Here is a 57,671-nt window from a genome sequence, read left to right as displayed (position 1 = left end):
TGCTCTACAATATCAAAGCGGTTTAAATAATGTTTCCAATTAGTTTCAGCGCTTTCTTTTATTTCTTCAAACGTTCCACTAGGTAGATTGAATTGTGCTTGTTCAGATGAAATAAAGGAAGTGGCTAGAGTAGTTTCCAGGATTTCAGTGTTAAAGTCCAAGCACCAATCCGTTCCTAGACGAGAAATCTTTTGGATAACTTGACTAAACTGCAGACAAAGATGCATGATCAGAGGGCTTTTGGTGGTGTTTGTTTCTTCAATGATTTTTAGGAAAATGCTGTGAGGATTTAGTTGCTTAATATGTAGTTCAGCAGAAGTATGGAAAAGGAGACTTAGTTTTTTATTCTCTAAGCTTGTGAAACGTAGCTTGGCTCCATAGAGACTGGGTGTTATTTCTGTGCTTAATTGATAACGATTAGAATAGAGCTTTAGATAATGTGGTTGAAATGTAGCTTCAGATACTAGATAAGAAGATTGTCGGTAAAGTAAATCTTCCTCTTCAACTTTTTCTGTTACTGGTGTAAGTAGCAACCAAGAAAAATCTCCTATCCAAGGGCTCGGCTGATGAGTCAGGCGAATACCTTGAAAAATAGGAATAGTGGGATTAAAATACCAAGCTCCGTTCAAATGGCTAGTCTGAGGGACAAAGTAATTCATTCCAAATGGGACACCGGTGTAGGGGAGTGTATTGCCGTTAGAAAAATGAGGGGTATTCTCTGTCCCATAGCGAGTATCAATACTTTCAAGTACAGTTTTCATAAGCAGTTTCTCTTTTGATAGATTATGTAAGTTGATTATAACACGAAACAACAAGCAAATGTTGCTTGTAAAAAGATATTATCGAAAGCCCTTTAGTTTGTGTATATATTTTAAAAACAGTTTAGCCTATACTAGATAATGTAAACGAGTATGAAACGGAGGTATTCATGATTTATTCAAAAGAAATAGTCAACAAATGGCTAGACTCTATCGCTCAAATAGCTAAAAATCATCCTACTTGGATAGCGGTATTTAAACGTTGTTATACAGATACTTTAGACAATACTGTAAAAATTTTAGAAGATGGCTCAACTTTTGTTTTGACTGGAGATATTCCAGCTATGTGGCTGCGGGATTCGACAGCTCAGCTCAAGCCCTATCTCTTTGTAGCCAAGGAAGATCCAAAAATCCGTCAAACAATTGCTGGTCTGGTCAAGCATCAGATGGCACTGATTTTAAAAGATCCCTATGCCAATGCTTTTAATATCGCAGACAACTGGAAGGGACATCATGAGACAGACCATACGGACTTGTCCGGTTGGATTTGGGAACGCAAGTACGAAGTGGATTCTCTCTGCTATCCTCTGCAGCTAGCTTATCTCTTGTGGAAAGAAACTGGAGAAACGAGCCATCTAGATGCTACCTTTATTGCTGGAGTTAGAGAAATTCTTCGAGTTTGGACGGTAGAACAAGACCACAGCCAGTCTTCTTATCGTTTTGTTCGTGATACGGACCGCAAGGAAGATACCTTGGTTAATGATGGACAAGGACCCGATTTTGCAGTGACAGGTATGACTTGGTCTGCCTTTCGTCCGAGTGATGACGCTTGTATTTACAGCTATCTGGTACCGTCTAATATGTTTGCAACAGTTGTTTTGGGCTATGTGGTAGAAATCTTTGACAAATTGAATCTGGATGGAGCTGAGGAGATTGTTCCTCATGCACAGCGCCTGCAAAAGGAAATCAAAGAAGGAATTGAAAACTATGCCTATATGAAAAACGCCAAAAATGAAAAGATTTACGCTTTTGAGGTGGATGGTTTGGGAAATGCCAGTATGATGGATGATCCAAATGTGCCAAGCCTTTTGGCCGCACCATATCTCGGCTTTTGTTCGATAGATGATGAAGTCTACCAAGCTACACGCCGTACCATTCTGAGTTCAGAAAATCCTTACTATTATGAGGGTTCGTACGCTGCAGGGTTAGGCAGTTCGCACACCTTTTATCGCTATATCTGGCCGATTGCCTTGGCTATTCAAGGATTGACCACTCATGATAAGGAAGAGAAACGTCGGATTCTGGACTTGATGGTAGCCTGTGATGGTGGAACGGGAGTTATGCACGAAAGCTTCCATGTAGACGATCCAACCAAGTATTCTCGTGAATGGTTCAGCTGGGCCAATATGATGTTCTGCGAATTAGTATTAGATTATTATGACTTAAAGATTGAGGTATAAAATGGAAAATATTACTGTACATATTATTTCTCATAGCCACTGGGACCGCGAATGGTATCTCCCTTTTGAATCCCACCGTATGCAGCTGGTAGAGCTTTTTGACAATCTATTTGATCTTTTTGAAAATGATCCAGATTTCAAGAGCTTCCACCTAGACGGGCAAACTATTGTTTTGGATGATTATCTAGAAATCTGTCCTGAAAATCGGAACAAGGTGCAGCGTTACATTGATGAAGGCAAATTGAAAATTGGGCCTTTCTATATCTTGCAGGATGATTATTTGATTTCAAGCGAAGCCAATGTCCGTAATACCTTGATTGGTCAGCAGGAGTGCAAGAAGTGGGGCAAGTCCACTCAAATTGGCTATTTCCCAGATACTTTTGGGAATATGGGGCAAGCGCCTCAGCTTTTGCGGCAATCAGGTATTCATGTAGCTGCTTTCGGTCGGGGGGTGAAACCAATCGGGTTTGATAACCAAGTCTTAGAAGATGAGCAGTTTACTTCTCAGTACTCTGAAATGTACTGGCAAGGTGCAGATGGCAGCAAGGTTTTGGGGATTCTCTTTGCTAATTGGTATAGCAATGGGAATGAAATCCCGGCAAATCCAGAAGAAGCGAAAGTTTTCTGGGAGAAGAAATTGGCTGATGTGAAGAGCTATGCCTCTACTAATCAATGGTTGATGATGAATGGCTGTGACCACCAGCCAGTTCAGCGCAATCTCAGCGAAGCTATCCGAGTAGCCAATGAACTTTATCCACATATCAACTTTGTGCACAGTTCTTTTGATGACTATGTGAAAGCTGTGGAAGCTGCCTTGCCTGAGGAATTGTCTATAGTTCAAGGCGAATTGACTAGTCAAGAAACTGACGGTTGGTATACGTTAGCTAATACTTCTTCAGCCCGTATCTATCTAAAACAAGCTTTTCAAGAAAATAGCAACTTGCTGGAGCAGGTAGTTGAACCATTGACTGTTATTACAGGCGGTCACAATTACAAAGACCAGCTGACTTACGCTTGGAAGACTCTTTTGCAAAATGCGCCACACGACAGCATCTGCGGCTGCAGTGTCGATGAAGTTCACCGTGAAATGGAGACCCGCTTTGCCAAAGTTAATCAAGTGGGGGAATTTATCAAAGGAAACCTACTGGAAGAATGGAAGCAAAAATTAGATAGCCGTCAAGCTGAGAGTGACCTCCTCTTCACTGTTGTCAATACTGGGCTCCATGACAAGGTAGATACCGTTTCTGTGGCTGTGACATTTGCGACCTGTGATTTCAAGGAAGCCCATCCGACAGAAGCCTACCAGAGAATGGCGGATCTGACAATTCCAGATTTTATTGTTAAAGATTTGGATGGCCGCTCCGTTGAAGCCAAAATCGAAGATTTGGGAGCTAGTTTCCAATATGACCTACCAAAAGATCGCTTCCGTCAGGCCTATATTGCCCGCCAGCTGCGCGTGACTTTGCCGATTCACCTAGCACCTCTGGCTTGGAAAACCTTTCAATTGCTTCCTGGTGCAAAAGAAGAACATGAAGGCCTCTACCGAAATGGCGTGATTGACACTCCATTTGTAACTGTTAGCTTTGACAAACACTTGACTGTCTATGATAAGACAACTCATGAAGCCTATGAAAACTTCCTCCGTTTTGAGGATCGAGGCGATATTGGGAATGAGTATATCTACTTCCAGCCAAAAAATACAGAGCCAATCTATGCAAAACTGGCTGACGTTAAGGTTCTGGAAAACAATGCTCGCTATGCCAAGGTGGAATTAAGCCATGAATTGACCCTGCCAGTAAGCGCAGATGAGCTGTTGGAACAAGAGCAAAAAGGTATCGTCGAATTTATGACTCGCTCAGCAGGTCGTTCGTCAGAATTGACAAGCATGATCTTGACGACAGAGTTGACAGTCTTTGCGGATAGTCCGCAACTACGCTTTAAGACTCGCTTTACTAATACTGCTAAGGATCACCGAATTCGTGTTCTCTTCAGAACTCATAACAGCAGTAAAACCAACGATTCAGACAGCATTTACGAAGTAGTTCGTCGCAACAATCGACCAGCTTCCTCCTGGGAAAATCCAGAAAATCCACAGCACCAGCAAGCCTTCGTCAGCCTCTATGATGACCAAAAGGCTGTAACAGTAGTTAATAAAGGCCTAAATGAATACGAGATTTTAGGTGATGATACGATTGCTGTCACTATTCTGCGGGCAACAGGGGAGCTAGGTGACTGGGGTTACTTCCCAACGCCAGAAGCCCAATGTCTGCGTGACTTTCAAGTCGAGTACACAGCAGAATGCCACCAACCGCAAGAGCGTTTTGCTGCTTATCGTCGGGCTAAAGCCTTCCAAACACCTCTGACAGCCTTCCAAATCTCTAAACAAGAAGGAAGTGTCGCAGCGGCGGGTCAAGCTTTGGAGCACCCTGCTCTGAACCTAGCAGAAATCTGCCCGACAGCCCTTAAAGTGGCGGAAGACGAGTCAGGTATCGTACTTCGTTACTACAATATGAGCCAAGAAGAGCAGGAAGTGATTTCTGATTCCAAAACTCTAGTTAACCTTTTGGAAGAAGTAGTGTCAGAAAAGCTAGGAGCCTTAGGACCACAGGAAATCCGCACAGAGCTCTTGAAGTAAGATTACGCTGACTACTGGGGTGTCTTGTCTCAGTCTTAGAATAAAAAACTGATAAAGGAGAAAATATGATCATTGCAACAGTGGATATAGGCGGAACAGGTATCAAGTTTGCGGCTATGTCCAAAGAAGGAAAGATAGTAGAAAAGCAGGATATTGCTACACCTGACAATTTAGATGACTTGCTGGCTTGGTTGGATTCTTACCTTTCTAAGCGAGATTACCAAGGCATTGCTATGAGTGTGCCTGGGGCAGTTGATCGAGCAACAGGAATTATTGGCGGTATTAGCGCAGTTCCCTATATTCACGGTTTTTCTTGGTATGATAAGCTAGCTTCTTATGGTCTGCCAGTTCGTCTAGAAAATGATGCCAACTGTGTTGGTTTGAGCGAACTTTTGGCTCACCCGGAGCTAGAAAATGCTGCTTGTGTTGTCATTGGTACTGGTATTGGCGGGGCCTTGATTCTCAATGGTAGGTTGCACCGAGGTAAGCACTATCTGGGTGGGGAATTCGGGTATATGCTCTTGTCCGAGCCTGCTGAGACACTGGGAAATTGGTCGCTCTTGGCTTCAACAGGCAGTTTAGTTCGCTCCGTTCAAGCTAGTACTGACTCGAAAGACTGGAATGGAAAGAAGATCTATCAAGCTGCGGCTACAGGAGATGAAACTTGCCAAGCAGCTATTGAACAAATGAACCGAAATCTTGCCAAGGGTTTGCTCAATATCCAATATCTCTTTGATCCGGATGTGATTAGTCTGGGAGGCTCTATCAGCCAAAATCCTGACTTTATCAAAGGTGTCCGCTCAGCGATTGCTTATTATGTCAATCGTTATGAAGAATATTCGGTGGCTCCAGAGATTCTAGCTTGTACTTATCAAGGAGAGGCTAACCTTTATGGCGCTTTAGTAAATTGGTTACAGGAGGAAGGTCAATGGCCACATTCTTAGGACTATCAAGTAAACAAGAAAAAGCTCTTATCCGTTTAGAAAAGTATTTGAACTTAGGAGAAATTGAAGTCGATCTTGCTCCTAACTCAACTGTATCGATCAAAGTGGAAGGTTGTCAAGGACATTATCAAGTCAGTTATGAACAACCTCATCAGATCTATCGAGCTTTGGCCCTTTTATCTACCGCTCTTAAATCAGGGCAGGATGAGGTTCATATTGTGGAAGAAGCAGCTTATGAGGATTTGGCTTATATGGCTGACTGCTCCCGCAATGCTGTTTTAAACCTAACCTCAGCCAAGAAGATGATTGAAGTCTTGGCCTTGATGGGCTATTCCACTTTTGAACTCTACATGGAAGATACCTATGAGATAGAAAATCAGCCCTATTTTGGCTATTTCAGAGGACGCTACACAGTTGCAGAATTGCAAGAGATTGAGAACTATGCTGCAGATTTTGATTTGGCTTTCGTTCCCTGCATTCAGACATTGGCCCACCTGTCAGCTTTTGTCAAATGGCAGGTCAAGGAAGTGCAGGAACTTCGAGATGTTGAGGATATTTTACTGATTGGTGAAGAAAAAGTTTATGACCTAATCGAAGGCATGTTTCAGACCATGGCGCATCTGCATACACGCAAGATTAATATCGGAATGGATGAAGCCCACTTGGTTGGTCTCGGACGCTATTTGATTCAGCATGGTTTCCAAAATCGCAGTCTCCTCATGTGTCAACACCTTGAGCGAGTCTTGGATATTGCAGACAAATATGGCTTCCACTGTCAGATGTGGAGCGATATGTTCTTCAAGCTCATGTCAGCGGATGGCCAATATGACCGTGATGTAGAAATCCCAGAAGAAACCCGAGTTTATCTGGATCGTCTGAAAGACAGAGTGACCTTGGTTTATTGGGATTACTATCAGGATAGCGAGGAGAAATACAATCGTAACTTCCATAATCACCAGAAAATCAGTCAGGACATCGCTTTTGCTGGAGGCGCTTGGAAGTGGATTGGTTTTACACCAAATAATCATTTCAGTCGTTTGGTAGCCATCGAAGCCAATAAGGCCTGCCGACAAAATCATGTCAAGGAAGTGATTGTGACTGGTTGGGGAGATAACGGTGGTGAATGCTCTCAATTTGCTATTTTACCGACCTTACAAATCTGGGCAGAATTAGCTTATCGCAATGATTTAACAAATGTTGCACAGCATTTTCTGCTTAGTACAGGCCTTGATTTTGATGATTTCATGAAAATAGATTTGGCTAATCTCTTGCCAGATTTGCCAGATAATCTCAGTGGTATCAATCCAAATCGTTATATTTTATATCAAGATATTCTTTGTCCATTACTGGATAAGCACATCCGCCCTCAAAAAGATAGACTTCATTTTGAACAGGCGGCTCAGCAATTGAGAAATATTAGCAAAAGAGCAGGAAGCTACAGTTATTTATTTGCTACACAGGAACAGTTAAATCAAGTCTTATCTCTTAAGGCTAGGATTAGCTCTCGTATTCGATCTGCTTATCAGAATAAACAAAAAACTATTTTAAAGACATTCGCCCTGGAGGATTTAGAAGTTCTTTATCAAGAAGTGGAGAAGTTTGCTGCATTGTTTAGCACGCAATGGATTGAGGAAAACAAGGTTTTTGGTTTAGATACGATTGATATTCGCATTGGTGGTTTGCTCAAGCGCATCAAACGAGCGCAAGAGCGTTTGTTGCAGTATGTTAATGGGGAAGTCGATTGTTTAGAAGAGTTGGAAGTTGAACTCTTGCCCTTCAATGATTGTTATACCGCACAAGGCTTTACAGTTACTAGTGCCAATCAATGGCATACGATTGCGACTGCTTCAACGATTTACACTACCTAATCAAAACAGGACTTACTTGCGATCAATCTTTTTTAATAAACTAAAAGTGTCTTTTTCCTATTTTCGTCATATAATAAATAATTAGTAGAATTTTTTCTATAATTAGGAGTTTAGTTAAGACCATGAAAAGGGGTATAATAAAACATGGAAGCGGTATCATTCTCAAAAAAGGAAAGGGGGATTTTAGTGAAAAATTTTGTAAAAACCTTAAAAGATAATGCGATCTTTTTATTCATGGTTTTACCTGGTGTTATTTGGCTGATCCTATTTTTCTATATACCTGTTTTAGGAAATGTGGTTGCTTTCAAAAACTTTAAACTAAGCAGTGAAGGTTTTCTCCATAGTGTACTGACTAGCGAATGGGTGGGGCTAAAGAATTTTCAGTTCCTCTTTAACTCAAAAGATGCTTTTACGATTACGCGAAATACGGTTTTGTACAATAGTGGATTTATTATTTTAGGCCTTATTTTCTCTGTAGGGTTTGCTATTGTCTTTAGTGAATTGCGCTCAAAGAGATTAGTGAAATTCTATCAAACAACAATGTTATTTCCTTATTTTCTTTCATGGGTTATCATCAGTTTCTTCGTTGATGCTTTCTTGAATCCAGGAAAAGGATTGTTGAACCATCTCTTGCATAATCCAAATATCAATTTTTATACAGTTCTGTCTTTCTGGCCAGCTTTCATTCTCTTTATTGGGATTTGGAAAGGGCTTGGTTACAGTAGTATTTTCTATTATGCAAGTATTATGGGAATTGATCCAACTTATTATGAAGCAGCTACGGTTGACGGTGCTTCAAAATGGCAGCGAATTCGCCATGTCACCATTCCATATCTAGCTTCTTTGATTACCGTCTTGACAATTTTGGCAGTCGGAAATATCTTCCGTGCAGACTTTGGGCTTTTTTATACAGTTCCGCATGACTCTGGTTCACTTTATAGTGTCACCAATGTTCTAGATACCTATGTTTATCGTGGAATTTCCGGTACAGGAGACTTAGGAATGGCGTCTGCAGCAGGGCTCTACCAATCGATTGTGGGCTGTATTCTAGTTGTTGTAAGTAATTTAATCGTCCGCAGAATTGACAAAGAATCTGCTCTGTTTTAGAAAAGAGGAGACTATGAAATCGAAAAAAATTCAAAAAGAAAAGATTGATTATGTCGGTATTCATTCTTTTGATAAAAAAACAGACTTTTTCTTTAATGTCTTGATTGCAATCTTTGCCTTATCTTGTGTCTTACCTTTCTTCTTTGTGATTATCATATCTCTGACGGATGAAACAAGTTTGGTACAGAATGGCTTTGCTTTTTGGCCATCAAAGTTTAGCTTGGCGGGTTATGAATTTTTACTTTCTTTGAAAGATAAATTGTTACAGTCGCTTTTTATCACAATTTTTATTACGATTGTAGGAACCACTCTAAATGTCTTTTTCACAACGACTTATGCCTATGCTATTTCAAGGAGAACATTTAAATACAGACGATTTTTCACTCTTTTTGCCATGGCAAGCATGCTCTTTCAAGCAGGATTGATTCCAACCTATATTATTATGACAACCTTTTTAGGTTTAGGTGATACAGTCTGGGCATTGATTTTGCCACTGTTGCTTAGTCCTTTCAATATTATTCTGATGCGAACTTTCTTTAAACGAACCATTTCAGAGTCCATTATTGAATCAGCAAAGATTGATGGAGCAAGCGAGACAAGAATTTTCTTTCAAATCTGTCTACCACTGTCGCTTCCAGGTATTGCAACGATCACGCTTTTCACAGCGCTAGCTTACTGGAACGATTGGTTCAATGCCTTGCTTTATATCCGTAGCGATAACTTAGTTCCACTTCAATACTTACTGATAAAAATTCAGCAAAATCTGGACTATCTTTCTAAAAGTGTAGGAGCAAGTGCCCAACTTGCAGGTTTAACAAACTCTTTTCCTAAAGAATCAGCTCGTATGGCCATGGTGGTTTTAGCGACCGTGCCAATTGCTTGTGTTTATCCATTCTTCCAACGCTATTTTGTGAAGGGGTTGACAATCGGTGGTGTAAAAGAATAGTACCTAATAGCATTGAAAAATACTTTATCAGTATGGAAAATTTCAAAGTCATTTATAAATGTAAATAATAAAAAAGGAGACTTTTCATATGAAAAAATGGAAAAAATATGCTCTGACCTCTACTAGTCTTTTAGCTTTGTCTGCAATGCTTGCAGGCTGTGGGAATCTGACTGGTAATAACCAAAAATCTTCTAAGACAGAGGATGGGAAAACAGTTCTTAAGATGTATCAAATTGGTGATAAACCAGAGAATCTTAAGGAGCTTCTAGCCAACGCTAATAAGATTATTGGGAAAAAAATCAATGCTAAATTAGAGATTCAGTATATTGGCTGGGGTGATTATGAACAAAAGATGAATGTTATCACTTCATCTGGTGAAAATTATGATATTGCTTTTGCACAAAACTATGTCATCAATGCCCAAAAAGGTGCGTATGCTGACCTGACAAAATTGTATCAAAAAGAAGGAAAGAAGCTATATGATTCCTTGGATCCAGCTTATATCAAAGGGAATACGATTAATGGCAAGATTTACGCTGTACCAGTCAATGCCAATGTAGCCTCTTCTCAAAATTTCGCTTTCAATGGTCCACTTCTTAAGAAATATGGTATTGGTGATGTTTCTAACATTCATTCCTACAAAGATTTGGAACCAGTTTTGAAAGCGGCTAAGGAAAAAGATCCAAAAGTAACACCATTTGCTATTGGTAAAAACTTTATTCCATCTGATAATTTTGATTATCCTATAACTAATAATCTTCCATTTGCGATTGATTTAGAAGGAGATAAGACGAAGATTGTCAACCGTTATGAAGTTCCTCGCTTTTTAGATAGTTTACGAACTATTCACAAATATTATAAAGCAGGATACATTCCAAAAGATGTTGCAACTAGTGACACTACATATGAATTGTCACAAGATACTTGGTTAGTCCGAGAAGAAACCGTTGGACCTGCTGATTATGGAAATAGCTTGCTGTCACGTGTTGCAAATCGGAATATTGAAATCAGTCAATTGACAAAAAATTATAAGAAAAATCAAACGACACAAGTAGCAAACTTTGTCATTTCCAATAATTCTAAAAATAAAGCAAAAGCAATGGAATTACTGAACTTGCTTAATACCGATCCAGAGTTGCTGAACGGTTTGGTATATGGACCTAAAGGTAAAAATTGGGAAGACGTTGCTGGTAAAAAGAATCGAGTGAGAACACTGAAAGGCTATAATAACCTTACTCATATGTCCGGCTGGAATACAGGTAATAATTGGCTGCTTCACGTTGATGAAAAGGTAACAGATCAACAAATTAAAGATTCTAAAAAGATTCTTTCTGAGGCACCAGAATCACCAGCACTCGGATTCAACTTTAATGTAGATCCTGTAAAAGCTGAAGTATCTAGTATTACCAATACAATTAAAGAATATGCTACAGCAATCAATACAGGTACAGTTGATCCAGATGTTGAAATTCCTAAAATGATGGCAAAACTGAAATCAGAAGGTGCTTATGATAAAGTCATGAAAGAGTTGCAAAGACAATACGATAAATTCCTTGCTTCTAAAAAATAAGCTTAGATTAGCATATCTCCTTGGATTTATCTAAGGAGGTTTTTAGTTAGTAAAATTTTGAAATATCACAGAACAGTTCATCTTTATTTTAGGTTTTGTGGTAAATAGAAGAAAATCAAATGAGGAATAGTTGAGACTTAGCTATAATACTTCATTAATAGAGATAAGTGAAAGATTTGAAAATTTTTGAAAACGGTTAAAATATGGTATAATCATTTCATGTAGTAGATGATTTTACTGATAAGAATTGAGGAATAAAGAATGGGAAAATTGATTGAATTAATTTTTCAAAGAGTTTATATGGCTATGATAGCGACAGCGATTTTTTGGCTCTTAACATTGTCAGGTGGACTGTTTTTTGGACTTGCTCCAGCAGGAAGTACACTCATGACTCTCTTTCAGCAGTATCGCTATGATTATAAACGATATCATTGGCAGGAGGCGTGGACTGTATTCAAAAGCAATTTCGTATGTGCCAATCAAATTTTTTATAGTTTCTTTATAGTAGAAGGTGTTTTGTTTTATGGCATTTTTCTACTAGTGCAATTACCACATCAAACAATTCTGCATATTTTACTTGCAATTCTGGATTTAGTTTTCTTACTAGTTGCACCCTTGTCATACGCTGTTTATTTAAAATTGCAAGTCTACTTTGAACTATCTTATAAAAATTGGTTCAAACTGGCTTTAATTGGTCCTTTTCTCAATATTTCAGCCGTATTAAAAGTTCTACTGGGAACGATCTTATTATCAATTGCTGGTTATTATATACCTGCTTTACTCTTTTTTGTTTTTATTGGAGTCTGGCATTTTTTTATCAGCGATGTTTTAGAACCTATTTATCAAATAGTTCAGTCTAAATTAATCATGAAAGAACAATGAAAAAATTTTGGTTAAACTCATTATTAAAAGCCTATGCTGTGATTATGATTGTTATCATCGGCTGTCTAAGTTTCATTCTTTCTTATGTAGCTTGGCAGGGAAAGAAGCAGGAAATAGAACGAATTTCTCAGCAAGCTGCAACGAGATTGGTGGAAGAAGTTGAATATTATAATCGCCGTACTATTCAGTTAGCACAGAGCCTAGTGGAGAATCAAGCGAAGCTCGAAGGAGTTTATAAATATTTTACATTAAGCCCGGCAGAATATGCTAGTTGGCGTTTATCAGAGGATGTTCCAGACTATGTTCAGGTTTCTCTGCATCGAAATATTAATAATATCTATGTTGAAAATGATTTTGTAAAAGGTATTGATATTGCTTTAAAAGATTATAAGACAGTCTTTATATCTACACGAGAAACGAAGGGTGGAAAACAGATAGCGGCAGAAAAATTCAAACCAGCTGCTGATGCATTTCCGATTGCTATTTATGATAAAGCTGCGGGTCAAGTCATTGGAACAGTTTACATAACAGTTGATACGACTATTTTTAAAAATATAGTAGATAATACTAGGAGAGAAATCCCTCTTGTCGCTAGAATCACCTCATCCTATAACAAAGAAATAGCACACTTTGGTGAAAATCACCTGAGTAAAGATACTCGGTGGATAAAAAAAGAAACAGCTTATAATTATCTGATACAAGTAGCAGTTCCTTCGTTTTATATGTTTAATAGTATTCTTTCTAGTATTAGTCTGATTGTTCTTTCTGGTCTTGCGTTGGTCGTAATTTTATATTGGAGCTTGCAACGTATTTTTTTGAATTATCAAAGGCAGGTTGTAGATATTGTAGATACGATTCAGGATATCACTCAGGGAGAAAACAACAAGCGAATTGATACTGCTACAAAAGAGCAAGAACTGCTGCTTATTGCAACGAATACCAATACTATGCTAAATAGTTTAGATAAAAATATCCGTGATATTTATCGGTTACAGCTTACTCAAAAGGATGCTAACATGCGTGCACTTCAGGCGCAAATTAATCCTCATTTTATGTACAATACATTGGAATTTATCCGCATGTATGCTGTTATGCAAAGCCAAGAAGAACTGGCGGATATTATTTATGAATTTAGCAGTTTGCTAAGAAATAATACTTCTAGTGAAACCAAGACAAGGCTGGAGGATGAGCTGGAATTTTGCCGTAAATATAGTTATCTCTGTATGGTACGTCATCCGAAGTCTGTTGCTTATGGTTTTAAAATAGATGAAGGACTAAAAGATATGTTGTGTCCTAAATTTAGTATTCAGCCTTTAGTAGAAAATTATTTTGCTCATGGAATTGATTATCGCAGAAAAGACAATGTCATCAGCGTTAAAGCAGTTAAAATAGCAGGTGCTGTCAGATTGTTGATTCAGGATAATGGTTGTGGAATGCCGCCCGAAAAATTGGCTCAGATTCAGCAAATGTTAGCTAATCGTCAGCTGCTTGATATAGACAACGGAGAGATAAGAAAGTCTATTGGAATTGTGAATGTTCACGAGCGTTTCTTGCTCTTTTTCGGAGAACGGTATAACATTCAGATCGAATCCCGAAAAAATCAGGGAGTTACCTATACTATAGAAATTAAGGATGAATAGAGAAAACATTATGTACAAAGTATTGTTAGTTGATGATGAATACATGATTACAGAAGGGCTCAAAGTACTCATTCCTTTTGAAAATTGGAAGATGGAAGTTGTAGCGACTGCTAATGATGCAGAAACTGCTTTAAAATATATCAAAACAAATCCTGTTGATCTAGTTATTACAGATGTCAATATGCCAGGTATGAATGGGCTGGATATGATTGCTCAGATGAAGTCTTCTTTACCAAATGTTGCGTTCATTATTTTATCTGGTTATCAGGAATTTGAATATGTTAAAACAGCTTTAAACTTACAAGTTGCGGACTATTTAGTGAAGCCAGTTAATAAACTGGAATTGGCAGCCATTTTAGAAAAATTATCCAAAAATTTTGAACAGTCCTCTTACCATCAGATGGCGACTATTTTTCAAGATGATACTACAGAAGAAGAAATAGTTCACTTGCTAAAGGAAGTAGGGCCAATCTATCTAGGAGCTAGTACAAAAGCACAGGGTATCTTCTCTATTCCTTATCATAGTTCAGGGCAATCAATCTATCTTTTTCTTTCTCATCAAAAAGAAGAGAGTATCTATGAAGTTGAATTTTCAGCGCCCTATAAAGAACAAATTCAGCATTTCAAGCTCAATTTGGAAAAAACGATTTTTTATGGAACAATCAGTTTGAAGGTACAAAATCCACTTTTTAGCTACTATGAACCTATGTATCGGGTGATTATTCAAGGAAATATTCATCAAATTTTGGAAGAATTGGATTTGCTAAAAGAAATTATCCTAAAAAATACCCCGAAGATTTCTATTACTAAGCAGTTGATGATCCAGTTTATCATGGATGTCTATCACCTTTTTGAACATTTGAAATCAGATGATATCACCAGTATTATCAAAGAAATTGAAGGGATGCACTCTTTTGATGAATTGTTAAGTTATATCAAACTACAGTTGCAAGATTTATTTGCTCAATATCGGATGAATGAAAATGTGGCCAGTGTTTTAGAGGTTATTGGGCGTGATTACCAAAAAGATTTATCCTTGAAAGATATTAGTAAAGAGCTTTATATCAATCCAGTTTATTTAGGACAGTTGATTAAGCGCGAAACGGATTCAACCTTTGCTGAGTTACTTAATAAACAACGAATTAAGGCCGCCCAACAGCTTCTTTTATCCACTAATGATAGTATTGAGGATGTTTGTTATGCAGTGGGATACAGCAATGTCGGGTATTTTTACAAGGTTTTTCGCAAACTTTGTGGTAAATCTCCTAAAGCTTATCGCCGTCAGTCTAATAATAAAAGATAACAGTCATATTGTTGCTTTTTTGAAATTTCCTTTGAAAATACTGTAATAGGAACAAATGGGAGAAATAACTTTAAACTCGTGGAGGAGAAATTGAGTAAAAAATTAGAAAACATGAGTTTAGAAGAATTATGGCAATTATTTCCCATATTTCTTGTAAAACATAATAAAAAATGGGCGGATTGGTATGATGAGGAAGCAACTGCTATTTTGTCCCTGATACCAGCTAAATATATAGTAAGAATATCTCATATTGGTAGTACTGCGGTTCAAAATATATGGGCAAAGAATATAGTAGATATATTACTTGAGGTTCGATTAGCAGAAGAACTAGAAATAGTGAAAAATATTCTTGTTGAAAATAAGTGGTTATGCATGAGTCAAAGTACACAGCGAATCTCATTAAATAAAGGATACACGGAGCAAGGTTTTGCAGAAAAAGTCTTTCATCTTCACATTAGAGTTGTAGGAGATAATGATGAACTATATTTCAGAGATTACTTACGTGAGAATCATAATGTAGCGAAAGAATATGAACATTTAAAGCTGAACTTATGGAAGAAATTTGAACATGATAGAGACGGCTACACTGATGCAAAGTGTAAGTTTATTAAACGATATACTAAAATTGCAAAAGAAAAATTTATAGGAAGATATTAAAATAGATACGAGCGCCGGAACGGTGCTTTTTTACTTGCTTGAAATGTGGTAAAATGGATGTAACTAAAATATGAAACGAGTATAAAATGGCGAAAAAATCAAACGCAAATATTGGATTTGAAAAGGAATTATGGGATGCTGCAGATTCACTTCGGGGGCACATTTCAGCGTCAGAGTACAGAAAAGTTATTGTTGGTCTAATCTTTTTAAAATATGTATCAGATGCTTTTGAAGAAAAATACCAATAATTACTTGCAGAGGGTGACGGATTTGAGAATGATCCTGATGCATATTCAGAGGAGAATATTTTCTTCGTCCCTGAAATAGCTAGATGGCAATTCATTGCGAGTCATGCCCATTCTTCGGAAATTGGCACAGTCTTGGATGAGGCCATGCGTGAAATTGAAGAGGATAATCCTAGTCTAGAGAATGTCCTTCCTCAGATTTATGCGCCAGTCCGGACTTAGATAAGAGAGTTTTAGGGGAAGTTGTAGACATTTTTACTAATATTCAAATGTATGAAGGTGAGAATGAAAAAGATTTACTTGGACGTGCTTATGAATATTGTATTGAACAGTTTGCAGCTTATGAAGGAAAACGGGGTGGTGAATTCTATACTCCGACTAGTATCGTTAAAACGATTGTAGAAATATTAAAGCCTTATCTAGGTCGCGTTTATGATCCTGCTTGTGGGTCTCGTGTCATAATAATGACAGAGGCAAATAGTTCAGTAAAATCAAGGGGGTTGAAGTTTCTACCAAAGTTTAAAACTAAAGAAACTGATAGTTTATGTGTTGCTTAGAGCCACTATCGACTAAAATAATGGTTGTAAGCAGCACATAAGCTGAAGAGAAAAAGAGGTAGTGTATGCGATGGATATTAAAAATTATCTTATTTCCGATTAGTCTTGTTTTATTAATTTTAACTGCTTTTCTGACATTCCTGCTTGGAGTTGGAACGGCATTACTTTATATTGTAACGACAATCTGTGTGTTTGTAGCATTTGGTTCATTCTTTATGCTACACAATCCAAAAGCAGCAATATAAGCACTCATCATCGGATTTTTACTAAGTCCCTATGGACTTCCAATGATAGGAGCGACTGTGATAGCGTTTATTGAATTGATAAATGAGAAGATTAAAGCAGTGTAGACAAATGCAAATTTACAGGGGGAGCGTGATATTGGAATGTGCAAAGAATGTTATGTTGATAATAGTAGAATAACACCACTTTTAAACCCATTTGATTGCTTGGAAAATCATACACAATATATCTGTGGTACTTGTGGTAGATGCATTTGTATTGAGCATGATCAAAATCGAGGTTTACAGCGATGGAATTTTCCTTTCAAGTCATTAGAAATTGCTAAGCTAAGTTATATTTGAGAACTGCTGATTATACAATGAAAAAATCTTGTGGAATCTATGAGATTAAGAGTAAGAATAGCAGATTATCATACAAAATCTTTGCGGATAATGAAGACTTGCAAGTGTATCTGAGAAAGAATAAAGATAAAATCTGTGAAACGATGTCTCCTATTTTTCGAGTTGAAGACTATAATGAGTATTCTAATACGCAGGTTAGAAAATTAACTTTTGACGAAATACAAAAATATATGTCGGAAAGAGAAATTTGAAGTTGTGTAGGTGATGAATATGATATTTCATGAATTTGGTGATAAAAATTTTCCACATATATTATTGATACATGGCGGAGGTAATTCCTGGTGGAATTATCTTCGGCAAGCCCAAATGTTATCCGATAAATACCATGTAATTTTACCAACACTTAATGGTCATGGAGAAGAACATCAAAAAGATTACATTTCAACCGAAGATTCTGCACTGCAAATTATGGATTATATAAAGAATAATTGTGATGGGAAATTGTTTGCTGTGGGTGGCGTTTCGCTGGGTGGTCAAATTGCAATTGAGTTATTATCATTAGATAGTGATATAGCTCATAAAGCAATAATAGATGGGAGTATTTGTATTCCTCAACCCAAATTAGCAAGAATTAGTATAGTTATTGTAAAGTTATTTGGAAAACTTATGTTTAGCAAAGTGGCAAGCAAAATCCAGTTGAGTTTAATGAAAAAAATGTATCCCAATATGGCTTATCCAGAAGAAATAGAAAACTACTATATGGAGGATATGCCAAGGATTCCCATTAAAACATTAGTTACTATGTACCAAACATATATGGGAAGATATACACTTAAAAATGCTATTACAGAAAGTAAAGCACAGGTTTTATATATTTATGGTGAAAAAGAAATGAGTTGCGTTAAGGAGTCGGCTAAGCTATTTAAGGAAATGCATCCCAATTGTACTCTGTATGAAGCTAAAGGTTATAATCATGGATATTTATCAGCTTATCTACCTTTAGAGTGGATGGCTCTGGTTAATCCATTTTTGAAAAACAATATTTATTAATAAAACCTAAACCTAAATTATAAAGTTATATGACAAATTAGAAATTATGGAGGTAGTAATGAATAAGATTACTTGTATTTGTTTGGGTGTTAGAGATATGGAAAGGTCAATAAAGTTTTACAGAGATGGTTTAGGATATAAGACTAACTGTAAAGAAAATAATCCGCCAGTATGTTTTTTCGATACTCCAGGAACAAAATTTGAACTATTTCCTTTGGAACAATTAGCAAAAGATATTGATGAGAATAATCCACCAAAGGGAAATGGATTTTCCGGAATTACATTAGCGTACAATGTTGAACATAAAGAAGATGTTGATAGTGTAATTGAATTAGTACGAAATGCCGGCGGAAGAATTGTAAAAGAACCACAAGACACCTTTTGGGGTGGATATCACGCATATTTTTCTGATTTAGATGGATATTACTGGGAAGTTGCATGGGGTTCAAATTTTAAGTTTGACGAAAATGGACTATTGAAATTTTAGTAATTAGGAGAGATATAAAAAATGGCTTCAAGCAAAGAATACTTAGACTTTATTTTAGAACAAGTATCTGAATTAGATAATGTTAGTTATAAAGCTATGATGGGAGAATTTATTATCTATTACGAGGGAAAAATTATTGGCGGAATATATGATGATAGATTACTTGTTAAACCTGTGCAGTCTGCGATAAATTATATGCCAAATGCAGTATATGAGTTGCCTTATGATGGAGCAAAAGAAATAATTCTTGATTATAGTAGAATTTTGAACGAAAAAATTCAATTATGATAGAGTTAAAAAATGACCTTGTCCCTCTTGAACGAGGGAGTAAGGTCATTTTTGTTATCTCAGTATTCATTTGATAAGAAATTGTTTACTTCATCGTAGGGAAGAGCAATACGTCACGAATAGAAGTGACATCTGTCAACAGCATAATTAAGCGGTCAATTCCAATTCCGAGGCCGCCAGTTGGTGGCATACCGTATTCAAGAGCTTCTACATAGTCGTAGTCGATACCAGTCGCTTCATCATCTCCGAGTTCCTTAGCTTGGGCCTGTGCTTCAAAACGAGATAATTGATCAATTGGATCGTTCAACTCGGTAAAGGCATTGGCAAATTCGCGCCCAACGATAAAGAGTTCAAAGCGGTCGGTAAAGCGAGGATCATCTGCATTTTTCTTAGCAAGAGGTGAAACTTCAACTGGATGCCCATAGATAAATGTAGGTTGAATCAACGTATCTTCTACAAAGTCTTCAAAGAAAGCATTGATAATATGACCAACTGTAAAATGCTTTTCAACCGTCACATGATGTTCCTTAGCTAGTGCAGTGGCCTCTTCGAGAGTCATTTCTTTCCAGAAATCAATACCCGTCTGCTCTTTAATGGCTTCTAGCATATGTTTACGTGCAAACTTGCGACCGATAAAGATTTCAGTACCTTGATAAGGGACACTTTCGGCATCTGTAACAGCTTTAGCTGCACTTTGGATAATCCCTTCTGTCAAGTCCATGATATCCTCAAAATCCGCATAAGCCTGATAAGCTTCAATTGTAGTAAATTCAGGATTGTGAGTGGCATCCATTCCTTCGTTACGGAAAATGCGTCCCATTTCATAAACACGTTCCATACCACCAACAATTAGACGTTTTAAGTGCAATTCAGTCGCAATACGAAGCACCATATCAATATTTTGCGCATTGTGATGAGTAATAAATGGACGAGCAGCAGCACCACCAGCTTCATTATGTAGTACAGGTGTTTCAACTTCAAGGAATCCTTGGTTATCAAGATAACGGCGAATTTCTGAAACGATACGACTGCGAGTTACGAAGCGTTCAAAGCTTTCCCGATTGGAAATTAAATCCAAATAACGCTTACGATAAATCGTTTCAACGTCTGTTAGTCCATGGAATTTTTCTGGTAATGGACGAAGTGCTTTAGAGAGGTGTGTGATGTGAGTTGCTTTGATTGACAGCTCTCCCATATCTGTGCGCATAACCTCACCTTCAATACCAAGGAAGTCCCCAATATCTGCTTTTTTGAAAATTTGATAATTCTCTTCACCAACAGTATCTTTTCTGACATAGATTTGGATTTGACCTTCACGGTCTTGGATATGAGCAAAACCAACTTTGCCTTTCCCGCGCTTGGTCATAAGTCGTCCTGCAATGGTAGCAGTTTCCGCTAATTCATGTAGTTCTTCTTTTGTTTTATCACTATATTTTTCTTTTAATTGGGCAGAATCTGCAGTACGTTCAAAACGTTTACCAAAAGGGTCAATACCTTGTTCTGCTAAAGCAGTCATTTTTTCACGACGAATCAGTTGCTGGTCATTTAATTCTTCAATATGTTCAGTAGTCATATTCTTCCTCCTAAAGTTTACCTTCCTCATTCTATCATAAATAAGGCAGAAATTCACCTATAAATAAAGAAAAACCGTGATTTTATACGCTCACAGTTTCAATTGTTTCTAAGTGGTCAAGATTGTTCCAATCAAGAAGTGTAAAATGTTCAAAATCTTGTGTTTCAAGAATAGTGACGCTTCCATTGGCAAGGCCTCCCTGCTGACGCAGTTGAGCAAAGTCATACCCTAATAACAAGCGTAAAGAAGCCGTTAAATTAGCTCCATGACCAACAAAAAGAAGATTCTCATAAGAATATCCATTTTGTGATTTGATGAAGTCTATTGTACGTCGTGTAGTATTATAGACCGATTCTGCACCAAAAATAGAGTTGTTGAATTTTGCCAAGTTATGACGAAAAGCTTGCATCTGATGAGGATAGATGGCGGTAATTGTAGAGATTTTCTGCCCTTCTAGAGAGCCAAGTTGCCATTCGCGTAGCTCTGTATGTGGTTCAACAACTGATGAATATTGATTTTCACTACAGATGATCTGTGCAGTTGCCATTGCGCGTGGTAAATCACTTGAAAAAATCTTATCAAATTTGATGTGAGACAGATGTTTTCCAAGCAAGTGTAGTTCTTTGATAGAAGTTTCAAGTAGTGGTGAGTCACCATTGGCTCCTTGAAATCGCCCTTCCAAATTCCATTGAGTTTTTCCGTGTCGAACGAAGTAGAGTTTCATGCAGTTTCCTTTCTGAATGGTATATTAGTTTTCTTTTAAATCTGCAAAGTCTGCCTCAACAAAATCAGCTAAATCCTTTGCGCTAATTTCAATACTGTGTCCTAATTCTCCAGCTGATACGATAATAGTCTCACGTGTTAAAGCTGAATGATCAATATAAATTGGAAAATGGTGCTTTTGTCGAATGCCGACAGGATTATTTGCACCATGAATGTAACCAGTTGTTTTTTCCAAATCCTTCTGTGGGATCATACTTACTTTTTTGTTACCAGAAAGTTTGGCTAGTTTCTTTTCTGAAAGATGTTCTGTAATGGGCAGGATGCCAATGATAACACCTGTTTTATCACCTGTTAGGGCTAATGTCTTATAAATCTGTGAACGATCTATTTCTGCAGGTAATTCTCCTCCTAAAGCATTAATTTGAAGCCCTTTGTGGCTGATTTTAGCTTTCGTCAAGATTTGTTCGACCAAGGTTTTCTTGATTTTTGTTTTTTTAGCCATTATTTATACTTTTCCTCCAATTGGCTCATCCAAGCACCCAGCCAAGTTCCCAAACCAAAGAAGAAGGCAGCAGTAACTAAAGTGATGATAGAAGTATTAGCATAATGAATACTTTCACTGTTCCCAGGATTTGGTACCAAGATGAGAATGGTACTTGACAAGACAATACCGATGATAAAATGATATACTCGAGAATGATAATTTTCTAAAGCATAATGCATAGATTTTGAAAAAATGACAAGTGCGAGAAGACCGCCGATTCCGATTGGTAAAAAAGTTCCTAAAATATCTAAAGATTTGAAACCGATTAGCATAGGAGAATACAGTCCCAAAATTAAAAGTAAATTTGAAGGACTCAAGCCTGGAACGAGAATTCCTAGTGCAATTAGCGCACCAGCTAAAATAAATGTCAAGAAATTTGCAGGTAAAGTTCCAACGAAACTATTGAGAAAATATAGGCAAATACCAGAAATGAAAAAGGTAGTAAGGAACCAAATAACATCAGTTCGATCGCGATCAGATTCTCTGATAGATTCGTTTAATAAACTTGGAATTGTGCCAATAATTGCACCTGCAAATCCCCATAAAACAATGATTTTATAGTGTTCTAATAGATATTCAACTGGTAAGGAAAATAGTGCAATTCCTAACACCGTTCCAATGCCAACAGGTAAAAAATAAAGCACATTATCCCGAAAATTTTCCCTTATATGCGCTAAAAAATAAATCATCCGCTCGTAAATTCCCAAAATAGCAGCTAAAACTCCACCAGATACCCCGGGGAGAATAAATCCTAGCGCGATGATAATTCCCTTTAAAATTCTTATCAACCAAGAAATCATCCATTACTCCCTAAACTTTTCTATGACAGTTATTATATCATATTTAGAAATAAGAAAGTAGTGATAACTGGACAAGAAGAAGAGAAAAGATTTGTAAAATTTTTGCTTAAATTGCTTAAAATAGATAATTCTTCTACTGTCTACATGCTTAATTTCACGAATTCTGTTCCCGTTCATTCTGTCTGTGTGTCACAACAATAAAAGTAATTGTAAAGAGGAGCATTAGAATGAAATAGATTGGCAAACTGTTGCTGGTTAAGGTAGTGATTTCGATGTATTTTTGCAGGATAACGGCTGTTCCGAAGAAACCAATGAGTGACCAGAGAATAAGTAAGATTCGCCAGATATTAAGTGGCAGACAGGCACGGACAACGGAGAGAAAGCCAATAGAGCCTAATAAATAATAAAGTAGAGTTGATATTTCTACTTGTGACCAACCATGCAATCCACCGAAAATGCTGACAAATAAAACACTAAAGACGACCATTAGTCCGCTAGGTAGAGCTTTAAAAATGGCTTTTTTGAGAAAGTCGGGTTCGACTGGTTTGATATTGCGCTCAAAGGTGAGGACAAATGGTGGTAAACCTTCTACAAATTGGTCAATCAAGGTAATTTGAACCGGGATAAATGGAAAGATTAGAAGCCACTCAGCTCGTCCCAGTAAGATACTGGAAATACAAATAATCGTTAAAATAAATGAATAAGTTGTTTTAATGAGGAAAATTGGTGCAATGCGGGCAATGTTATTGACCACCCGCCGCCCTTCAAAGAGGATTTCAGGGACATCGTTAAAATCAGAATTCAGCAAGACGAGATTGGCAACTTGTCGTGTTGCCGGATCACCTTCAGCCATAGCAATGGAGCAGTCTGCTTCCCGCAAGGCTAGAATATCATTGACTCCGTCACCAGTCATAGCTGTGGTGTATCCTGTTTTTTTCAAAGTTTGAATAATGAGCTTCTTTTGATGAGGAGAAACACGACCAAAAATAGCCGTTTTTTCTGTCAGATCAATCAATTCTTGGTCTGATATTTTTGAACAATCAACATAACTTTGGTAATTTTCAAAGCCTGCTTTTGCAGCAATATTGGATACAGTAATTGGATTATCACCTGAGATGATTTTTAAACCAACTTTTTGCGAGCGTAAGTATTCTAAAGTGTCAGCTGCTCCGTCACGAATCGGATCTGTAATTTCTAAAATAGCAATAGGTTGAATGGCGCTTGGTAAGTGGATGTGTTTGTGGTCAATATGTTCAGAACTAATGGCTAAAGCAAGTACGCGTGAACCTCGTATTTGGGCTTCCTGTGCTTGCCCGATTTCTTCCTGAAAGAGTATTTCAGGTGCGCCAAGAAAGACAGTCCCTAAGTTCGACATTTCCATGGCCCCCCATTTACGATCACTAGAAAATGGGATAATGTTGCTAGTTTGGTAATTTGACGATTTTGTAAATTGTTTGCGGATAGCTTGTGCAGTAGGATTGTTGTCGTCACTTGCCGCAATATAAGCACTAAGAATATCAGCAATTGCTTGTTCTGAAAAATCTTGTGTGAGCGGGGTGACTCTTTCAACATGCATTTTACCTTGGGTAATCGTACCTGTTTTATCGAGACAGAGCATATTAACACGAGCAAGTGTTTCGACTGAGTACATTTCCTGTACAAGGACTTTTCGTAACCCCAACTTGATGACAGCTGTTAAAAGAGAAGTAATCGTTAAAAGAGCAATTCCTTTTGGTAGCATTCCTAGAAGAGCCGTTGAGGTATTGACAACTGAGTCTTTGGCAGGTAAATGTTTTACCAAGAGAGCTTCTAGAAAGAGCGCAATTCCGAAAGGGATAATGATTTTTCCTGTAAAACCTGCAATCTTGTCCATGGATTTCATAATACGAGAATTGATTGGTTTGACAGTCTTAGCCTCTAGCATCAGTTTAGAAGCATAGTTATCAGATCCAACATGGGTGATTTCAGCTACTACATGACCACTGACAAGAAAGCTTCCTGAGAGAAGCTGATCTCCAATTTCCTTTTGTACAAGGTCACTTTCTCCTGTTAACATAGCTTCGTTGACTTCTGCAAAACCATCTAAAACAGTTGCGTCACTTGGAATTTGTTCCCCTGCAGTTAAGCGAATGACATCATTTAGAACCAAATTTTCTGGATTAATAGGGGTGGTTTGCCCATCACGGATAACGTTAATTTTTTCTTTATTTAGGAGATTGAGCTTATCGACCATGTGTTTAGCACGCAATTCGGTGACAATTCCAGAAAAAGCATTAAAGCAGATAACAGCGAAGAAAACTAAGTTGCTCCATGCTTGAACAGAAACGAGAGCGACAGCGATTGCAAAATTTAACGCATTAAATAGCGTAAAAATATTACGCTTGATGATTTGCCAAGTGCTGATACTTGTATTGACTGTAAAATCATTAGTGAGTCCTTGCGTAATTTTTTCTTGGACTTGCTGGTGGGTTAATCCTGTAAATTCTTTCGTATTCATGAGGATAATCATACCATTTTTTTAGTAAAATTTCTAATAGAATCTATTCCGACGTGACAGTTTTATGTTGAAAAAGTTTGCGAGCAGGCATTGGATAAGGTATAATGGAAGAAATAAGAAGGGAGAGCCGATGTTTTATAGATATTTGAGAAGATTGGTGATGTTGATTTTATGGGCTTTAAATGGCAATGTACACTACCACCATTTGGAGAATATTCCAGACCAAGAGGAAAATTATATTTTAGTTGCTCCGCACCGTACATGGTGGGATCCAGTCTATATGGCTTTCGCTACAAGACCCAAGCAATTTATTTTTATGGCAAAAAAAGAATTATTCACGAATCGCGTTTTTGGTTGGTGGATTCGGATGTGTGGTGCTTTTCCGATTGACCGTGAAAATCCTGGAGCATCCGCTATCAAATACCCTGTAAAAATGCTGAAATCAAGCAATCGCTCGTTGATTATGTTTCCAAGTGGAAGTCGACATTCGACAGATGTTAAGGGCGGTGTAGCCTTGATTGCGAAAATGGCAAAGGTACGGATTCTTCCAGTCGTTTATGTTGGTCCGATGCATTTGAAAGGATTGGCAAAAGGTGAACGTGTAGACATGGATTTTGGGCACCCGATTGATATTTCAGACATCAAAAAGATGAATGATGAAGGTGTGGAAGAAGTAGCACGTCGCATTCAGGCAGCATTTGATCGTTTAGATGCAGAAGTAGCAGCTCTTGAAGTGAAAAAAAGTCCGAATCTATTATTGCTATTGCCACGTTTGATTGCCCTCTTACTATCCCTTGTTGTTGGCTTGTTGACATTTATTTTTAGTTTTATCGCAAGCTTTGTTTGGGATCCTGAAAAGCATAGAAAATAAAATCTCTTATGAAGGATGATAACTATACGCCTATCTGGATAGCAGCAATCGTACAGAATGAAATGGAATTTGTATATCTGGCAAAGCAAGTGTAGCAAACATTTGATCTATGTTTCTAAAAGGAGCCTCTATGAAAATAGCAGTTTTACTGTATCCAGCGTGCTCATTGCAGGAAATCACAACTTTGACATCCATTCTTTGTCTTTCTTTTGGGCAGTCTTTGGACTATCTTGCTTCAGAAAAGAAAATTTATACAAGTGAAGAAGGATTACAAGTTATTCCGGATTTTACTTTTAAAGAAGTTCAAGGTGTAGTGTATGATTGTATCATATTGCCAGGTACACAGGAGCCTTTTGTTAGTCTTTATGATTCTAGACTCATCTCTTTTTTGAAAAATGTAGATATCAAGCGAACAATAGTAGCTGCCATTTCTTCGTCACCTATGTTTTTGGGAAAAGCTGGTTTATTGAGAAATCGATATTATACAGGCGGTTTATATATGGAGTTGGTAGACTATTTTTCTTTTTTGGAAAAAGAAAATATGCTCCATCAGCCAGTTGTAAAAGATAAGAATGTTATCACAGCTATTGGATTTGCCTATACAACATTTTCTCAGACTGTTTTGGATACTTTGGGATTAGAATTACCGAGCGATTTCTTTTTGAGAAAAAATTTCTACAGCCCAGAGGAGTTAACTTATTATTTAGAAGCAAGTGATTACCAAAAAATACTGCAAGAAATCTCACAATATGAACAATGTACCCAGGAATGATTTCCTGGGTATTTATTGTAAATGTTAGGACAAAAAGAATAATTAATACATAAATTATACATGAAAGCGCTTGCTAAAATAGATTTAAAATAGTATACTAAATTTAAGGTATACGGTTTTAAAAAGGTGATAAGAGTGTGTATCGCTCTTATTTATAAAAAGTTGATGTATTCAACATGCAATGATAAAAGGAGAAATATATGAAAAAATTTATTTTTCGTTTAACAATTTTGTTATCTGCTCTCTTTCTCTTTCCTTTCCAAGCAGTTGAAGCTTGTACAGGTTTTATTGTTGGGAAGAACTTGACAGCAGATGGTTCGACTTTGTATGGTCGTACAGAGGATTTGGAGCCTCATCATAATAAAGTTTATAAAGTCCATCCAGCTAAGGACAATAAAGCAGGTGCAAAACTGATTGATGAAGCCAATGGTTTTGAATGGCAGTTACCTGCTCGGAGTTATAAATACACTTCGGTTTCAGACGTCACGCCAAAAGAAGGTATTTTTGACGAAGTAGGCTTTAATGAACATGGAGTATCTATATCAGCCACTGTTTCTGCAAAAGCAAATAAAGCTATTCAAAAAGTTGATCCTTATGTAAAAAAAGGTTTAGCAGAATCTATTATGACTACAGTCGTTTTACCACATGTCAAAACGGCTCGTGAAGGTGTGGAACTCATCGCGGAGATTGTCAAAAAGCAAGGTGCTGCTGAAGGCAATATTGTGACAATTGCGGATAAGACGGGTGTTTGGTACATGGAAATCCTCTCTGGCCACCAATATGTTGCCATTAAGTATCCCGATGATAAATATAGTGTTTTCCCTAATACTTTCTTCTTAGGAAATGTTGATTTTAATGACAAGAAAAATGTCATTGCTTCAGAAAATGTAGAAAAAGTAGCACGTGATGCTCATTCTTATAAAGAAATCAATGGCAAGTTTCATATCTCCCAATCTTATAATCCACCAATGTCAGAGGCAGATCGTTCGCGTGCTTGGGCAGGTATTAAGGCTTTAAATCCAGATGCACCGATCAATTATGATGATAAATATTTTGATTTGTTGCAATCTAGTAATAAAAAAATTAGCGTTGCAGATGTGATGCGGATGCAGCGGAATCGTTTTGAAGGAACACAATTCAAACCACTAGACCAAATGGAATTAGATGGTAAAGGGATTCCTCAACGTGGAAAAGTAGATCCAGTCTATAAATATCCGCTTGGCAATCCAAACGTAATGGAAGCACACATTTTCCAATTGAAAGATAATATCCCTGCCAGCATGGGTGGTGGTACGATGTGGCTTTCCGTTGGAAGTCCTCGTTTCGCTCCATACCTACCATATTATGGAAATATTACCAATACGTATTCAGCTTACCAAGTTGATACAACGAAGTACGACAAAAATTCGTGGTATTGGGTTGCATCTCACATTTACGATATGGCGGCCAAACACCAAAAATTATTTGGCAATAGTGTACAGGAAAAATGGAAAGCTTTAGAAGCACAATGGATTGAAGAACAAGCTAAGGCTGATGAACAATATGCGGCTGCAGGTGGGGCTTCGCCAGAGGAAGTGACTGCAGCTAGTATGGCACGTGCGGAGAAAGTCTTTAAAGAAATGAAAGCTCTAGAAGCTGAAATGGAAGAAAAAATCAAAAATGAGCAAACACCACCAAGCTCTAGTTCAGGACCATCTTCAAGTTCTCCGGATTCTGAAAAACCAAAACCAAGCGAAATTTCTGACACCTTAATGGATACCGCTACAGGTGTTCGCTTACAAAATGCAGATTTAGTGAAGGCTAAGCTAAAATTAGCAGTTAAAAAGACGATTGAAGAAAATGCAGATAGCTATGATATTACCTTAACTAATCCGAAAGGTAAAGTGGTATCACAAGTCAGCTCAACAGTAGTGACAGTACCAGTAAAGAAAGGCGCTACTGTGGAATCTGTTTATGCTATGAAAGACGGCAAACAAGCAGAAAAATTTGATTTTGTTCTTAACAACGATCAAACGATTAGTTTTAAAACAACACACTTTTCTATCTACAAGATTCATTATAAAGTTGTAAAAGAAGCACCAAAACAAAATAAACATGGATTCCTTCCATCAACTGGTGAAAAGGTAACATTTCTTGGATTGGTAGGAGTCGTTATTTTAGGAATTGTTATCTTCATTCTAGCAAAACGATCAAAAAAGAATAAATAGTTGAATAGACTAGCGATAGCCTAATAAAACTAATAACCCCCAAAGTTGAACAAGAAATGTTCTCTTTGGGGGTTTTATATGTAATAGATAGTTGCATAAATTGACAGTAATCATACTAAAATTGACGACCATACTTATCAAAATGACGCAATTGAGTCACAATACAAATGAAAGGAGAAGAGTGTATCAAGCTAGAAAATCGATTAAAAGAGCTTCGAGCGTGAGAGCTGAAAAATTCAGAAACAATTGGAATCACAAACTAAAAATGAGTAACTTTATCAGAAGAGGTTTAAAACTCTGGAGTATAGTACGATTTCGCTAGATGTGATGACAATTTAAAAATTTTTTGGTATACTAACATCATTTAGGTTAACCATTACTAGAAATAGTCTTTCAATTTAAGGTAGCTTATTTCCTTATGTAACACTTGTTTTATCTTGTATGGGCAATCTTATTTCCAAATGGCTAAAGCAGATTTGCCATTTTAAATTGCCAACCGTTACATTTCCTGAAGATGTGTTAGCCTTGATGAAGATTGATGATGAAGCGGAATGGGAAGCATATTATGATCAGTTAAATCAATTTGTTTTACTAGCGTTCTATGTCATCTTGTTGTCCATTTCACTTCTATTACGTGAAATTCAATACTTTAATTAATAATTGTGGTATTCTTCGCCTTTACATCAATATGATGAATATCTCTATGGTGAAGAGTTCTTTCAAAAAAATAGCCATTCTAAGGAGAATCATTGATGAAAAAAATAGCCCATATTGGACTTGGAATTTTAAAATTATTAGGACTTATTATTTTAGTCATAGCTATCAATAGCATCCCCATGTTATTTTTAGCTAAAGGACAAAATCTACCAATGTATGCAGAAATTTTGTTCGTTTTGGTATATCTTGTGATTGTGTTTTTTGCTATTCGTACTTTATGGAAGAGATACCAGACTCATGCCTCAGAGAATGTGAAGAGTTTGTCTTTTTCATGGGGAGATTTTGGAAAAGCCTTGTTATTCTTTTTAGCGGCAAGAGTGGTAGCAGTAGTTGGGACTTATCTAAATATCTTTTTAACAGGGCAAAGAACTACCAGCAACGATAACGCTTTACAAAGTCTAGGAAAAATTATGTCAGTTGATCACATCTTTTTTGCTTTGTTATATGTTGTAACAGTGGCACTAATAGCACCAGTGATTGAAGAATTGGTATTCCGTGGCTTTGCGACAAGGTTTTTCTTTGGAAAGAGTCAAAAACTAGCAGCAGCTATTGTGACATCCATCATCTTTGCACTTCCTCACATCTCAAAATGGACAGAATTTCCACTTTACTTTTCGATGGGGTTAGTCCTTTATGCCGCTTTTGCACGTCGGGAAAATCTGAAAGATTCAATGGTTGTGCATATTTTAAACAATACACCAGCAGCTCTAGTTATGCTGTTTGCGATGTTTCGATAGTGGTTTAAAAATGGCAAATCATTCATAATTTAAAATCAAAAACACGAAAGGAGTAGTACTACTTGTTGTTGGTATATCCCATTCGTGTTTTTTTATTATCAGATACTAGCTTTCTTAGTTGATAGTTTATAACCCATAATTATAATCATCATCTTGCATAGCTTCAACTTCGCCAAGTAGATAACCGTTTCCGACTTGGGAGAAGAAGTCATGATTAGAAGTTCCAGTTGAAATACCATTCATAACAATAGGATTGACATCATCAGCAGTATCAGGAAAAAGTGGATCTTGTCCAAGATTCATGAGAGCCTTATTGGCGTTGTAGCGAAGAAAGGTTTTGACTTCTTCTGTCCATCCAACACCATCATATAAGGTTTCAGTATAACCTTCCTCATTCTCATAGAGGGTGTAGAGAAGATCATACATCCATTCTCGAAACAGTTCTTGTTCCTTTTCTGATAATTCATTGAAACCCAATTGGAATTTATATCCGATATAAGTTCCATGGACAGATTCATCACGGATAATCAATTTGATAATTTCAGCAACGTTAGCTAGTTTGTTGTTGCCCAGATAGTAGAGTGGAGTAAAGAAACCAGAATAGAATAGAAAGGTCTCTAAAAACACACTGGCAACTTTTTTTTCAAGAGCATTTCCATTAAGGTAAATTTCGTTGATAATTTCAGCTTTCTTTTGCAAATAAGGATTTGTATTGGTCCATTCAAAAATTTCATCAATTTCTGATTTTGTATTAAGCGTTGAAAAAATAGATGAATAGGATTTGGCATGAACAGACTCCATGAATTGGATATTATTCAATACAGCCTCTTCATGGGGAGTGCGAATATCCCCTCGGATCGCTTCGACACCTGATTGGGATTGCATGGTATCAAGAAGTGTCAGCCCGCCAAAAACTTTACCAACAAGGTCTTTTTCTTTAGCTGATAATTTTCTCCAATCATCTAAATCGTTGGAAAGAGGGATTCGTGTGTCGAGCCAGAATTGTTCAGTCAGTTTTTCCCAGGTGGACTTATCGATCACATCTTCTATAGCGTTCCAGTTAATGGCTTTGTAGTAAGTTTTCATAAAGAGTATTTCTCCAATTTAGTAGTAATTATTATGCAACCTTTAGTTTCATAGAACCTATTTCAATGATATCATATTTTTTTATTGAGCTACAAATGATGACTGTTCCAGAGATAACAACAAGAGAAGCATAGTATGGTCCCCATTTGCTATTTAAACAAGCAGTAATAGTTTTTTCCATTAAATCACACAGCTTTCACATTGGTTAGCCCCAACTTCGCCGCCATCATCAGTGAAGGTACGGACGTAGTAGATGGACTTGATACCCTTGTTGAAGGCGTAGTTACGCAGGATAGAAAGGTCGCGGGTTGTTTGCTTGCCTTCTTTTTTCCACTCATAGAGGCCTTTAGGAATATCGCTGCGCATAAAGAGAGTCAGGGAAAGACCCTGGTCCACGTGCTCAGTTGCCGCTGCGTAGACATCAATCACCTTGCGCATGTCCATGTCATAGGCGCTAGTATAGTAAGGAATAGTCTCCGTTGACAGACCAGCAGCAGGATAGTAGATCTTACCGATTTTCTTTTCTTGACGTTCTTCGATCCGTTGGGTAATGGGGTGGATAGAAGCAGAAACATCATTGATATAGCTGATAGAACCATTTGGTGCAACGGCTAGGCGGTTTTGATGATAGAGGCCGTCAGCCTTAACCTTATCGCGCAACTCTGCCCAATCCTCTGCTGATGGGATAAAGATGCCTGCGAAGAGTTCTTTGACACGGTCAGACTGAGGTACAAATTCACCCGTCAGGTATTTGTCAAAGTAAGTGCCGTTGGCATAATCAGATTTTTCAAAGTTGTGGAAAGTCATGCCACGCTCACGAGCGATATTGTTGGATTCAACAAGAGTCCAATAATTCATGAGCATAAAGTAAATGCTGGTAAACTCAACTGATTCAGCTGAACCATATTCAATCAACTGTTGAGCCAGATAACTGTGTAAGCCCATGGCTCCTAGCCCAAAAGTATGAGCTAAGCTATTGCCGTAGTCAATGGTTGGAACAGCTTTGATGTGAGAGCTATCTGTGACAAAGGTCAAAGCGCGTGTCATAGTGCGGATAGATTTTCCAAAGTCAGGGGAAGTCATCATGTTGACTACATTGGTCGACCCAAGATTGCAAGAAACATCCGTTCCCAAATGTACAAATTCTTGAGCATCATTCAGGAGACTTGGCTCTTGTACTTGCAGGATTTCAGAGCAGAGATTACTCATGACGATTTTACCGTCGATTGGATTTGAACGGTTAGCTGTATCGATATTTACGACGTATGGATAGCCAGATTCTTGTTGGAGTTTAGAAATTTCTGTTTCCAAATCACGAGCTTTAATTTTCGTTTTATTAATCTTAGGGTTGGCAATCAATTCGTCATATTTTTCAGTAATATCAATATAAGCAAATGGAACACCGTACTCGCGTTCAATAGAGTAAGGACTGAAGAGGTACATTTCCTCATTTTTACGAGCTAATTCGTAAAATTTATCTGGAATGACAACTCCTAAAGAAAGAGTTTTAACCCGAACTTTTTCGTCAGCATTTTCTTTCTTTGTAGAAAGGAAAGCGATGATATCTGGGTGGAAGACATTGAGGTAAACAACCCCGGCTCCCTGACGTTGCCCCAGCTGGTTAGAGTAAGAGAAGCTGTCCTCAAACAGTTTCATCACTGGTACAACACCAGAAGCAGCCCCTTCGTACCCTTTGATGGGAGCGCCTGCTTCACGCAGGTTACTGAGAGAGATCCCAACGCCACCACCGATACGAGATAATTGCAGAGCAGAGTTAATGGAGCGACCGATAGAGTTCATATCATCTGTTACTTGGATGAGGAAGCAAGAAACTAGTTCACCGCGACGGGCACGTCCTGCATTGAGGAAGCTTGGTGTAGCCGGTTGATAGCGCTGGTGAATGATTTCATTAGCGATATCCTTAGCGATTGCTTCATTACCGTTGGCAAAATAGAGCGCGTTAAATAGAACACGATCTTCCATGCTTTCTAGATAATATTCACCGTCATTTGTTTTAAGAGCATATTGATTGTAGAATTTATAAGCTGCCATAAAAGATTTAAAATGGAAATCTTGTGCATGAATGAAAGCAGCTAATTCTTCAATATATTCAGACGAATAAAGCTGGATGAATTCTTTTTCTAAATAGTTTTCTTGAATTAAATAGTTAATTTTTTCAGTAATAGAAGAGAATTTTTTTGTATTTGGTTCAACATTTTCCTTAAAGAATGCCTCCAGAGCTTCTTTATCTTTGTGGAGCATAATTTGTCCATTGATTGGACGGTTGATTTCATTGTTGAGACGGAAATACGTCACATCTTCTAATTGTTTGAGTCCCATACTATTCCTTTTCTAAATACTAGATTTGCTATTGGCAAAAGAAAGGGCTTCTATGGCTCATAGAAGCGATTGATTTGCTCTATTATAGGTACAATAAAATTATGATAATTTTTTCAATTTAGTTGGTTGAAAACCGGAAAATGCTTCCGTTTGAGTTTGTACAACCGGTGCAGCATTAAAACCTAAGTTTTTCACATGATCGATATATTCAGGCTGTTCGTCCAAGTTGATTTCACGATATTCCACCTGATTGGTGTCTAGAAAACGTTTTGTCATTTTGCACTGAACACAATTATTTTTTGAATAAATAGTTACCATAATAAACTCCTAATTTTTTTAATTCAGTATGGATTAAGTATATCCAAAGCTATAAATTTTGTCAACCATCAGGTTCTAAATATTGTGCTTATTTTTTGTTTTTTGAATTCAATAATACTAGATATGGTATTTTTAAAAAATGGAAAATCAGAGAAGAATCACGCTCTTATCCTCGTTTTATCACATAATTATAGATTGAAAATTTGTTTATAAGTTGAAGATTGAAAATCTCGTTTTAATGAAATTTCAGTAATTATCATAAAAAAGCCTTGATGAATACACATAAAATTCTTGAAAAAATTTTACAAAGATGTTATAATCTAAAATTGTAAGGGTTATCACATATGACCCCAAAAAGATTACATTAAAGGAGAGTCAAACTATGGCTTCTAAAGATTTCCACATTGTGGCAGAAACAGGTATTCACGCACGTCCAGCAACTTTGTTAGTTCAAACTGCTAGCAAATTTGCTTCAGATATTACACTAGAATACAAAGGTAAATCAGTAAATCTTAAATCAATCATGGGTGTTATGAGCCTTGGTGTTGGTCAAGGTGCTGATGTAACAATTACTGCTGAAGGTACAGATGCTGACGATGCAATTGTAGCAATCGCAGAAACAATGACAAAAGAAGGATTGGCTTAACATGACAGAAATGCTAAAAGGAATTGCAGCATCTGATGGTGTTGCTGTTGCTAAGGCATATCTATTAGTTCAACCGGATTTATCGTTTGAGACTGTTTCAGTCGAAGATACGAATGCAGAAGAGGCTCGTTTGGATGCAGCTCTTGAAGCTTCACAGAACGAGCTTTCTGTTATCCGTGAGAAAGCAGTAGAGAGCCTTGGAGAAGAAGCAGCTCAAGTATTTGATGCTCATTTAATGGTACTTTCTGATCCAGAAATGATTGGTCAGATTAAAGAAACAATTCGTGCAAAAAAAGTGAATGCTGAAGCAGGTCTGAAAGAAGTGACAGATATGTTCATCACTCTCTTTGAAAATATGGAAGACAATCCATATATGCAAGAACGTGCAGCAGATATTCGCGACGTGACCAAGCGAGTATTGGCTCATTTGCTTGGTGTGCACTTGCCAAATCCTGCTATGATCAATGAAGAAGTAGTTGTGATTGCGCACGATTTGACTCCTTCTGATACTGCTCAATTAGACAAAAACTTTGTTAAAGCTTTTGTAACGAATATTGGTGGACGTACAAGCCACTCAGCTATTATGGCTCGTACTCTTGAAATTGCAGCAGTTCTTGGAACGAATAACATTACCGAATTAGTGAAAGACGGTGACGTTATTGCTGTAAATGGTATTACTGGTGAAGTAATTATCAATCCAACTGCAGAACAAATTGCAACCTTTAAAGCAGCTGGTGAAGCTTATGCTAAACAAAAAGCTGAATGGGATTTGCTGAAAGATGCTGAAACAGTAACAGCCGACGGAAAACATTTTGAATTGGCTGCGAACATTGGTACACCGAAGGATGTTGAAGGCGTTAATGCTAATGGTGCTGAAGCCGTAGGACTTTACCGTACAGAATTCCTTTATATGGATTCGCAAGATTTTCCAACAGAAGATGAGCAATATGAGGCTTATAAAGCTGTTTTAGAAGGCATGAATGGGAAGCCAGTTGTTGTCCGTACAATGGACATTGGTGGTGATAAAGAACTTCCTTACTTTGATCTTCCAAAAGAAATGAATCCTTTCCTTGGATTCCGTGCTCTTCGTATTTCCATTTCTGATACAGGAAACGCAATGTTCCGTACACAGTTACGTGCCCTTTTGCGCGCATCTGTTCATGGGCAATTACGTATCATGTTCCCAATGGTCGCGTTGTTGACTGAATTTCGTGCAGCAAAAGCGATTTTGGAAGAAGAAAAAGCTAAATTGCTTGCAGAAGGTGTTGCTGTCGCAGATAATATTCAAGTTGGTATTATGATTGAAATTCCAGCAGCAGCTATGTTGGCTGATCAATTTGCAAAAGAAGTTGACTTCTTCTCAATTGGTACTAATGACTTGATTCAATACACAATGGCTGCAGATCGTATGAATGAACAAGTTTCTTACCTTTATCAACCATACAACCCATCTATCTTACGTTTAGTGGATCGAGTGGTCAAAGCTGCTCATGCTGAAGGCAAATGGGCTGGTATGTGTGGTGAAATGGCGGGCGATCAAACTGCTGTTCCACTTCTAGTTGGTATTGGTCTGGATGAGTTTTCAATGAGTGCCACATCTGTTCTTCGTACACGTAGTCTGATGAAGAAATTGGATACGAAGAAGATGCAAGAACTGGCTCAACGCGCCCTTACAGAATGTGCAACAATGGAAGAAGTTCTTGAACTTGAAAAAGAATATCTTGATTTTGAATAATCTCAAAACAGAAACTATTGTCGACAAGGACAATTGTAGTGTTGATGATGGAAAGGCAGGGATAGTAGCATCCCTGCCTTTCTTTGTGATAGCAAAAAATTTTGACACAATAGCCGATTATTAAAAAGTAGTAGGAAAAAATGCGGAGCAAGTCAACCCTTTATTCGTTTTATAAATCTGGAGAAATACTCAATGAAAAAAGATTTATTCTATCTACAACCTAAAGTATACTTCTAATAACCTATTTAAACCTTGTGATAGTGAAGCTATGGGCTTAAAATTTTCAATAATTATTTGCTTGCCCTTTTCTATAGTAATCATTTAGGCTGTCGATGTTCCTTTTTACTTCCTTTTAGCTAATTTTGCTATAATGATAATTATGAACAACTTAATTAAATCAAAATTAGAGTTATTGCCAACTGGTCCAGGATGTTATATCCACAAGAATAAAAATGGTACGATCATCTATGTGGGAAAAGCCAAGAATTTGCGCAATCGGGTGCGTTCGTATTTTCGCGGAAGTCATGATACTAAAACGGAAGCGTTAGTGTCTGAGGTTGAGGATTTTGAGTTTATTGTCACTGAGTCTAATATTGAAGCCTTGTTGCTTGAAATCAATCTGATCAAGGAAAATCAGCCCAAATACAACATCATGCTTAAGGACGATAAGTCCTACCCTTTTATCAAAATCACCAATGAGATATATCCGCGACTTATTATTACACGTCAGGTTAAGAAAGATGGTGGTTTATATTTTGGTCCGTATCCTGATGTAGGTGCTGCGAACGAAATTAAGCGCCTGCTGGATCGCATTTTTCCTTTCCGTAAGTGTACCAATCCACCTGAGAAAGTTTGCTTCTACTATCATATCGGACAGTGTCGAGCTCATACTATCTGCCATAATGATCTACATTTCTTTCAAGAGATGGCTCAAGAAGTAGCAGATTTCCTCAAAGGTCATGATAATAAGATTATTGATGAATTGAAAGGAAAAATGACTAGTGCTGCTGAAAAGATGGAATTTGAAAAAGCGGCTGAATACCGAGATTTGCTTCAAAGTATTGCGACACTTCGCACCAAGCAACGAGTGATGGCAAGGGATTTACAGAATCGGGATGTCTTTGGCTATTATGTGGACAAAGGATGGATGTGTGTGCAGGTTTTCTTTGTCCGTCAAGGAAAACTCATTGAGCGAGATGTAAATATGTTTCCTTATTACAATGACCCTGACGAGGATTTTTTGACTTATATTGGACAATTTTATCAGAATAAATCTCATCTGGTGCCCAATGAAATTTTGATTCCATCTGATATTGACGAGGAATCAGTACGGGCTGTGGTGGATACAAAAATCCTTAAGCCTCAACGAGGAGAAAAGAAACAGCTGGTCAATCTGGCAATTAAGAATGCTCAAGTTAGTTTACAGCAGAAGTTTGACTTATTAGAGAAATCTATTGAAAAAACGCAAGGAGCAATTGAAAATCTAGGCCGGCTCCTCAATATTCCCACTCCAGTTCGGATTGAGTCGTTTGATAATTCCAATATTATGGGAACAAGTCCTGTTTCAGCTATGGTGGTCTTTATCAATGGCAAACCCAGCAAAAAAGATTATCGCAAGTATAAGATTAAGACAGTTATCGGTCCGGATGACTATGCGAGTATGCGAGAAGTGATTAAGCGCCGTTATAGCCGAGTCATACGAGATGGTTTACTACCGCCTGATCTGATTGTCATTGATGGTGGTCAGGGACAAGTAAACATTGCAAAAGACGTCATTCAACATCAATTAGGTTTAGATATTCCTATCGCCGGTTTGCAAAAGAACGACAAGCATCAGACTCATGAATTGCTTTTTGGTGATCCGTTGGAAGTGGTCGAATTATCTCGCAATTCACAGGAATTTTTCCTTTTGCAACGCATTCAAGATGAAGTCCACCGCTTTGCCATTACCTTCCATCGCCAGATCCGGTCTAAGAATTCCTTCTCATCACAACTAGATGGCATTGAAGGACTGGGGCCTAAACGCAAGCAAAATCTCATGAAACATTTCAAATCGCTAACTAAGATTAAAGAAGCAAGTGTTGAGGAAATTGTCGAAGTAGGCGTACCGCGAAAAGTGGCAGAGGCTGTTCAGGGGAAGTTAAGAAGGGCTATAGATAAAAAAGAAATAATACCCGATACATTTTAAATCCTCAGGGTTCCAGTGAGGGAACCTGTTATTTCATGAAAAAACCTCTGCAAGCTCTTCCAATTTATGGTAAAATGAAATGAGTATAATAAGAAAAGGAAAATCCCTATGAAGTTTCTTGAATTAAATAAAAAGCGTCATGCAACTAAGCATTTCAATGATAAAGCGGTTGATCCAAAAGATGTGCGGACGGCAATTGAAATTGCAACTTTAGCGCCAAGTGCTCATAATAGTCAGCCTTGGAAATTTGTAGTTGTACGTGAGAGAAATGCAGAGTTGGCTGAGGTTGCCTTTAATGCTAATCAGGAGCAAATCAAAGAAGCACCTGTGACGATTGCTCTCTTTACAAATACAGACTTGGCGCAGCGCGCTCGTAAAATTGCTCGTACTGCTGGTATAAAAAATATGTCTGAAGAAAAATTGCAATATTACATGCAAAATCTTCCGACTAAGTACAGTCATTACACCGAACAGCAAAAGAGTGATTATTTAGCTCTTAATGCTGGATTGGTAGCCATGAATTTAGTGTTGGCATTGACGGATCAAGGCATTAGTTCCAATATTATCCTTGGATTTGATAAGTTAAAAGTCAATCAAGTGCTAGATATTGATGAGCGCTTCCGTCCAGAACTTTTAATTACTGTTGGCTACTCGGATGCTAAACTAGACCCAAGTTATCGTTTGCCGGTAGATGAGATTATTGAAAAACGTTGATAGAGTGGATAGAAAGGAATCCGATTTTATGACAATTGATTTTAAAGCAGAAGTTGAACAACGTCGCGAAGCTTTATTAGCTGACTTATTTAGCTTGTTAGAAATTAACTCTGAGCGAGATGATACGAAAGCAGATAAAGAACATCCGTTTGGACCTGGACCTGTTAAGGCTTTGGAAAAATTCTTAGAATTAGCTGCGCGTGATGGTTATTCAACGAAGAATGTGGACAATTATGCGGGGCATTTTGAATATGGCGAAGGAGCTGAAGTTCTTGGAATTTTTGCGCACATGGATGTGGTACCGGCTGGAAGCGGTTGGGATACAGATCCGTATACGCCAACTATCAAGGACGGTAAATTATTTGCGCGTGGTGCGAGCGATGACAAGGGTCCAACGATGGCTTGTTATTACGGACTGAAAATTATCAAAGAGCTTGGTTTGCCAATATCTAAAAAAGTTCGTTTTGTTGTCGGTACAGATGAAGAGTCTGGCTGGGCGGATATGGACTATTATTTCAAACACGTTGGTCTTCCAGAGCCAGATTTTGGTTTTTCGCCAGATGCAGAATTTCCGATTATCAATGGTGAAAAAGGAAATATTACAGAATACCTTCATTTTGCAGGGGAAAATAGCGGAGCTGCACGCTTGCACAGTTTTACGGGTGGACTTCGTGAAAATATGGTTCCTGAATCTGCAACAGCAGTAGTATCAGGAAATATGCCAAATCTTGTAGATAAATTAGACGAATTTGCCAAAGAGCACGGGCTTCGCTTTGAATACCAAGAATTACCGAATGGTCAAATAACAGTTACAATTGTTGGTAAATCCGCTCATGGAGCTTCACCACAATCTGGTGTCAATGGCGCGACTTATCTGGCTAACTTCTTGACCCAGTTTGATTTCGCAGGTTCTGCTAAAGACTATCTTGTAACAGCTGGAAACGTTCTTTTAGAAGACCACGAAGGGAAAGCCTTAAAAGTGGACTATGTAGATGAAAAAATGGGTGCTCTTTCTATGAATGCAGGGGTCTTCCGATTTGATGAAACAAGCGATGACAACACCATTGCCCTTAATTTCCGCTATCCACAAGGAACCAATCCAGCATCAATCAAATCTAAATTGGAAAACTTACCTGTGGAAAATGTGACATTGTCGGAGCACGAGCATGTTCCTCACTATGTTCCAATGGAAGATCCGCTTGTGACAACGCTTTTGAACGTGTATGAAAAACAAACGGGTCTAAAAGGTCATGAACAAATCATTGGTGGTGGAACCTTTGGGCGTCTCTTGAAACGCGGTGTTGCTTACGGTGCTATGTTCCCAGGATATACAGATACGATGCACCAAGCAAACGAATTTATAGAGGTAGAAGATCTTTTCCGTGCAGCAGCAATTTATGCTGAAGCAATTTATGAATTAATCAAATAAACCATGTAAACTCAGCTAGAAATAGTTGAGTTTCTTTTAAAAGAGAGAAATATTAGGATTTATACAATTACAGGTACGACAGGTTAACTGGGGCAAAAGGTCGTTGCCGAAGCACAGAAACAGTTAGATGCCAATGAAATTCGATTATCTGTTCGGAGTCCCCAAAAAGCGAGCCAGTATGCAGCAGCAGGGATTGATGTCAGAGCTGCTGATTATTTAGACATAGATTCTATGGTCGAGGCTTGGAGCGGAACGGATGTTTTGATTTACATCCCAAGTATTTCTCATCCAAGTATTGTGCGTGTACCAGAATTTGAAAATTCAGTTATTGCGGCAGAAAAGTTTGGAATCAAACATTTTATCTTTGTTGGATTGTTTGTTGATCAAGTCGACAGACTTTTTCACATGGGGAATGTTAAAATAAACTTTATCTCGTGGGAAGAGAGTGTAGCAGCCATCATCAAACTAGCTATGTCGCCTGTTCTACATGGAAAAATATACATTTTGACTCAAGGTCGTAACTATACATGCTAGAATTAGCTAGCCTTTTGTTTGAAATATCGGGTCGTGAAATGTCTATCAGCCAGTGATAGTTGAGGAATTTGCGATCAGCCCAAAGGATTTGGGATTGTGTTGGCTTCTCTCTACCAAGCTGGTAGTCAAAGCTGCTTGGATATTGTGACAGATGATTTTCGGACCATCACGGGACGACAGGCAACCGATTTGAAAAGTTATATGATGAAAAATTATCAAGGATAGAGGTAAGAAATGGAAACATTAGAAGATATTAAGAAAGCTATTATGGATGATCCACAAAATCAATCATATACAGAGCGAGGAATTGAGCCGCTTTTTGCAGCTCCTAAAACGGCGCGAATCAATATTGTTGGTCAAGCACCAGGCATTAAAGCACAGGAAACACGTTTATATTGGAATGATAAGAGTGGAGATCGCTTACGTGAATGGATGGGTGTTGACTATGATACATTTTATCATTCTGGCTATTTTGCTGTGATCCCGATGGACTTTTACTTTCCAGGTCATGGGAAATCAGGTGATTTGCCACCTCGCAAGGGTTTTGCTGAAAAATGGCATCAGCCGATTTTAGAATTGCAACCAGATCTGGAATTGACTATTCTCATTGGTCAATATGCTCAGAAGTATTATCTTCATCAAAAAGGAACTGTGAAGTTGACGGATACGGTATATCATTATCAAGACTATCTGCCAGAATTTTTTCCGCTTGTTCATCCCTCGCCTCGAAATCAGATTTGGATGGCTAAGAATCCTTGGTTTATGAAAACTGTAATTCCTGATTTGAAGGAACATGTACAAAAGATTATTTCAAGATGAGTATTTGCTCATCTTTTTTTGAAACCAAATCTTTGACAAAAAAGGTTCGATATAGTATTATAAATAAACTTCTATATCGTATAATTTTAGAGGAAAGAACAGTTGGATAGAAAAATAATTAATAGTGGGTTTTACATTGGAAAAATTCATCGTTTATCTAATCGATTAATGAATCATATTTTGTTAGAACGCGGGATTCAAGCTTTTAATGGAGAACAGGGACGTATTTTACACGCGCTTTGGCAAAAAGATTATCAAAACCAAACCGAACTGTCAGAGCAGACTGGCTTGACGTTGAACACTCTGACCAAAATGATTGACCGAATGATTCGCATGCAGCTTGTGAAACGGTGTTCTCATGAAAAAGATAAGCGGAAAAAGATGATTTGTCTGACAGATTATGCAAAAGGATTAAAAGCAGAATATGATGCAATTTCTGATGAGATCATTGAAATCTTTTACAGTGGTTTTTCTGATCTGGAAATCAGTGAATTTGAGATTTATTTAGAGCGTATTTTAGTAAATTTAAGCCAATCAAGAAAGGATGAAGCATGAACGAGTTAATCAAATTAGTCACCAATCAATGGCAGTTTCTGTTAGGTCTTATCTGGGATCATGTCTGGATATCAGGTTTGTCTATCTTACTTGCTTTGATTTTTGGAGTTGGACTTGGGATTTTCATTAGTTTCAAAAAAAGCTGGGCTGGAGTCGTTATTGGTTTAGTGAATATTCTTTATACAATTCCCTCCATTGCACTTTTAGGGATTCTGATTTCAATTACGGGGATTGGTAACAAGACAGCAATTGTAGCACTAACCTTATATGCTCTGTTACCAATGGTACGGAGTACTTATACAGGCGTTTCTGGTGTTGACCCGCTTCTCATTGAAGCAGCAGAAGGAATGGGTTCTACACGCAAGCAGATTTTAACCAAGGTGCAACTGCCCCTTGCCTTTCCGGTTATGATGGCAGGTTTCCGTAATATGGTTACAATGACCATAGCTCTTGCAGGGATCGCTTCTTTCGTTGGTGCTGGCGGTCTTGGTGTAGCAATTTACCGTGGGATTACGACTAATAATCAAACCCTAACTTTGGTCGGAAGTGTTTTAGTCGCACTGTTGGCATTGGTCTTTGATTTTCTTCTTTCTTTGGTTGAAAAATCAATCCTACGTCATAAAAAAGTATCTAAAAAATGGTTAGCTGTTTTCAGTTCTATAGTTCTTTTGATGGCAGGAAGCATCGCATTTTTCCAAATGAATCCAATGGGCGGAACTGTGAAAATTGCGACCAAACCACAGACAGAAAACTATATCTTAGGTGAAATGCAAAAGCAAGTTATTGAACAATACACCAATCTTAAGGTCAAAATGACTAAAGGTGTTGGTGGCGGGACAGCCAATATTCACCCAGCCATCACAAAAGGAGAATTTGATATTTATGCTGAATACACTGGTACAATTTGGGAAGTCATTCTCAAACAATCAGGTTCATATGATGAAAGTCAGTTCAAGACACTTGAAAGTCAATATCGAAAAAAATATCGGTTAGAATGGGTAAATACATTTGGGTTTAATAACACTTATGGTTTGGCAGTTCGTAAGGATATTGCAGAAAAATACAATATTAAAACTTTTAGTGATCTTGCAAAAGCAGGTCCCAATTTAACCTTTGGTGCAGAATACGATTTCTTTGGTCGAGAAGATGGTTTTGCACGTTTGCAATCCATTTATGGTATGAAATTCAAGTCGCAAGTAGATATGGATAGCGGGTTAAAATATCAGGCTATCAAATCTGGAAAGGTTGATGCAATTGATATTTTCACCACAGATGGACAACTTTATGGAGCTAATCTAGTGGTCTTGAAAGATGATAAAAAAATTTATCCTTCTTATCAGGCAGGAACAGTTGTTCGAGCAGCTACTCTTAAAAAATATCCGCAGCTAAAAAAAGCCTTAGCAAAACTAAACGGGATTTTAACAGATAGTAAAATGGCAGAGCTAAACCACAAAGTAGAAAGTGACAAAGAAGAACCGGCAAAAGTTGCTCATGACTATCTTGTAGAGAAAGGAATTTTGAAGAAATGATTGAATATAAAAATGTCAGTAAATCATATGGAAATCAAGACATTATTAAACAATTGGATTTGAAAATTGAAGACGGTGCCTTTCTGACGATTGTAGGAACTTCTGGTTCAGGTAAAACGACATTGTTAAAGATGATAAATGGTTTAGTCAAACCGAGTCAAGGGGAAATTCTTATCAATGGACAAGATGTTCAAGAAACAGATTTGATTGAATTGCGGCGTAACATCGGTTATTCAATTCAAGGGAATGGACTTTTTCCACATTTAACAGTCGCTGAAAATATTGCCTTTGTCTTAAATTTACAAAAGAAAAATCAGATAGAAGTAGAGAGAATCATTGATGAAAAGCTAACTATGCTTGGTCTGGATACTCAGTTAAAAAAACGCTATCCTGCAGCTCTTTCTGGTGGACAGGCTCAACGAGTTGGGATTGCACGTGCATTAGCTGCAACTCCTAATATTTTGCTAATGGATGAGCCTTTTGGAGCAGTGGATGCTATTACGCGCTATCAGTTACAGCATGAATTAAAATTACTGCATGAAGATACAGGTATTACAGTCGTGTTTATTACGCATGATATAGCAGAGGCCTTGAAATTAGGGACACAAATCCTCGTTTTAGACAAGGGGGAAATTCAGCAATACGGTACACCAGAGGAAATCAAACAAGAGCCAGCTAATGAATTTGTAAGAAAATTACTTGAATTAGCGAGTTGATATCTATGTGTTCCTTGAGAATGTTTCCTAACGCTTCATTGACTACTCGTGCAGACTTGCTTGGTAGCCAGCAAATGAGTTTGTGCAGAGTCATTCTGTGAGCAGACAAGATGTCTTTTCTCGTGTCTGAATCACTGTATCAATCTCGTAGTGCCCAGTTCTAGTCACTCAATGAGGCAACGCTCAGCCATTATCAGTGTGGTAGAATAACTGTGCATCTCTATGTTCATTTGTTTAGGTTTTGATTAACTTACAAGTATAACATGGAGGTGCTTTTTTCTATTTTCAAGTGGCTAACTTCATTTTAGAACTTTCGAAGATTTTAAACATCAAAATATTTTATAAATCTTAGTTAAATATATTGTGTTGAAAAATTTAGTATGTTATAATGAATAATTGTGGGTTAAATATATATGAAAATAGATTAGGATGATTTAAACTAGACCATCTCCTTTTTATATAAGCGTATTTCCTAATATGTTCAAACAATAGGATTGATATCTAGTTGATGATGAATAGCTATTTTCATGAATTGTGCACAAAATAATTATCCCATAATTATAATATAAAGTGACCCAATCACTTTGGAGGTTAAATTAAAATGAATAGGTGTTTAAGATTTGTAACAAGATCTGTCCTAGCTACAGCAGCAATGATTCCTGTATTGGTTGCTAATGATGTTCAAGCACAAAGTTATGGATATAGCTATTATAATCATTATCAACCAGGATATGATTATTGGAATGGGTATTTTACCCACTATACAAATTATTACAATAACTGGGGATACGGCTATAACAATTGGAATAACTATTACAATAATTGGAATTATGGTTATAATAACTGGGGTAATTATTACAATAATTGGAACTATAGTTATAACAACTGGGGAAGAAACGACTACAACAATGGTTATAACCGTTTGACAACCGATCCGAATTACACATATTGGAATGGAAATCATTATTACCGTATGAGTGATGGTTCTTATCGTATTTATCGTAATGGACAATGGGTTCCTGTTTCAAATAATAACAACAGTAACAATGGTTACAATAACTTATTAAAGGATAGACATTATCGTTATTCAAATGGTTATCATTACTATGTGTTGGATAATGGTGATTATTACTATTATCAAGATGGTAAATGGGTATTTGTTAAGAATTCTACTGAGAATCCAACTACTCCAACGCAACCTGAAACTCCAAAACCAGAACAACCATCTGAAGATCCGAAGCCAGAAGTTCCGACTCCAAGTCCGGCAGAGCCAGAACAACCGACTCCATCTCCTAGCGATAAACCAGATGAGCCAACAACACCATCAGAACCCAAACCAGAGGAACCAACTCAACCTGAAAATCCAAACATTAACTTGCCTGAAAATCCTCCAATTAATGGTGCAGATGGTGAGTTCAATCCATTTACTCCAAAACCAGAACAACCATCCGAGGAGCCAAAACCAGCACAACCGAATCAACCATCTACTCCTGGAAATTCAGGTTTGGTAACAACTGATGAGCCAAGTGAAAATCAAATTCCTGCTTATGTTGAAAAACCAGCAGAAGGGCTTGAACATTTGCCTTGGGCACCAAATGGACAAACTCCAAAACTTGTTTACCCACCAGGAAAACCAGGTTCAGCAGCTCTTCAGAAAGACAAAAACTATTACTATGATGGTAGCACTCATTATTACTATGTACCGTCGAATGCTGAGCGTACTGGCTATTCACCATACTGGAAATGGATGGGAGATAAATGGAAACTTCATGGTATGACTGATCCTAATGACCCAGCTCTTGATCCAAAACTTCACAAAAACACGGATGATGACGAGTATATGTATAGTGATAAAAACTCTAGCGTGAAATTGTTCTCAACTAATTTAGTAACTACAGCAAAAGCAGGTCAACCTCTTCCATTCCAAAATGTTGAAGAATTTAAAAAATATGTTATTGAAAAAATGAATCCTAAATTTGTTGATAATGCTGGATGGGATGCTAAAGTTGAATGGAAAATTGAAGACGAAGATATTTTTGAACAATCTAAACAAAATCCATGGGCTAGAGATTATGTTTTGATTGCTAATCTAAAGAGTGGTGTCAATGATAAAAAGTATAGCGATACAGAATTTGGATATGTTAAATTTGTTTATCGAGTTGAAGCAACTGATGATACCAACTACATTGCTTTAGATAAAGCAAAAGAGGCGTTTGCTAAAATCAATGAAGAACGTAAAAAACAAGGACTGAAGGAATTAATCTGGTCCGACGAAATTTATAACTCACAAGCTCTTCCAAAAGCACATTCAATTTCTCGGCAATATGATAGTACAGGATTTGTTGGACGGCGTGATGAAGATCCATCAACTGTTGTTAAAAAATGGGCAACTAGTGGTCTTAGAGAATTACTTCTTTCACCTGATGCAACAAAAGGAGCAGTAGCTGCAGTTGTTAATGGCGAAGGTGTGTATTATTGGACATTCAATTATCAATAATAACCATATTATTTTGTATAAAATATTATCCGATAACTATTTATACTGACTCCAAAAAGTTGGATAAATAATTACTTCGAATCTTTGTCAACTTTAGTGGATGACGAGAAGCTAACATCGAGAAAAGGCCATATTGGTCTTTTCTTTTTTTATGTTTAGTGTGATGAAAACGTGCTTCTTAAAGTTTAAAGGCTCTATAATCTCTACAGTAGATTTATCCACTACAGAAATGATAGAGCCGAACATTACAGAACTTTTTGAGTGTATGAAAAAAGTCCCATATGACCTATAAATGAAAAGCACCTACACTATCATTAGAATAAATCACATGGAACAACTTTATAATACTACAGAATTGATTGGAAATTTTTGTCTTAGCTTCAGTTTAGGGGAGCTCTGGCTCCAATAGCTTTCGATTGAAACTGTTACAGAGTTCTTATTTTCCATTACCAAATAATTTTTTAAATGTTTTTGTCTGATTTTTTAAAGGAGACAACTGATTTAAATCGACATCATGTGCAAAACCACTAATTGATCCTTGTGAGGTATATTGATGTAAATCGTATTTTAAATCAGTCTTGGGAGCAGCGTTGTAATAACCATCATTATAACCATAGGTTGGAATCCAGATTGCTGTGAATTTTTTGGTTGAAATACTATGTTCCTCAAGGAAATAGGTTCCAACATAAATCCCAATATTTTTAGCGCCTAATGATGCTAACTTAGCACGAAAAGCTTCTACACCAGCATTCATGTTCTCCATAGTCTTTTCTTCAACATCCAACCAATAGTAAGTTGGTTTGTACTTTGAAGCAGCTTTATAAAAGCTTTCAGCTGCTTTTTCCATTTCCTTCTTACTATTACCCGCCACATAAGCGTAGACAGCAACAGGGATATTTCGTTTTTGAAATTCTTCGATATGGCGTTGATAAGATTTATCAATTCCATTTAGATGTGTAGCTGCATTTTCTTTTTTTGCTTGTGCTCCGCTATGCACGCGTATAATGGCACCAGAAATGTTTTTTGCTAATTGATCATAGTTGATATCACTTGGTCGTTGCCAGCCTGATAAGTCAATAATAGGTTTGTAGGCTTTATCTTCCTTGTTAGAATCAGAAGTGTCTTTCTCTTTAGCAGGAGTAGTTGATGTTTGTTCAGTGGTAGCCTTTTGCTGTTTCGTTTCTTTGCTTTCTGCATAATACTTCGCTCCCACAATAATCATAATGAAGCTTACAAAAAAAGCAAATATAACAAGCGGTTTAATCCTCTTTCTCATATAAATTCATTTTAACGTAAAGTTAGATAAAAAGCAAAATAAATTAGTAGAAAAAAGGTATTTGTCATCAAATTGAAATATTAAGGAAAGCGGTTTATTGATTATTGCTTAGTTATGTGTGTAGTAATACTTTTTCAAATCAATAATGTAGCCAAAATTCATAGCCTTATCTTTATTTTAGTTAAAGTTTAGCCTAGATAGCAAAAGGATTGCAAAAAAACCGTTCGTTAAATACTTTTATTTTACCTTAGAAAATGGTATAATGTTCGGTGAAAATTAAGAATATAGGTGAACTATGAAAATTGATAAACGCCACCTACTGAATTATTCCATTTTGATTCCTTATTTAGTTTTATCTATTTTGGGACTGATAGTTGTTTATTCAACGTCAAGTGCTACTTTGGTACAGGTGGGAGCAAATTCGCTCAGATCTGTTTTAAATCAAGGGGTTTTCTGGATAGTCAGTTTACTTGCTATTGCTTTAATTTATAAAATAAAGTTGGATTTCTTAAAGGACAATCGACTGATTATCATTGTTATTTTTGTAGAAATCTTGCTTTTAATTTTATCTCGTGTTCTTGGTGCACGAATCAATGGAGCTCATGGTTGGTTACGGTTTGGGCCAATTAGTCTTCAGCCGGCTGAGTATTTAAAAATCATTTTGGTTTGGTTCTTGGCATTGCGTTTTTCTCATCAGCAAGATGAAATCTCAATTTATGACTATCAGGCTTTAACACGAAATCAAGTGATTCCACGTGCACTAAATGATTGGCGAATTATTGTTCTCCTTCTAATTGGAATTGTAGCAGCATTGCCTGATTTAGGAAATGCGACAATTCTTTTATTGACAGCCATGATTATGGTTACAGTTAGTGGGATTGGTTATCGTTGGTTTTCCACTCTTCTTGGTGTGCTAATTACTCTTTCTACAGTTGTTTTAACCAGTATTTGGCTCATTGGTGTGGAAAAAGTCGCTAAGGTTCCTGTGTTTGGGTATGTAGCAAAACGATTTAGTGCCTTTTTTAATCCATTTAAGGATGTGTCAGGTGCAGGTCACCAGCTAGCTAATTCCTATTATGCTATGAGTAATGGCGGTTGGTTTGGCTTAGGATTGGGAAACTCTATTGAAAAACGCGGATATTTGCCAGAAGCACAGACAGATTTCGTTTTTTCCATTGTTATTGAAGAATTTGGCTTTATTGGTGCCAGCTTGATTTTAGCTCTTTTGTTTTTCCTTATTCTACGGATCATTTTGGTGGGAATTCGAGCGAAAGATCCTTTCAATTCTATGATGGCTCTTGGTGTTGGTGGAATGTTACTGACGCAAACCTTTGTTAATATCGGGGGAATTTCAGGTTTGATTCCATCGACTGGTGTAACCTTCCCGTTCTTGTCACAAGGTGGAAATAGCCTGTTGGTATTATCCGTTGCAATTGCTTTTGTGTTAAATATTGATGCGAATGAAAAACGCGAAAGTTTGTATAGGGAAATAGAAGAAACCAATCACGGTTTAAGAGTTGTTCGCTAACTTGAGATTGAGCAAAAGCTTACTGAAAGGTGTAGATCATGTCACTTCAAAAATTAGAAAATTACAATAATAAGGAAGTCATCCAAGAAGAAGTTACGATTTTGACGGACTTACTAGAAGAAGTTACACAAAATATGTTAAGTCCTGAAACCTTTGAAAAAATCATCGCTTTAAAAGAATTGGCAGCAGTTGGAAATTACGAAGGATTAAATGAAATTGTTCAGAATCTGTCTAACAAGGAAATGTCCTATATTTCACGTTATTTTTCTATCTTGCCTCTTTTAATCAATATTTCAGAAGACGTTGATTTAGCTTTTGAAATTAACTATCAAAATAATGTTGGTCAAGATTATCTTGGAAAATTATCCACAACAATTGATTTAGTTGCTGAAAAGGAAAATGCCGCTGAAATTTTGGAACACTTAAATGTTGTACCAGTTTTAACAGCTCATCCAACTCAAGTACAACGGACAACCATGCTGGATTTAACAAATCATATTCACGTTTTGTTGCGTAAATATCGCGATGTGCGGATGGGATTGCTCAATGAAGAAAAATGGCATAATGATCTTCGTCGCTATATCGAAATTATTATGCGTACGGATATGATTCGTGAGAAAAAATTAAAAGTGACGAATGAAATCACCAATGTGATGGAATATTACAATAGTTCTCTCTTGCAGGCAGTGACAAATCTAACAGAAGAATATAAGCGTCTAGCTAAAAAGCATGGGATTAGCTTGGAAAATCCCACACCCATCACAATGGGAATGTGGATTGGTGGTGACCGAGATGGGAATCCATATGTTACATCCGAAACATTGAAAAAATCAGCTTTGACACAATGTGAAGTGATTATGAATTACTACGATGCGAAAATTGTCAATCTGTATCGTGAATTCTCTTTGTCAACAGGTATCGTTAAAGTCAGTGAAGCGGTGCAGGAAATGGCTTATCTGTCAGAAGATAATTCTATTTACCGCGAAAAAGAGCTGTATCGCCGTGCTTTTTACTACATTCAAACAAAACTGAAAAATACCAAGACTTACTTTATTGACCAGGCAGAAGTAGAACCATACTATCATAATATTGAAGAATTTAAACATGATTTGCTAGCTATCAAACAATCTCTTCTTGAAAACAAAGGAGAGGCAATGATTTCTGGTGAATTTACTGAATTGTTGCAAGCAGTAGAAGTGTTTGGTTTCTATCTTGCGTCCATTGATATGCGTCAAGATTCAAGCGTTCATGAAGCCTGTGTGGCAGAATTGTTAGCCAGTGCAGGAATAGTGGAGCATTATAGCAAGCTTTCTGAGGGCGAAAAATGTCATGTATTACTAAACGAACTGCTCTATGATCCACGGATTCTCTCTGCAACACACGCTGAAAAATCAGATCTCTTACAAAAAGAATTACAGATTTTTCAGACGGCTCGTGAGTTGAAGGATATGTTAGGAGATGCTGTCATTAAACAAACCATTATTTCTCATGCAACAAGTGTGTCCGATCTTTTAGAGTTGGCTGTGATGCATAAGGAAGTTGGTCTCATTGACAAGGAATCTGCACGCGTGCAGATTGTACCGCTCTTTGAAACCATTGAAGATTTGGATAATTCCTATGATACGATGAAGAAATATTTATCTCTTCCTATTGCTCAAAAATGGATTGCCTCTAATAATAACTATCAGGAAATCATGCTTGGTTATTCAGATAGTAATAAAGACGGTGGCTACTTATCATCCTGTTGGACCCTCTATAAAGCTCAACAGCAATTAACAGCTATTGGAGATGAGTTTGGTGTGAAAATCACCTTCTTCCACGGACGTGGTGGGACAGTTGGACGTGGTGGTGGTCCTACTTATGAAGCTATTACCTCGCAGCCACTCCGTAGTATCAATGACCGAATTCGTCTGACAGAGCAAGGAGAAGTAATTGGTAATAAATACGGAAATAAGGATGCCGCTTACTACAATTTGGAAATGTTGGTTTCAGCGACGATCAACAGAATGATTACAAAGAAAAAGAGCGATACTAATACGTCCAATCATTACGAATCCATTATGGATCAGGTGGTAGACCGAAGCTATCAAATTTATCGTGATTTAGTCTTTGGCAATGAGCATTTTTATGATTATTTCTTTGAATCAAGCCCAATCAAAGCTATTTCTAGTTTTAATATTGGTTCAAGACCGGCTGCTCGTAAAACTATTACGGAAATCGGTGGTTTACGTGCTATTCCATGGGTCTTCTCATGGTCGCAAAGTCGTGTGATGTTTCCTGGATGGTATGGTGTTGGATCTAGTTTTAAAGAATTTATTGATGAAAATCCAAAAGAAAATCTAGCTTTTTTAAGAAAGATGTATAAAAATTGGCCTTTCTTTCGATCACTTTTGTCTAATGTGGACATGGTGTTATCTAAGTCGAATATGAATATCGCCTTTGAATATGCAAAACTATGCGAAGATGAAAAAGTTCAAGAAATCTATTACACAATTTTAGATGAGTGGCAGTTGACCAAGAATGTCATTCTTGCTATTGAAGATTATGATGAATTGTTAGAGGAAAATCCATACTTGCGAGACAGTTTGGATTACCGCATGCGTTATTTTAATATCTTGAATTATATTCAGTTAGAACTCATCAAACGCCAACGCCGTGGAGAGTTATCTCCTGACGAAGAAAGGTTGATTCACGTCACAATCAATGGAATTGCGACTGGACTGAGAAATTCAGGCTGATGAAGAATAAAAAATCGGACTATTTCCGATTTTTTTATATTTTTGTAACCAGAAACGCTTCCAATTCGTTATACTAGTGAAGGAAGGGGGATGAGAATATCAAATTAGATGATTATGAAAAAGTCTTGATTGCCTTTGCGAAAGAAATCGTCTATTATCTACAAGGCTCAGGCGTTCCAAAAGAGCAAGCAAAAGATGTTGTTCAAGATGTTTTTATCAAAATGCTAGAGTCTGATTTTGTCATCCCTGCTGAAAAAATGCGAGCTTGGATGTATCGTGTGTCTATTCGTCGTTATATTGATAAATACCGGCGTGATAAGCATTATATGGAAATTCTGAGACGAGATTTTTTTACAAAGGGAAATCAATTGATTGTTGAAGGATCAGACTACGACTTTCTCATGGAGGAGGTGGAAAAGTTGCCAATGCGGGATAAAATCATGTTGGATCTTTATTATTTTCAAGGGTTCTCAATAGGCGAAATAGCAGAAGTGCTTCATTATTCTAAAAGCAAGGTCAAGGTTCAGCTCATGCGCAGTCGAAAGAAACTTCGACAAGTTTTGGAAAAGAAAGGATATCATCATGGAAACTTTTGAAATCGTTGCAAAGAAAAACAAAAAGAGAAATAGAAATCGAATCATTCTCTGGTCAATAACAGTAGTGGTAGCATTTTTTGGAATATATATTGGTGCTCGTATGGTTACGGGAAAACTCATCAGCAACCAAGCTTGGAAGGTAGTCAATGAGGTACAACTAGTTGAAAGCGTTGCCTTTCCTAATATTGAAACTTATACCTGGTCTGCTAATGGTGGGGGCATGTTTCATGGTGGTATTAAAGGTAGACAAGCTAAAGATATTTATGGAATTCCACTCGACTATGGTGAATATAAGGCAGATTTTGGAATTTTTAATATCAATCGAGGAATCCTTTTTCATGCAAATTCTGGCAGATATACAGAATCTGGGGCAACTATTCAAATAGAAAATAACCAAAAGGTGCCACAATTCTACAATAAAAATGCGAAAGAAGAGAAAGGAGCACCTGTCCATAAACCAACTAGAGAGCTTCCTTATGTAAAGGAAATGCAAAATCAATTGGTAGAGGTAGCACTGACCTTTGATAAACCATATACCTTAAAAGAAATTCGAGCAATGATTCCTAAGAATCTTAAAACCAATTGGTATTGGATTGGTACAAATTCAACAGCCGATCCAAGTTGGTGGCAACCGAGCAATCTCTATGGCACGAGGCCAGATTATCTAACAAAAAAAGAATATGTTCACAAAAAGGAAGCAGAAGAAGCTATCAAAAATCTCAAAGAAGGAGAGAGACTGAGCAACAGACTTGCAGAAATGAGGCATGTAGATGGATTCTTGGATAATTTAAAAAAATATATTGCGACTGACATTGGAAAAAGTACCTACAATAACATAACTCCGTCAGATGACATTAAAACCTACTTGAAAAAATTTGGTAAGCTAAACTTGTCTAAGAAAGAAGACCTAGAAAAATTAGAATTCTCAGGAGTCATCCTAACAGGAAAAGCTGAAAATTTTGCACAGTTGGAAGGTAAGGAGTGGATTTATGCATCAAGCATTGGAGCTTCTATACCAAATCAACCATACTACAAGTTAGACAAAGAATAAATTGATAAAAAAGGCGTGTAAGTGTCTAGAGTTTTGAGAATTTGAAAAAATTGAATATCTTATAAATCAAGAGAACGTTAAATAGCGTTCTCTTTTGTTTTTTACTTAAACTATTTCGGGAGGTCATTATGTTACCTAAAGAAAAAGAATCACGAGAAGCCATTCTTTCATTCCTGATGAAAGAAACGGGTTTACCACGAGAAAAAGCACTCGCAAGCGTTAGTGAACTTGAAACATTTGGTTTGATTGGATTTAAATCAAACGGTGATTTCAAATTGAGGGAGGTGTAAACATGAAAGAAATTCATATGATAAGTGCAAATGAATACCAGACCTCAGAAAGATTTTATGCAGTCCCTAAAATTCTTTTTGAAAGTGATTATTATAAAGGGATGCGACTAGATACGAAGTTTGCTTATTCAGTTCTAAAAGACAGATTGTCTCTTTCTCTTAAAAACAATTGGATTGATGAAGAGGGCTATGTTTTCCTTGTGTACTCAAATTCAAAGTTGATGGAAATTTTAAATTGTTCAAAATCAACACTCTTGAGAATCAAAAAGCAATTAAGTGAATATGGTTTGATTCGTGAAGTGCAACAATCAACAAGTAAATCTGGTAATCTTGCTAATCGTATTTATCTTGGTCAATTAAAAGACGATCCAACCGCTAGAATTAGTGAAAATACTGAGGATTCCTGTTCTGGAACTAGGGGGGTGTCAAATTTAGACCAGGGGGGTGTCAAAAAAACACTAGGGGGGTGTCAAATTGATACGGGGCTAGTGTCAAATTCAACCCCTAATGATACTGATATTAGTGATACTGATTATAATGGGGATTCTATGTCTAGAAAGGCGAATCAAATTTCAAAAGAAATTTCCTCGCCTGCTGGAGCCATGGATTTACCTACACAAGAAGAATCTGTGAAATATATCCAACCAGAATACTACTCTTTGTTGCAGGTGATTGCTGATAGGTATAATGGAAAATTTACGCAACTCGATCTTTTTACAGGTAAATTTCAGAATTATAAATTGACCCACTATCAAAAAATGATGATTGGACAGTATCTTTCGGATGGGTATGTAACGAGTGGTGAAGTGTTAGATATAATCGAGCGGATTCCAATTGATTCGGAAAGTCCGCTAGCTTATTTATTAAAATGTTTAGAAAATCTTAAAGAGGAACGTAGGTTAGAGGCGAAAATGATTGCTCATAGGAATGCTGAAATGAAATATGAGGATTCGGGAAAGGCTGCACTAGTTTAAGAGGTAATGAAAAATGAAAACTATTCTTCGTTATCCAGGTAGTAAATGGAATCTAGCTAAGAGAATTGTTGATCTCTTTCCTGAACATAAAAGTTATCTTGAACCGTATTTTGGAAGTGGCGCAGTATTATTTACGAAAGAGTTGAGCAGTATTGAAACGGTAAATGATTTGAATGATGATGTTGTCAATCTTTTTCGGGTAATTCAAGCAACTCCTAAAGAGCTAAGCGAAAAACTCTTTCTGACACCTTATAGTCGGACTGTTTATAACAGGGCTTGGGAGACTAATCCTCACAATGAAGTTGACAAAGCAGCTAATTTTATTATTCGTTCTTTGATGTCTCATGGCTTCCGCAATTTTGAAAAGTCTGGTTGGAAGCGTGATGTGAACGGTCGAGAAAGAGCTTATGCGGTGAAGCATTGGAATGAACTTCCTGAAATTATCCAAGAAGCAGCTATCCGCTTAAAACAAGTACAGATTGAGAACCGGCCGGCTTTGGATTTAATTTCAGAATATAATCGTGAGAATGTCTGTATGTATATTGATCCACCTTATGTTTTGAGTACGAGGACAAGAAAACAATATACAGTAGAGATGGAAGATCAGGATCATCAGGAATTATTAGAAATATTGAATCAATCGAAAGCAAAAATATTACTTAGCGGTTATGATAGTAAACTTTATAACAAGCAGTTGCCTAACTGGGAAAGAGTGGAATTTGCGGCAACTGCGGAACATGGCTTGCCACGTACGGAAATACTTTGGATGAATTTTCAACCGAAGAAGCAATTAGAGTTGTTTTAAAAGAGAGTGAGAGAGTGTAAATGGAACATTATGAACAAGAATCGGTTAAAGAAATTTTATTAGAGATTTTAAATAGTATCGTAAAAATTGCTCTTGCAGCACTAATGACTCGTTATTTATTAACAATCTTTAATTTAGATGATTTTCTTAAGCTGTTTTTGCAAGATTTACCCTTATTCAAGTTGTATAAAATCATTTTAAAATGCGGTTTGATATTGCAACTATTTTTGATGAATTTTAAAATAGTTGAATTTTGTTTCAAAGTTGTAAAAAATAATTTTTGCTCAAAACAAGAAACTGATAAAAATGAGGATAGTCCATTTTATTAAGGAGAAAAAACAATGGCATTTTTTGGAAATAATAGAGAGTCACAAAGAATGGCTGCAATGCGAGAAACTCAAAAACCAGCAGAAGAGCTAGAGATGTTGATTGAGTATTATGATAAAACAACAGAAACGATTTCAATTACATTCAACCCAGAAGAATTACAACAATTGGTTGGCAATTCCTTATCAACTGGAGTCAGTATGAATTTTCCAAGTGCACAACCACCTTTTGTAATCAATCCAAGGTGGGTTAAGAAAGTGACTCTTACAAAAAGGCAGTAGATTCAAAAAGGGAGTCTATGACACTGATTGCATACATTTTAGATTTTTGACCTGAGCATGTCAGAAAACTACTTGTGGCCTTTGAAAACTGAATACTCCCACTGTCCTGATTAGCGCAGTCTAAGCATAAAAAGAAGAATAGGGGCGGTGTGTAGCTAGAAAGAAATATCTAGCGCTGACTGCATCACGTAAAGCCACGGTTGACTTGTCCCGTAAGGCTAAGGGGTTTCTGGGATTTTCTAGACCACAATTTTAATCCTGCATAAAAAACACAGTA

49 protein-coding genes and 3 pseudogenes (1 of these 52 only partly in view) are annotated in these 57,671 nt (G+C 37.1%); 42 read left to right on the top strand and 10 right to left on the bottom strand.

What is annotated here, in order from left to right:
• A protein-coding gene (locus PCY10_RS04130) for a GH92 family glycosyl hydrolase (RefSeq protein ID WP_301558894.1) crosses the window boundary here: on the bottom strand, nucleotides 1-812 show its start. 1,318 nt of this gene lie to the left of the window's left edge; only the first 812 of its 2,130 coding nucleotides appear in the window; the start codon lies at nucleotides 810-812; the stop codon falls past the left edge of the window.
• Nucleotides 813-928: 116 nt separating this feature from the next.
• Here PCY10_RS04130 and PCY10_RS04125 point away from each other — a divergent pair, with 116 nt between their 5' ends.
• The 17 genes and pseudogenes from PCY10_RS04125 (at nucleotide 929) to PCY10_RS04045 (ending at nucleotide 18,981) form a co-directional block, all read left to right on the top strand.
• Nucleotides 929-2,218, top strand: a complete 1,290-nt coding sequence (locus tag PCY10_RS04125; RefSeq protein WP_102567715.1) for a glycoside hydrolase family 125 protein — start codon at nucleotides 929-931, stop codon at nucleotides 2,216-2,218.
• A gap of 1 nt (nucleotide 2,219) precedes the next feature.
• Nucleotides 2,220-4,853: an alpha-mannosidase gene (locus PCY10_RS04120; protein WP_301558886.1), complete on the top strand. Its 2,634-nt coding sequence runs from the start codon at nucleotides 2,220-2,222 to the stop codon at nucleotides 4,851-4,853.
• A 65-nt stretch (nucleotides 4,854-4,918) separates the two neighbouring features.
• Entirely contained in the window at nucleotides 4,919-5,797 is an 879-nt protein-coding gene (locus PCY10_RS04115; RefSeq protein WP_021002908.1) for an ROK family protein, read from the top strand.
• Nucleotides 5,782-7,665 carry a family 20 glycosylhydrolase gene (locus PCY10_RS04110; RefSeq protein WP_021002907.1) on the top strand — a complete coding sequence of 628 codons (1,884 nt, stop codon included), beginning with the start codon at nucleotides 5,782-5,784 and terminating at the stop codon, nucleotides 7,663-7,665. The genes PCY10_RS04115 and PCY10_RS04110 overlap by 16 nt, the downstream gene beginning before the upstream one ends.
• 186 nt (nucleotides 7,666-7,851) lie before the next feature.
• Nucleotides 7,852-8,772 carry a sugar ABC transporter permease gene (locus PCY10_RS04105; protein ID WP_041787707.1) on the top strand — a complete coding sequence of 307 codons (921 nt, stop codon included), beginning with the start codon at nucleotides 7,852-7,854 and terminating at the stop codon, nucleotides 8,770-8,772.
• A gap of 13 nt (nucleotides 8,773-8,785) precedes the next feature.
• Nucleotides 8,786-9,718 (top strand): carbohydrate ABC transporter permease, encoded by a 933-nt coding sequence (locus tag PCY10_RS04100; protein ID WP_003073189.1) that lies wholly within the window; start codon nucleotides 8,786-8,788, stop codon nucleotides 9,716-9,718.
• Nucleotides 9,719-9,806: 88 nt separating this feature from the next.
• The gene (locus PCY10_RS04095; protein WP_020998831.1) at nucleotides 9,807-11,288 is read left to right on the top strand and encodes an ABC transporter substrate-binding protein; all 1,482 of its coding nucleotides are present in this window, start codon (nucleotides 9,807-9,809) and stop codon (nucleotides 11,286-11,288) included.
• A 261-nt stretch (nucleotides 11,289-11,549) separates the two neighbouring features.
• A complete protein-coding gene (locus PCY10_RS04090) occupies nucleotides 11,550-12,170 on the top strand; it encodes a DUF624 domain-containing protein (protein WP_021002905.1) in 621 nt (206 codons plus the stop codon).
• Complete coding sequence (locus tag PCY10_RS04085; protein ID WP_021002904.1) at nucleotides 12,167-13,810, top strand: sensor histidine kinase; 1,644 nt, start codon at nucleotides 12,167-12,169, stop codon at nucleotides 13,808-13,810. The genes PCY10_RS04090 and PCY10_RS04085 overlap by 4 nt, the downstream gene beginning before the upstream one ends.
• A gap of 10 nt (nucleotides 13,811-13,820) precedes the next feature.
• The gene (locus PCY10_RS04080) at nucleotides 13,821-15,113 is read left to right on the top strand and encodes a response regulator transcription factor (protein ID WP_041787473.1); all 1,293 of its coding nucleotides are present in this window, start codon (nucleotides 13,821-13,823) and stop codon (nucleotides 15,111-15,113) included.
• Between the two features lie 90 nt (nucleotides 15,114-15,203).
• Entirely contained in the window at nucleotides 15,204-15,770 is a 567-nt protein-coding gene (locus PCY10_RS04075) for a GrpB family protein (RefSeq protein ID WP_021002902.1), read from the top strand.
• Nucleotides 15,771-15,856: 86 nt separating this feature from the next.
• Nucleotides 15,857-16,467, top strand: a pseudogene (locus PCY10_RS04070) (type I restriction-modification system subunit M N-terminal domain-containing protein); the annotation flags it as partial.
• Between the two features lie 170 nt (nucleotides 16,468-16,637).
• A pseudogene (locus PCY10_RS04065) lies at nucleotides 16,638-16,922 on the top strand (CD1845 family protein).
• A gap of 36 nt (nucleotides 16,923-16,958) precedes the next feature.
• Nucleotides 16,959-17,407 (top strand): annotated as a pseudogene (locus PCY10_RS04060) (hypothetical protein).
• Nucleotides 17,408-17,426: 19 nt separating this feature from the next.
• Nucleotides 17,427-18,206: an alpha/beta hydrolase gene (locus tag PCY10_RS04055; RefSeq protein WP_020998824.1), complete on the top strand. Its 780-nt coding sequence runs from the start codon at nucleotides 17,427-17,429 to the stop codon at nucleotides 18,204-18,206.
• A gap of 58 nt (nucleotides 18,207-18,264) precedes the next feature.
• The gene (locus PCY10_RS04050) at nucleotides 18,265-18,693 is read left to right on the top strand and encodes a VOC family protein (RefSeq protein ID WP_021002900.1); all 429 of its coding nucleotides are present in this window, start codon (nucleotides 18,265-18,267) and stop codon (nucleotides 18,691-18,693) included.
• Between the two features lie 21 nt (nucleotides 18,694-18,714).
• Nucleotides 18,715-18,981: a TfoX/Sxy family protein gene (locus PCY10_RS04045; protein WP_021002899.1), complete on the top strand. Its 267-nt coding sequence runs from the start codon at nucleotides 18,715-18,717 to the stop codon at nucleotides 18,979-18,981.
• Between the two features lie 85 nt (nucleotides 18,982-19,066).
• On the opposite strand, the gene lysS is transcribed toward PCY10_RS04045, so the two are convergent.
• The 5 genes from lysS to PCY10_RS04020 all read right to left on the bottom strand — a co-directional run bounded on the left by lysS (nucleotide 19,067) and on the right by PCY10_RS04020 (nucleotide 25,130).
• Nucleotides 19,067-20,554 carry a lysine--tRNA ligase gene (gene lysS, locus PCY10_RS04040; protein ID WP_003068521.1) on the bottom strand — a complete coding sequence of 496 codons (1,488 nt, stop codon included), beginning with the start codon at nucleotides 20,552-20,554 and terminating at the stop codon, nucleotides 19,067-19,069.
• Between the two features lie 82 nt (nucleotides 20,555-20,636).
• Nucleotides 20,637-21,278 carry a histidine phosphatase family protein gene (locus PCY10_RS04035; protein WP_021002898.1) on the bottom strand — a complete coding sequence of 214 codons (642 nt, stop codon included), beginning with the start codon at nucleotides 21,276-21,278 and terminating at the stop codon, nucleotides 20,637-20,639.
• 24 nt (nucleotides 21,279-21,302) lie between these two features.
• Nucleotides 21,303-21,779: an aminoacyl-tRNA deacylase gene (locus PCY10_RS04030; protein ID WP_021002897.1), complete on the bottom strand. Its 477-nt coding sequence runs from the start codon at nucleotides 21,777-21,779 to the stop codon at nucleotides 21,303-21,305.
• Nucleotides 21,779-22,621 (bottom strand): DUF368 domain-containing protein, encoded by an 843-nt coding sequence (locus tag PCY10_RS04025; protein ID WP_021002896.1) that lies wholly within the window; start codon nucleotides 22,619-22,621, stop codon nucleotides 21,779-21,781. Before PCY10_RS04025 ends, PCY10_RS04030 begins: the two co-directional genes overlap by 1 nt.
• Before the next feature lie 154 nt (nucleotides 22,622-22,775).
• Entirely contained in the window at nucleotides 22,776-25,130 is a 2,355-nt protein-coding gene (locus tag PCY10_RS04020) for a cation-translocating P-type ATPase (protein WP_021002895.1), read from the bottom strand.
• Between the two features lie 118 nt (nucleotides 25,131-25,248).
• On the opposite strand from PCY10_RS04020, the gene PCY10_RS04015 reads away from it, so the two are divergent.
• From PCY10_RS04015 to PCY10_RS03995, 5 genes are all read left to right on the top strand, one after another.
• Nucleotides 25,249-25,989 (top strand): 1-acyl-sn-glycerol-3-phosphate acyltransferase, encoded by a 741-nt coding sequence (locus PCY10_RS04015; RefSeq protein ID WP_021002894.1) that lies wholly within the window; start codon nucleotides 25,249-25,251, stop codon nucleotides 25,987-25,989.
• 130 nt (nucleotides 25,990-26,119) lie between these two features.
• Nucleotides 26,120-26,761, top strand: a complete 642-nt coding sequence (locus tag PCY10_RS04010) for a DJ-1/PfpI family protein (RefSeq protein WP_021002893.1) — start codon at nucleotides 26,120-26,122, stop codon at nucleotides 26,759-26,761.
• Between the two features lie 200 nt (nucleotides 26,762-26,961).
• Entirely contained in the window at nucleotides 26,962-28,968 is a 2,007-nt protein-coding gene (locus PCY10_RS04005; RefSeq protein ID WP_125384024.1) for a C69 family dipeptidase, read from the top strand.
• 525 nt (nucleotides 28,969-29,493) lie between these two features.
• A complete protein-coding gene (locus PCY10_RS04000; RefSeq protein WP_260468226.1) occupies nucleotides 29,494-29,625 on the top strand; it encodes a hypothetical protein in 132 nt (43 codons plus the stop codon).
• A 95-nt stretch (nucleotides 29,626-29,720) separates the two neighbouring features.
• Complete coding sequence (locus PCY10_RS03995; RefSeq protein WP_102567704.1) at nucleotides 29,721-30,422, top strand: CPBP family intramembrane glutamic endopeptidase; 702 nt, start codon at nucleotides 29,721-29,723, stop codon at nucleotides 30,420-30,422.
• A gap of 126 nt (nucleotides 30,423-30,548) precedes the next feature.
• Here PCY10_RS03995 and nrdF read toward each other — a convergent pair whose 3' ends face one another.
• From nrdF to nrdH, 3 genes are all read right to left on the bottom strand, one after another.
• On the bottom strand, nucleotides 30,549-31,508 hold the full coding sequence (nrdF, locus tag PCY10_RS03990) for a class 1b ribonucleoside-diphosphate reductase subunit beta (RefSeq protein WP_117276056.1): 960 nt from the start codon (nucleotides 31,506-31,508) through the stop codon (nucleotides 30,549-30,551).
• A 180-nt stretch (nucleotides 31,509-31,688) separates the two neighbouring features.
• On the bottom strand, nucleotides 31,689-33,848 hold the full coding sequence (gene nrdE, locus PCY10_RS03985) for a class 1b ribonucleoside-diphosphate reductase subunit alpha (RefSeq protein ID WP_301558885.1): 2,160 nt from the start codon (nucleotides 33,846-33,848) through the stop codon (nucleotides 31,689-31,691).
• 99 nt (nucleotides 33,849-33,947) lie between these two features.
• Entirely contained in the window at nucleotides 33,948-34,166 is a 219-nt protein-coding gene (nrdH, locus tag PCY10_RS03980; protein ID WP_021002887.1) for a glutaredoxin-like protein NrdH, read from the bottom strand.
• 382 nt (nucleotides 34,167-34,548) lie between these two features.
• Between nrdH and PCY10_RS03975 the strand changes: the two genes are divergently transcribed.
• The 11 genes from PCY10_RS03975 (at nucleotide 34,549) to PCY10_RS03925 (ending at nucleotide 47,528) form a co-directional block, all read left to right on the top strand.
• Nucleotides 34,549-34,812 (top strand): phosphocarrier protein HPr, encoded by a 264-nt coding sequence (locus PCY10_RS03975; protein WP_003068444.1) that lies wholly within the window; start codon nucleotides 34,549-34,551, stop codon nucleotides 34,810-34,812.
• 1 nt (nucleotide 34,813) lies between these two features.
• Nucleotides 34,814-36,547, top strand: a complete 1,734-nt coding sequence (gene ptsP, locus PCY10_RS03970; protein ID WP_021002886.1) for a phosphoenolpyruvate--protein phosphotransferase — start codon at nucleotides 34,814-34,816, stop codon at nucleotides 36,545-36,547.
• Nucleotides 36,548-36,926: 379 nt separating this feature from the next.
• Nucleotides 36,927-38,735 (top strand): excinuclease ABC subunit UvrC, encoded by a 1,809-nt coding sequence (uvrC, locus tag PCY10_RS03965; RefSeq protein ID WP_301558884.1) that lies wholly within the window; start codon nucleotides 36,927-36,929, stop codon nucleotides 38,733-38,735.
• 108 nt (nucleotides 38,736-38,843) lie between these two features.
• On the top strand, nucleotides 38,844-39,449 hold the full coding sequence (locus PCY10_RS03960) for a nitroreductase family protein (RefSeq protein WP_301558883.1): 606 nt from the start codon (nucleotides 38,844-38,846) through the stop codon (nucleotides 39,447-39,449).
• A 28-nt stretch (nucleotides 39,450-39,477) separates the two neighbouring features.
• Nucleotides 39,478-40,878, top strand: a complete 1,401-nt coding sequence (gene pepV / locus PCY10_RS03955; RefSeq protein ID WP_125396477.1) for a dipeptidase PepV — start codon at nucleotides 39,478-39,480, stop codon at nucleotides 40,876-40,878.
• Between the two features lie 87 nt (nucleotides 40,879-40,965).
• On the top strand, nucleotides 40,966-41,412 hold the full coding sequence (locus PCY10_RS03950) for an NAD(P)H-binding protein (RefSeq protein ID WP_125396478.1): 447 nt from the start codon (nucleotides 40,966-40,968) through the stop codon (nucleotides 41,410-41,412).
• Nucleotides 41,413-41,646: 234 nt separating this feature from the next.
• Complete coding sequence (locus PCY10_RS03945) at nucleotides 41,647-42,231, top strand: uracil-DNA glycosylase family protein (RefSeq protein WP_301558882.1); 585 nt, start codon at nucleotides 41,647-41,649, stop codon at nucleotides 42,229-42,231.
• A 102-nt stretch (nucleotides 42,232-42,333) separates the two neighbouring features.
• On the top strand, nucleotides 42,334-42,786 hold the full coding sequence (locus tag PCY10_RS03940) for a MarR family transcriptional regulator (protein ID WP_125396480.1): 453 nt from the start codon (nucleotides 42,334-42,336) through the stop codon (nucleotides 42,784-42,786).
• Entirely contained in the window at nucleotides 42,783-44,315 is a 1,533-nt protein-coding gene (locus tag PCY10_RS03935; protein ID WP_125396481.1) for a glycine betaine ABC transporter substrate-binding protein, read from the top strand. Before PCY10_RS03940 ends, PCY10_RS03935 begins: the two co-directional genes overlap by 4 nt.
• Complete coding sequence (locus tag PCY10_RS03930; RefSeq protein ID WP_096362715.1) at nucleotides 44,312-45,031, top strand: ABC transporter ATP-binding protein; 720 nt, start codon at nucleotides 44,312-44,314, stop codon at nucleotides 45,029-45,031. Before PCY10_RS03935 ends, PCY10_RS03930 begins: the two co-directional genes overlap by 4 nt.
• 601 nt (nucleotides 45,032-45,632) lie before the next feature.
• The gene (locus PCY10_RS03925; protein WP_125396482.1) at nucleotides 45,633-47,528 is read left to right on the top strand and encodes a CAP domain-containing protein; all 1,896 of its coding nucleotides are present in this window, start codon (nucleotides 45,633-45,635) and stop codon (nucleotides 47,526-47,528) included.
• Between the two features lie 436 nt (nucleotides 47,529-47,964).
• Here the strand turns inward: PCY10_RS03925 and PCY10_RS03920 are convergent, their stop codons facing one another.
• A complete protein-coding gene (locus PCY10_RS03920; protein WP_096362717.1) occupies nucleotides 47,965-48,804 on the bottom strand; it encodes a glycoside hydrolase family 25 protein in 840 nt (279 codons plus the stop codon).
• A 295-nt stretch (nucleotides 48,805-49,099) separates the two neighbouring features.
• Here PCY10_RS03920 and PCY10_RS03915 point away from each other — a divergent pair, with 295 nt between their 5' ends.
• The 9 genes from PCY10_RS03915 (at nucleotide 49,100) to PCY10_RS03875 (ending at nucleotide 57,394) form a co-directional block, all read left to right on the top strand.
• The gene (locus PCY10_RS03915; protein ID WP_003073118.1) at nucleotides 49,100-50,332 is read left to right on the top strand and encodes an FtsW/RodA/SpoVE family cell cycle protein; all 1,233 of its coding nucleotides are present in this window, start codon (nucleotides 49,100-49,102) and stop codon (nucleotides 50,330-50,332) included.
• 38 nt (nucleotides 50,333-50,370) lie between these two features.
• Complete coding sequence (gene ppc, locus PCY10_RS03910) at nucleotides 50,371-53,070, top strand: phosphoenolpyruvate carboxylase (protein WP_301558881.1); 2,700 nt, start codon at nucleotides 50,371-50,373, stop codon at nucleotides 53,068-53,070.
• A gap of 125 nt (nucleotides 53,071-53,195) precedes the next feature.
• Nucleotides 53,196-53,666, top strand: a complete 471-nt coding sequence (locus PCY10_RS03905; protein WP_247953835.1) for an RNA polymerase sigma factor — start codon at nucleotides 53,196-53,198, stop codon at nucleotides 53,664-53,666.
• Nucleotides 53,653-54,717 carry an anti sigma factor C-terminal domain-containing protein gene (locus PCY10_RS03900; protein WP_301558880.1) on the top strand — a complete coding sequence of 355 codons (1,065 nt, stop codon included), beginning with the start codon at nucleotides 53,653-53,655 and terminating at the stop codon, nucleotides 54,715-54,717. The genes PCY10_RS03905 and PCY10_RS03900 overlap by 14 nt, the downstream gene beginning before the upstream one ends.
• Nucleotides 54,718-54,845: 128 nt before the next feature.
• Nucleotides 54,846-55,007, top strand: coding sequence for a hypothetical protein (locus PCY10_RS03895; RefSeq protein WP_301558879.1), 162 nt, complete (start codon nucleotides 54,846-54,848; stop codon nucleotides 55,005-55,007).
• A gap of 2 nt (nucleotides 55,008-55,009) precedes the next feature.
• Nucleotides 55,010-55,981 (top strand): replication initiator protein A, encoded by a 972-nt coding sequence (locus PCY10_RS03890; RefSeq protein ID WP_301558878.1) that lies wholly within the window; start codon nucleotides 55,010-55,012, stop codon nucleotides 55,979-55,981.
• Between the two features lie 13 nt (nucleotides 55,982-55,994).
• Nucleotides 55,995-56,786: a DNA adenine methylase gene (locus tag PCY10_RS03885; protein ID WP_301558877.1), complete on the top strand. Its 792-nt coding sequence runs from the start codon at nucleotides 55,995-55,997 to the stop codon at nucleotides 56,784-56,786.
• A gap of 20 nt (nucleotides 56,787-56,806) precedes the next feature.
• The gene (locus tag PCY10_RS03880) at nucleotides 56,807-57,115 is read left to right on the top strand and encodes a hypothetical protein (protein WP_134971092.1); all 309 of its coding nucleotides are present in this window, start codon (nucleotides 56,807-56,809) and stop codon (nucleotides 57,113-57,115) included.
• A 12-nt stretch (nucleotides 57,116-57,127) separates the two neighbouring features.
• Complete coding sequence (locus PCY10_RS03875; protein WP_301558876.1) at nucleotides 57,128-57,394, top strand: thiopurine S-methyltransferase; 267 nt, start codon at nucleotides 57,128-57,130, stop codon at nucleotides 57,392-57,394.
• Nucleotides 57,395-57,671: the final 277 nt, after the last annotated feature.

This window comes from Streptococcus sp. SI1 (genome assembly GCF_030439945.1).
GTDB lineage: Bacteria > Bacillota > Bacilli > Lactobacillales > Streptococcaceae > Streptococcus > Streptococcus intermedius.
The sequence above is the reverse complement of the archived record's forward strand: the minus strand, read 5'-3'. Positions and strand labels throughout refer to the sequence as shown.

Bases quoted from the DNA above. Each gene is read 5' to 3' on its own strand.
- PCY10_RS04125 (WP_102567715.1), top strand. From the start codon at position 929: ATGATTTATTCAAAAGAAATAGTCAACAAATGGCTAGACTCTATCGCT.
- PCY10_RS04120 (WP_301558886.1), top strand. From the start codon at position 2,220: ATGGAAAATATTACTGTACATATTATTTCTCATAGCCACTGGGACCGC.
- PCY10_RS04115 (WP_021002908.1), top strand. From the start codon at position 4,919: ATGATCATTGCAACAGTGGATATAGGCGGAACAGGTATCAAGTTTGCG.
- PCY10_RS04110 (WP_021002907.1), top strand. From the start codon at position 5,782: ATGGCCACATTCTTAGGACTATCAAGTAAACAAGAAAAAGCTCTTATC.
- PCY10_RS04100 (WP_003073189.1), top strand. From the start codon at position 8,786: ATGAAATCGAAAAAAATTCAAAAAGAAAAGATTGATTATGTCGGTATT.
- PCY10_RS04095 (WP_020998831.1), top strand. From the start codon at position 9,807: ATGAAAAAATGGAAAAAATATGCTCTGACCTCTACTAGTCTTTTAGCT.
- PCY10_RS04090 (WP_021002905.1), top strand. From the start codon at position 11,550: ATGGGAAAATTGATTGAATTAATTTTTCAAAGAGTTTATATGGCTATG.
- PCY10_RS04085 (WP_021002904.1), top strand. From the start codon at position 12,167: ATGAAAAAATTTTGGTTAAACTCATTATTAAAAGCCTATGCTGTGATT.
- PCY10_RS04080 (WP_041787473.1), top strand. From the start codon at position 13,821: ATGTACAAAGTATTGTTAGTTGATGATGAATACATGATTACAGAAGGG.
- PCY10_RS04055 (WP_020998824.1), top strand. From the start codon at position 17,427: ATGATATTTCATGAATTTGGTGATAAAAATTTTCCACATATATTATTG.
- PCY10_RS04050 (WP_021002900.1), top strand. From the start codon at position 18,265: ATGAATAAGATTACTTGTATTTGTTTGGGTGTTAGAGATATGGAAAGG.
- PCY10_RS04045 (WP_021002899.1), top strand. From the start codon at position 18,715: ATGGCTTCAAGCAAAGAATACTTAGACTTTATTTTAGAACAAGTATCT.
- lysS (WP_003068521.1), bottom strand. From the start codon at position 20,554: ATGACTACTGAACATATTGAAGAATTAAATGACCAGCAACTGATTCGT.
- PCY10_RS04035 (WP_021002898.1), bottom strand. From the start codon at position 21,278: ATGAAACTCTACTTCGTTCGACACGGAAAAACTCAATGGAATTTGGAA.
- PCY10_RS04030 (WP_021002897.1), bottom strand. From the start codon at position 21,779: ATGGCTAAAAAAACAAAAATCAAGAAAACCTTGGTCGAACAAATCTTG.
- PCY10_RS04025 (WP_021002896.1), bottom strand. From the start codon at position 22,621: ATGATTTCTTGGTTGATAAGAATTTTAAAGGGAATTATCATCGCGCTA.
- PCY10_RS04020 (WP_021002895.1), bottom strand. From the start codon at position 25,130: ATGATTATCCTCATGAATACGAAAGAATTTACAGGATTAACCCACCAG.
- PCY10_RS04015 (WP_021002894.1), top strand. From the start codon at position 25,249: ATGTTTTATAGATATTTGAGAAGATTGGTGATGTTGATTTTATGGGCT.
- PCY10_RS04010 (WP_021002893.1), top strand. From the start codon at position 26,120: ATGAAAATAGCAGTTTTACTGTATCCAGCGTGCTCATTGCAGGAAATC.
- PCY10_RS04005 (WP_125384024.1), top strand. From the start codon at position 26,962: ATGAAAAAATTTATTTTTCGTTTAACAATTTTGTTATCTGCTCTCTTT.
- PCY10_RS03995 (WP_102567704.1), top strand. From the start codon at position 29,721: ATGAAAAAAATAGCCCATATTGGACTTGGAATTTTAAAATTATTAGGA.
- nrdF (WP_117276056.1), bottom strand. From the start codon at position 31,508: ATGAAAACTTACTACAAAGCCATTAACTGGAACGCTATAGAAGATGTG.
- nrdE (WP_301558885.1), bottom strand. From the start codon at position 33,848: ATGGGACTCAAACAATTAGAAGATGTGACGTATTTCCGTCTCAACAAT.
- nrdH (WP_021002887.1), bottom strand. From the start codon at position 34,166: ATGGTAACTATTTATTCAAAAAATAATTGTGTTCAGTGCAAAATGACA.
- PCY10_RS03975 (WP_003068444.1), top strand. From the start codon at position 34,549: ATGGCTTCTAAAGATTTCCACATTGTGGCAGAAACAGGTATTCACGCA.
- ptsP (WP_021002886.1), top strand. From the start codon at position 34,814: ATGACAGAAATGCTAAAAGGAATTGCAGCATCTGATGGTGTTGCTGTT.
- uvrC (WP_301558884.1), top strand. From the start codon at position 36,927: ATGAACAACTTAATTAAATCAAAATTAGAGTTATTGCCAACTGGTCCA.
- PCY10_RS03960 (WP_301558883.1), top strand. From the start codon at position 38,844: ATGAAGTTTCTTGAATTAAATAAAAAGCGTCATGCAACTAAGCATTTC.
- pepV (WP_125396477.1), top strand. From the start codon at position 39,478: ATGACAATTGATTTTAAAGCAGAAGTTGAACAACGTCGCGAAGCTTTA.
- PCY10_RS03945 (WP_301558882.1), top strand. From the start codon at position 41,647: ATGGAAACATTAGAAGATATTAAGAAAGCTATTATGGATGATCCACAA.
- PCY10_RS03935 (WP_125396481.1), top strand. From the start codon at position 42,783: ATGAACGAGTTAATCAAATTAGTCACCAATCAATGGCAGTTTCTGTTA.
- PCY10_RS03930 (WP_096362715.1), top strand. From the start codon at position 44,312: ATGATTGAATATAAAAATGTCAGTAAATCATATGGAAATCAAGACATT.
- PCY10_RS03925 (WP_125396482.1), top strand. From the start codon at position 45,633: ATGAATAGGTGTTTAAGATTTGTAACAAGATCTGTCCTAGCTACAGCA.
- PCY10_RS03920 (WP_096362717.1), bottom strand. From the start codon at position 48,804: ATGAGAAAGAGGATTAAACCGCTTGTTATATTTGCTTTTTTTGTAAGC.
- PCY10_RS03915 (WP_003073118.1), top strand. From the start codon at position 49,100: ATGAAAATTGATAAACGCCACCTACTGAATTATTCCATTTTGATTCCT.
- ppc (WP_301558881.1), top strand. From the start codon at position 50,371: ATGTCACTTCAAAAATTAGAAAATTACAATAATAAGGAAGTCATCCAA.
- PCY10_RS03900 (WP_301558880.1), top strand. From the start codon at position 53,653: ATGGAAACTTTTGAAATCGTTGCAAAGAAAAACAAAAAGAGAAATAGA.
- PCY10_RS03895 (WP_301558879.1), top strand. From the start codon at position 54,846: ATGTTACCTAAAGAAAAAGAATCACGAGAAGCCATTCTTTCATTCCTG.
- PCY10_RS03890 (WP_301558878.1), top strand. From the start codon at position 55,010: ATGAAAGAAATTCATATGATAAGTGCAAATGAATACCAGACCTCAGAA.
- PCY10_RS03885 (WP_301558877.1), top strand. From the start codon at position 55,995: ATGAAAACTATTCTTCGTTATCCAGGTAGTAAATGGAATCTAGCTAAG.
- PCY10_RS03880 (WP_134971092.1), top strand. From the start codon at position 56,807: ATGGAACATTATGAACAAGAATCGGTTAAAGAAATTTTATTAGAGATT.
- PCY10_RS03875 (WP_301558876.1), top strand. From the start codon at position 57,128: ATGGCATTTTTTGGAAATAATAGAGAGTCACAAAGAATGGCTGCAATG.